Origin of the sequence: Bradyrhizobium sp. CSA207 (assembly GCF_029051685.1) — a bacterium.
Lineage (GTDB): Bacteria > Pseudomonadota > Alphaproteobacteria > Rhizobiales > Xanthobacteraceae > Bradyrhizobium.
Genome location: NZ_JAACFT010000032.1, coordinates 57,672 through 99,073, shown reverse-complemented (window position 1 = coordinate 99,073; position 41,402 = coordinate 57,672). Strand labels below are relative to the sequence as shown.

At 57.9% G+C, this 41,402-nt stretch carries 39 protein-coding genes and 2 pseudogenes (1 of these 41 only partly in view); 11 read left to right on the top strand and 30 right to left on the bottom strand.

All coding sequences use genetic code 11. The features are described 5' to 3' along the window. Positions 1-409 precede the first annotated feature (409 nt). Positions 410-1,162 (top strand): reverse transcriptase domain-containing protein, encoded by a 753-nt coding sequence (locus GWG65_RS30610; RefSeq protein WP_275199199.1) that lies wholly within the window; start codon positions 410-412, stop codon positions 1,160-1,162. Here GWG65_RS30610 and GWG65_RS30605 read toward each other — a convergent pair. The 8 genes from GWG65_RS30605 to GWG65_RS30570 form a co-directional block, all read right to left on the bottom strand. Then, positions 1,159-2,256: a HigA family addiction module antitoxin gene (locus GWG65_RS30605; RefSeq protein WP_275199198.1), complete on the bottom strand. Its 1,098-nt coding sequence runs from the start codon at positions 2,254-2,256 to the stop codon at positions 1,159-1,161. The genes GWG65_RS30610 and GWG65_RS30605 overlap by 4 nt on opposite strands. Before the next feature lie 1,051 nt (positions 2,257-3,307). Next, on the bottom strand, positions 3,308-3,439 hold the full coding sequence (locus tag GWG65_RS30600; RefSeq protein WP_275199197.1) for a hypothetical protein: 132 nt from the start codon (positions 3,437-3,439) through the stop codon (positions 3,308-3,310). 56 nt (positions 3,440-3,495) lie between these two features. Next, positions 3,496-4,539, bottom strand: a complete 1,044-nt coding sequence (locus tag GWG65_RS30595; protein WP_275199196.1) for a nucleotidyltransferase domain-containing protein — start codon at positions 4,537-4,539, stop codon at positions 3,496-3,498. A 136-nt stretch (positions 4,540-4,675) separates the two neighbouring features. Continuing rightward, the gene (locus GWG65_RS30590; RefSeq protein ID WP_275199195.1) at positions 4,676-4,942 is read right to left on the bottom strand and encodes a hypothetical protein; all 267 of its coding nucleotides are present in this window, start codon (positions 4,940-4,942) and stop codon (positions 4,676-4,678) included. 260 nt (positions 4,943-5,202) lie between these two features. Then, a complete protein-coding gene (locus GWG65_RS30585) occupies positions 5,203-5,328 on the bottom strand; it encodes a hypothetical protein (RefSeq protein ID WP_275199194.1) in 126 nt (41 codons plus the stop codon). Further along, the gene (locus tag GWG65_RS30580) at positions 5,318-5,521 is read right to left on the bottom strand and encodes a hypothetical protein (RefSeq protein WP_275199193.1); all 204 of its coding nucleotides are present in this window, start codon (positions 5,519-5,521) and stop codon (positions 5,318-5,320) included. Before GWG65_RS30580 ends, GWG65_RS30585 begins: the two co-directional genes overlap by 11 nt. A gap of 86 nt (positions 5,522-5,607) precedes the next feature. Next, positions 5,608-6,090 (bottom strand): excisionase, encoded by a 483-nt coding sequence (locus GWG65_RS30575; RefSeq protein ID WP_275199192.1) that lies wholly within the window; start codon positions 6,088-6,090, stop codon positions 5,608-5,610. 36 nt (positions 6,091-6,126) lie between these two features. Further along, the gene (locus tag GWG65_RS30570; RefSeq protein ID WP_275199191.1) at positions 6,127-6,366 is read right to left on the bottom strand and encodes a hypothetical protein; all 240 of its coding nucleotides are present in this window, start codon (positions 6,364-6,366) and stop codon (positions 6,127-6,129) included. 817 nt (positions 6,367-7,183) lie between these two features. Between GWG65_RS30570 and GWG65_RS30565 the strand changes: the two genes are divergently transcribed. Beyond that, positions 7,184-7,873, top strand: a complete 690-nt coding sequence (locus GWG65_RS30565) for a methyltransferase (RefSeq protein WP_275199190.1) — start codon at positions 7,184-7,186, stop codon at positions 7,871-7,873. Between the two features lie 20 nt (positions 7,874-7,893). Here GWG65_RS30565 and GWG65_RS30560 read toward each other — a convergent pair. The 4 genes and pseudogenes from GWG65_RS30560 to GWG65_RS30545 form a co-directional block, all read right to left on the bottom strand. Beyond that, a pseudogene (locus tag GWG65_RS30560) lies at positions 7,894-8,175 on the bottom strand (TonB-dependent receptor); the annotation flags it as partial. A gap of 132 nt (positions 8,176-8,307) precedes the next feature. Further along, a complete protein-coding gene (locus GWG65_RS30555; RefSeq protein WP_148745519.1) occupies positions 8,308-9,459 on the bottom strand; it encodes a glycoside hydrolase family 88 protein in 1,152 nt (383 codons plus the stop codon). 60 nt (positions 9,460-9,519) lie between these two features. Then, positions 9,520-10,947 carry an MFS transporter gene (locus GWG65_RS30550; RefSeq protein ID WP_275199189.1) on the bottom strand — a complete coding sequence of 476 codons (1,428 nt, stop codon included), beginning with the start codon at positions 10,945-10,947 and terminating at the stop codon, positions 9,520-9,522. Positions 10,948-10,999: 52 nt separating this feature from the next. Further along, positions 11,000-12,202 (bottom strand): CoA transferase, encoded by a 1,203-nt coding sequence (locus GWG65_RS30545; protein WP_275199188.1) that lies wholly within the window; start codon positions 12,200-12,202, stop codon positions 11,000-11,002. On the opposite strand from GWG65_RS30545, the gene GWG65_RS30540 reads away from it, so the two are divergent. Together GWG65_RS30540 and GWG65_RS30535 are read left to right on the top strand one after the other, a co-directional pair. Then, a complete protein-coding gene (locus GWG65_RS30540; RefSeq protein ID WP_275199187.1) occupies positions 12,203-13,531 on the top strand; it encodes a LacI family DNA-binding transcriptional regulator in 1,329 nt (442 codons plus the stop codon). A gap of 73 nt (positions 13,532-13,604) precedes the next feature. Continuing rightward, positions 13,605-14,387, top strand: coding sequence for an enoyl-CoA hydratase-related protein (locus GWG65_RS30535; protein ID WP_275199186.1), 783 nt, complete (start codon positions 13,605-13,607; stop codon positions 14,385-14,387). A gap of 398 nt (positions 14,388-14,785) precedes the next feature. On the opposite strand, the gene GWG65_RS30530 is transcribed toward GWG65_RS30535, so the two are convergent. From GWG65_RS30530 to GWG65_RS30500, 7 genes are all read right to left on the bottom strand, one after another. Further along, the gene (locus tag GWG65_RS30530; RefSeq protein WP_275199185.1) at positions 14,786-15,445 is read right to left on the bottom strand and encodes a PAS domain-containing protein; all 660 of its coding nucleotides are present in this window, start codon (positions 15,443-15,445) and stop codon (positions 14,786-14,788) included. A gap of 220 nt (positions 15,446-15,665) precedes the next feature. Continuing rightward, positions 15,666-17,444 carry an FAD-dependent oxidoreductase gene (locus GWG65_RS30525; RefSeq protein WP_275199184.1) on the bottom strand — a complete coding sequence of 593 codons (1,779 nt, stop codon included), beginning with the start codon at positions 17,442-17,444 and terminating at the stop codon, positions 15,666-15,668. Positions 17,445-17,472: 28 nt separating this feature from the next. Beyond that, entirely contained in the window at positions 17,473-18,297 is an 825-nt protein-coding gene (locus GWG65_RS30520; RefSeq protein ID WP_148745514.1) for a phosphoenolpyruvate hydrolase family protein, read from the bottom strand. Then, positions 18,290-19,540, bottom strand: a complete 1,251-nt coding sequence (locus tag GWG65_RS30515; RefSeq protein WP_275199183.1) for a Tm-1-like ATP-binding domain-containing protein — start codon at positions 19,538-19,540, stop codon at positions 18,290-18,292. Before GWG65_RS30515 ends, GWG65_RS30520 begins: the two co-directional genes overlap by 8 nt. Positions 19,541-20,645: 1,105 nt before the next feature. Further along, positions 20,646-21,575, bottom strand: a complete 930-nt coding sequence (locus tag GWG65_RS30510) for an NAD(P)-dependent oxidoreductase (protein WP_275199182.1) — start codon at positions 21,573-21,575, stop codon at positions 20,646-20,648. Next, positions 21,572-22,258 carry an HAD family hydrolase gene (locus tag GWG65_RS30505; protein ID WP_148745515.1) on the bottom strand — a complete coding sequence of 229 codons (687 nt, stop codon included), beginning with the start codon at positions 22,256-22,258 and terminating at the stop codon, positions 21,572-21,574. Before GWG65_RS30505 ends, GWG65_RS30510 begins: the two co-directional genes overlap by 4 nt. Positions 22,259-22,270: 12 nt before the next feature. Continuing rightward, entirely contained in the window at positions 22,271-23,860 is a 1,590-nt protein-coding gene (locus GWG65_RS30500; protein WP_275199181.1) for a class II glutamine amidotransferase, read from the bottom strand. A gap of 952 nt (positions 23,861-24,812) precedes the next feature. On the opposite strand from GWG65_RS30500, the gene GWG65_RS30495 reads away from it, so the two are divergent. The 3 genes from GWG65_RS30495 (at position 24,813) to GWG65_RS30485 (ending at position 27,352) form a co-directional block, all read left to right on the top strand. Continuing rightward, a complete protein-coding gene (locus GWG65_RS30495) occupies positions 24,813-25,208 on the top strand; it encodes an enoyl-CoA hydratase-related protein (RefSeq protein ID WP_275199180.1) in 396 nt (131 codons plus the stop codon). Positions 25,209-25,293: 85 nt separating this feature from the next. Then, positions 25,294-26,054, top strand: a protein-coding gene (locus tag GWG65_RS30490; protein WP_275199179.1) for an IS5 family transposase whose coding sequence is annotated in 2 segments (ribosomal slippage) — positions 25,294-25,633 and positions 25,633-26,054 — 762 coding nt in all. Because the reading frame shifts where the segments join, the coding sequence is not laid out codon by codon here. 659 nt (positions 26,055-26,713) lie between these two features. Beyond that, positions 26,714-27,352, top strand: a complete 639-nt coding sequence (locus GWG65_RS30485) for a hypothetical protein (protein WP_235940578.1) — start codon at positions 26,714-26,716, stop codon at positions 27,350-27,352. A gap of 9 nt (positions 27,353-27,361) precedes the next feature. Here the strand turns inward: GWG65_RS30485 and GWG65_RS30480 are convergent, their stop codons facing one another. From GWG65_RS30480 to GWG65_RS30435, 10 genes and pseudogenes are all read right to left on the bottom strand, one after another. Further along, positions 27,362-29,137 (bottom strand): phosphoenolpyruvate hydrolase family protein, encoded by a 1,776-nt coding sequence (locus GWG65_RS30480; RefSeq protein WP_275199178.1) that lies wholly within the window; start codon positions 29,135-29,137, stop codon positions 27,362-27,364. A 31-nt stretch (positions 29,138-29,168) separates the two neighbouring features. Beyond that, on the bottom strand, positions 29,169-30,281 hold the full coding sequence (gene ugpC, locus GWG65_RS30475; RefSeq protein ID WP_275199177.1) for a sn-glycerol-3-phosphate ABC transporter ATP-binding protein UgpC: 1,113 nt from the start codon (positions 30,279-30,281) through the stop codon (positions 29,169-29,171). Further along, positions 30,281-31,108: an HAD-IIA family hydrolase gene (locus tag GWG65_RS30470; RefSeq protein ID WP_275199176.1), complete on the bottom strand. Its 828-nt coding sequence runs from the start codon at positions 31,106-31,108 to the stop codon at positions 30,281-30,283. The genes ugpC and GWG65_RS30470 overlap by 1 nt, the downstream gene beginning before the upstream one ends. Continuing rightward, positions 31,101-31,871 (bottom strand): SDR family oxidoreductase, encoded by a 771-nt coding sequence (locus GWG65_RS30465; protein ID WP_275199175.1) that lies wholly within the window; start codon positions 31,869-31,871, stop codon positions 31,101-31,103. The genes GWG65_RS30470 and GWG65_RS30465 overlap by 8 nt, the downstream gene beginning before the upstream one ends. After that, on the bottom strand, positions 31,868-32,791 hold the full coding sequence (locus GWG65_RS30460) for a ribokinase (protein WP_275199201.1): 924 nt from the start codon (positions 32,789-32,791) through the stop codon (positions 31,868-31,870). Before GWG65_RS30460 ends, GWG65_RS30465 begins: the two co-directional genes overlap by 4 nt. A 14-nt stretch (positions 32,792-32,805) precedes the next feature. After that, entirely contained in the window at positions 32,806-33,666 is an 861-nt protein-coding gene (locus GWG65_RS30455) for a carbohydrate ABC transporter permease (RefSeq protein WP_148745508.1), read from the bottom strand. A gap of 11 nt (positions 33,667-33,677) precedes the next feature. Further along, on the bottom strand, positions 33,678-34,640 hold the full coding sequence (locus GWG65_RS30450) for a sugar ABC transporter permease (protein WP_275199174.1): 963 nt from the start codon (positions 34,638-34,640) through the stop codon (positions 33,678-33,680). A gap of 59 nt (positions 34,641-34,699) precedes the next feature. Continuing rightward, positions 34,700-35,995, bottom strand: coding sequence for an extracellular solute-binding protein (locus GWG65_RS30445; protein WP_275199173.1), 1,296 nt, complete (start codon positions 35,993-35,995; stop codon positions 34,700-34,702). Positions 35,996-36,376: 381 nt separating this feature from the next. Continuing rightward, on the bottom strand, positions 36,377-36,538 hold the full coding sequence (locus GWG65_RS30440; RefSeq protein WP_187436492.1) for a hypothetical protein: 162 nt from the start codon (positions 36,536-36,538) through the stop codon (positions 36,377-36,379). A 316-nt stretch (positions 36,539-36,854) separates the two neighbouring features. Then, positions 36,855-37,052, bottom strand: a pseudogene (locus GWG65_RS30435) (transketolase C-terminal domain-containing protein); the annotation flags it as partial. 73 nt (positions 37,053-37,125) lie between these two features. Here GWG65_RS30435 and GWG65_RS30430 point away from each other — a divergent pair. The 4 genes from GWG65_RS30430 (at position 37,126) to GWG65_RS30415 (ending at position 40,062) form a co-directional block, all read left to right on the top strand. Next, positions 37,126-37,581, top strand: coding sequence for a hypothetical protein (locus GWG65_RS30430; protein WP_275199172.1), 456 nt, complete (start codon positions 37,126-37,128; stop codon positions 37,579-37,581). A 92-nt stretch (positions 37,582-37,673) separates the two neighbouring features. Continuing rightward, positions 37,674-38,000 (top strand): Dabb family protein, encoded by a 327-nt coding sequence (locus GWG65_RS30425; RefSeq protein ID WP_275199171.1) that lies wholly within the window; start codon positions 37,674-37,676, stop codon positions 37,998-38,000. A gap of 92 nt (positions 38,001-38,092) precedes the next feature. Further along, entirely contained in the window at positions 38,093-39,487 is a 1,395-nt protein-coding gene (gene pabB / locus GWG65_RS30420; RefSeq protein WP_275199170.1) for an aminodeoxychorismate synthase component I, read from the top strand. Beyond that, on the top strand, positions 39,484-40,062 hold the full coding sequence (locus GWG65_RS30415) for an aminodeoxychorismate/anthranilate synthase component II (RefSeq protein WP_275199200.1): 579 nt from the start codon (positions 39,484-39,486) through the stop codon (positions 40,060-40,062). Before pabB ends, GWG65_RS30415 begins: the two co-directional genes overlap by 4 nt. A 1,025-nt stretch (positions 40,063-41,087) precedes the next feature. Here the strand turns inward: GWG65_RS30415 and GWG65_RS30410 are convergent. After that, positions 41,088-41,402, bottom strand: the 3' portion of a protein-coding gene (locus GWG65_RS30410) for a hypothetical protein (RefSeq protein WP_085398307.1). Its footprint extends 111 nt past the window's final position; the window shows 315 of its 426 coding nt (coding positions 112-426); its start codon lies off the right edge, out of view — the gene reads right to left on this strand; it ends in the stop codon at positions 41,088-41,090.

Sequence of the window (41,402 nt, the reverse complement as noted above, 5' to 3'; positions counted from 1 at the left end):
CCGGCCAACAAGCCTGACTCGCAGTTTCTGATCATCGTCTGCCATCACAAGGTGTCCACCTAATTTGGTGGACACCTCATGCATCACAGCACTCAACCGCAAAAGGTGCGGAGAAATTCGCGCTTACGATCGACGCGCCTGCCCCGCGAATCAAATGCCTTCAGCGTGAACTCGCCAAGATACTCTATAGGTGCGTAGCCGAGATCGAAGCCCAGTCGGGACGGAAGAACACACTGTCCCATGCTTTTCGGCACGCGCATTCCATTCTCACCAACGCGAAGGCGCACCGCAAGCGGCGTTATGTCCTGAATCTTGATCTAAAGGACTTCTTCCCGACGCTCAATTTTGGCCGGGTGCGGGGCTATTTTCTAAAGACCAAAGATTTCTGCTGAGCGAAAAGGCCGCCACCTTGGTTGCGCAAATCGCCTGCCACGAGGAGGTGCTGCCTCAGGGAAGCCCCTGTTCGCCAATAATATCTGAACTGCTCACGCATTGCCTCGACATCCGCCTGGCAACACTCGCAAAGAAGCACCGCTGCACCTACACGCGCTATGCGGACGACCTCACGTTTTACACGAACCAGAAGGAATTTCCCTCTGCCTTGGCCGTTGAAACCAAGGCCGGGTGGAGAAACGGCCTCGTCCAGAAGATCGAGAGCGCGAATTTTACGATCAATCCGACCAAAACGCGCATGCAGCTTCACGCGCGCCGGCAAGACGAGCGCAAGATCATGGCTCTTAAGATACAGGTTGACGCCTATCGAGCGAACTTTCAGGATTTCATGATGCAGCCGCCGTCGGTACAGGCAACCGCCTCCGAATTCGGTCGACTGCTGGTCGAAAAGATTGATGGCTATCTCGCTCAAATCAGCGAGATCGTGGGAAACGCGATAAGACTTAAGGGAGGTCGCCCGAACGAGCAGGACGAGATCGAGTTCATTCTTGCCGCTCGGCTTCGCGCGCCTGCACGGCTCGACAAGGTTCGCGCCAAGATAAGCTTTGAGGAAGATGCCTTCGACTTTATCTCCGCGACGTCTGGCAAGGATGCCACGAATGGTCCGCTGTCCGGGTCCGCGCACGGAGTTTTGCAAATTTTGATCGAGGACGTATCTGGTGGCAATTACGCTGACGCATGCGGGGACAAAGAACAAAACGCTCTCTAATCGGACTGAGCCATCGCTTTTGCAGTCATCGCAACAGGCGTCATTCTTCCCAAGCACAGTTGCCCAACGACGATGCCAGGCGCAATTCCCTGCTCGCTTGCAAACTCAGCGACTGCCTCTTCAGAGAAGTCACCTAAACGAACGAAACGGGCGAGCTCTCCTGTGGGGATCAAGAACTCGGCAGCCCATCGATTAGCTTCCTCTTCCTCAGCCGTATTGGCCCCAGGATCTACAATGAAGACCGCTTTCCGGCTATGAAGGAGGAGATGCGCCGCTTCATGGAAGAATGTGAACCAGAAGTGGTCGTTAGTTTTATGTCGCATCGTTTGTTGAATTAGAGCCTTCCGCGGCGTCAACCAACGAGAGATCCCACTTAGAGCCAGCTTTCCGAGTGGGCGCGCAAGCACAAATGCGACTCCCGCGCGGGAGCAAATGCTCACGATTTGAGGAAGAACTTCGTCAACGCTCTCCACCGTCAATGCTCTGAGCCGTGTAAGCGATTTCAGGAAAGTCGCGCGATCGAAATCTTTGCAATCGATGGCATCAGCCTCGATCTCGCCAACGCGAAGCCAGGCGTACAAGGACTTCCTATCAGTTTGGAAGGAGGGTGAGTGACGATATGCAATTGAGTACGAGGCAAACGAAGCTTCGCACGCGTCTATGCCTGCGACACCGAAGAACTGGAGCAGCTTGCGTACACTATCCGCTTGATCCTTTGGTCGGGCAATTATCCTTCTTTCCTGCAACTCGCGCAGGGGAAACTCACGCGCCCAAGAAAAGCTATCGGATAGTTTGACCTCTTCGAGTTGCCTGGCGAGATGGAGGCGGTACCCAGACTCAAGATTGAGCCAGACCGTGGCATTCACATTCGTCACCTTTTCGAACTGCAAGGCTGTCTCTGGTTCAACGGGTGCCTTGCCCGAAAGTATTTCGACAATCAGTTTCGCGGAGCGCCCGCAACAACGAGCGAGTTCTCTCGCCGAGATTCCCATCGCGTCGAGACTTTCCTCGAGGAATGTACCTGGACTGAGCGCGTAGTCCGGCTCGAATATGTGCTGCTCTTGCGACATCAAGGTTCGCCGCCATCCTGCCATGATACAGTTCCTCGTTTCGCCGACCGCAAACGAGGAATCCGCCAACAACTCGTCCGTTCCACCAACTCGACCTGCTCAATGACCGCAGGTTTCATGGAATCGGTCGTCTAGTGGCCGCCAGCCTCTGACCATCTCATTTGCTGGCTCTCGTTTATAGCGAACTGCCCGATGGTACGCATTCGCACCAATCAATGTCTGCTTAAGCCGAATTAAATAGTTGAAGTGGTGCGCGGCGCGATACCGAAGATTGGGTCACGTACTATGGACCTGCTTGAAGATTACCGGTCGGTTTTGGCTGGACTTACCGCACCAGTTTCGCACCAGAAACGGCATGAACGAAACGCAACGAACGTGAACGAAATCAAACATAAGTGCACGAAGATCAACGGATCTGATCAATAGTCTGCCGCTCATAACGGTCTGGTTGCAGGTTCGAGTCCTGCCGGGCCCACCAAGGAAATCAAACACTTACGAGTCACCGTTTCGTCTGATCGGAATCACCGCACCAGAAACCGCACCAGATACGTGCACTTTTCGTTCGCCGGCTCGATCGCGCTTGGCGATTTTTGTTGGTCCACTATAAGAAACGACTCACTACAGCGAATCGGATTTCGGGCTTTAAGAACGACTCGGTTTCGTAGATCGCTGCCCGATGATCAGAAATCGGCGTCTGAGCACAGCTCAGAACATTAACACCGCACACATTCGGCCGTGGGTGCAAATCAGAGGATTCGCGTCCATTGAACGCAACTTTGGTTATGATCTGACGTGGGTCAGCAGGGTGCTGGCGCCGGCTCGCCGGCGGTGCCAGCTTGGAAGATCCATAGCTTGTTGGTATAGCGGCAGGAGCTGCTGCTGCTCGCCGCCGGAAATATACGTCCACTATAAGAACGACTCGATTTCGGGCGTTAAGAACGACCCGATTTTGTAAGTCGATGCCCGGTAATGGAAAATCAGCGGCCACGCCTGAAGCCGAACATTAACGCCGCGAAGATTTCGCCGTGAGTAAGGTAAGCGGTTTTGCGGTGATCACAATCGATTTTTGATCAATCTAAGGCGTCAGCAGGCGGCGGCCCATCGCGATGCCCCTGCTGGTGCTGAGGATGATGATGCCGGTGACAATGCCGCTCACGATGATCGTCGGCATGCCGATGAGCAGCAGCATCATGCTGATCATCATCATGGTGCCGCCGATGATCGGCGCCGGATATGCCGGCCTTGGTCTTTCGAACCCGCCTGTTAGGCTCGGGCCGCGGTGTCTTTCTTAGCGAAGAGCGGCTCCGCGCTGTCTACCACCTCTTTTGGAAGCATCCTCAGCTGCTCTGCGTCGAATGGCAGGTGAGTGAGATAGTTCGCGACCAGAGCCCCGACGGCTTCCGCCTGCGCCGCATCCCGTTGTCGCTTGAGCGGCTCCCTGCCCGCAAGCCGGGACAACCAAAGCTTATGGGCGGCCCAAACCCGCGGGTCTGGAGCGACGATGCGCACCGGTTCGCCCTTCTCGTCGATCGCGGTTGCCTCGAAAGCCGGCGAATTCTGCAGCCAATCGAGTCCTTCGATTTGAACGGCAGTCAGGTCTTCTGGGTCCGAGCCTATTTTATCCGGGGCCTTCTTCCAAGGAGGGCTCTGCATAGGCTTGATCAGATCGACGAGATAGCCGTCCCGGTTTACGGCGCGGAACGTCTGCTTGGCACGCTCGAAGCTGGTGTCGACACGTTGGAGTATCTTCAGCAGCGAAGACTCGGAAACCTTGTCGTCCGCCACAAACGTAAGGCCGCCGCGCGCATCGAACAGAAGATCGATGTCTTCCGTCGTGGCCAAGCTAGGATCGATTCTGACGCCAGAGGAGGCCTCATAGGCGTAGATGGCGTTTGTTCCGAGAATCCGAATGCCGGAACCTAACATCCCGAAGCCATCGAGAGCGCGCATGATGCGGGCACCGATCAGAGGGACGCGACCCAAGCCGAGTGCGCGATTGACCGCGGCTTGACGGTCCATCGTGCCACGCAAGTTCTTCAGTCGGTTTTCCGCCGCTGCTCGCTTAGCCTCGAAGTCGACCTTCATCTTTTCGGTTTCGGCTGAGCGCGCGCCGAGCGAGCTTTGCTTTCGGAGGCCCGCTTTATCGTAGTAGCTCCGGACGAGGTATTCGTGTCCTTTGGACTCTACCCAGGTCAGGGAACCGCGATGAGCATCGTAGGCCTCCTTGGCGTCCCGCAAGGCCTGAAAGCGCTGCTGGCTATTGACCACCTCGCGGCGCTGATCATTGTTAAGCTCTTGAAAATCCATGGTTTCAACACTTCGATCAGTTTAGGCCCCTCACTGTTGAAACCGTATTTATCATTGAAAATCAAAGGTTTCAACAGTTCCATACAAAATGAAACCAAACTGTTGAAACCGGGAACTTTTGTCTCCATCCGCCTGGCTACCCGCCTCCATCGAACCACCGGTTCAGCGCGTGTCTCTCGGTCTCCTCTTCCGCGCACGCAACATCGCGATCCAGTTGATAGATGAGATCCTGCCAACTGCCGATCGTCCAAGGCACCAGATCGACCGCTTCCTTTTCGATCACCCGCAGGGGAACGCCTTCTTCGTAGTGCTTGAAAGCTTCTCTCAGATGCTTCGGCAGCCATCGTACGTAGTTGGCAAGATCGACCCGTAGCAGTGTTTCGAGGAGGTCGGTATGCAGCATCGCTTGCTACAGCTGCTAGTCCAGACTTGGCTAGCGTTGACCATCAGATGTTTTCCTGCTCCCTTCCACCTCCCATCGCGTTTCCTACGCTACATAGCGGCCGGATATTGCTAGCGGATGTGCGCACGCGTTAGATGTGGAGCAAAGTGAGATATAACAGACCGCGCTTAGAAATCGGGGCTTTACGATAGTGGTGGATGCTCCTGCCGGGCCCACCGATGAAATCAGCAATTATCAGCCGCCGTTTCGGCTGATCGGAATCACCGCACAGATACGTGCACTTTTCGTTCGCCGGCTGGATCGCGCTTGGCGATTTTCTCGACGGCGTCGGACAAATAATCGGGATGGTGATGGCCATAGGTGTTGAGCAGCACCTCAAGCGACATTCCCTCCCTTCTTTCCGCGGTTCTTGGCATAGGCGCGACATGCCTCCCCATTGACCTCGCCAAGCATTTTTGCTCCCCACCACTCGTTCAATCGTCCGATTCGTTTCTTGAACTTGCGGATATCGGGGATGGTATCTTCGCTTTCGCTATCGACATTGAAACGGCCGCAAAGCTTGTCCAGCGGCCCATCCAAATAAATTGAGAGGACATCCGCGATTGCGATATCGTCTATGTGGCGGACCCGTCGCTTCGGGGTGTGTTTAGAGGTTATGTAGTCCCTTAGTTTTTCCTCCGCGGCCGCAATCTCATCTGCAGCGCAGCCTGTGCTGACATCCCGAGCGCTGTCCCTGATGATCCAGGTTGCTTGGTGAGTGATCCTTCCGGTCTTGCTTCGGCGTGCGGCCTTGAGCTGAAGTCTGGCGCCATTGCTTCTTCGCGGCATAGCTCTCGCATCCGTTCGATATGAGCCAGCGTTGTAAATTCTTTCCCGGCAATCTTCTCGATAACCAATCGGTTACGATCGCGCTCACGACGTAAGCCCGCGACCGTCATGCCTCCTAAAGGAAAGGCGATCTTCACGGCATCAGCAAGGCGAAGAGGGGTGTCGGGCGTAATTTCAGCTTGCGCTCGATTGCTCATCGATCGCTTCTTCGAAACAGCAGAGCCAAATGGATCGGTAAGGTGTGGCAGAGTTGCAAAGGTCTCGTTCGAAATAAACCCAGCACGTTCGTTTGTCGAATGATGGGGTGTGGAATCGTACAATTGGGTCGCCCCCCTCGCGCAACTAGGTCTTCCGAATTAGATCACCACGGTGATCTTCGCTATCTTTCCGATGCCGTGCAACAGGATCAACAGCGGCAGCGCGAGCGAGCGGTGTTGCGGAAAATCTCGATGAACTGGTTCAAGAGATTGCCGAGCCGCGCATACCAGCCGACGGCAAGGCCAAGCGGGACGATCCAGCGCGACCGGGATCAAGGAACAGCTCATGGCGCGCAGCAGGCTCGCGGAAATATCGTTATAGTGCTCGCCGGCCTGCACGAGCTGCTAGTCTAGCCGGCGGCGGCGGCAAACACTGGGGATCGATCAGCCCCAGCCTGGGAGCCGCGACCCCCGGGAGCAATAGCGCGATCAGCAACCGGAGCATTGTCCGAGGCCAGCCAACCGCCGGCTTGTGGAACGAAGCCGGCTCAGGAAGAGCGACGGCCGCTCCCCTGCGGCGCCGCGGCAGCTCTTGTTGCTCATCCAGGAATTGCCGTGCCGCTCGCCAAACTCCGCGTCCGAAACACACGTACGGCCCAGCGCCTTGTCGTGTTCCGGCATTTTTGTTCCCAAGCGGACATGTATGGCGCGACAATCAGGATGAGACCGCGTCTCACCCTGATCGCCGCCGCCCAGACATCAGCGGCACGACTATATCAGGGCTGAGATGATGCCGATCGAGTACTCGGGCTTCATGGAGGTTGAGGAGACAGCCCTACTGTGTGGTTAGGGCGCTTGTGATCAGCGTCCCCGGGGACCGCGAACTTTTCGCGCTCGATCCTATGGTTGGAACAGCCCGGTAACAACCGCTGTGCGGGCACATGTTTAGACCCAGCTCGAAATTAATCCGGCTCCGGTTGGCACGGCCATTGCTATCGACAAGCACGATACTGAGCGAGTGGGCGCGGCCAGATGAGCAATATTCTTCCTTGGGCCATATCCGACAGGTGCAACAGCGCGCGCGAGCGGACCAACCTTTTCGGTCGGCTGATCGAGCGCAACGTTGAGCGGCTTGCTGGTTTCGCAGGCTTCTGGCCCGACCGTGTTGCTGCGCTGGACTACTCCCGCCGCTCGCTAACCAATCATGGAGGCTCAAATGATCACCCAGCTCGGCGCATCCGTACGTAGCCAAACTACAGACGTTGATGCAATGCTGGCCGAACTGCGTTTGGACAATGATCCGCACGATGTCGAAGTCGCCGGCATGTCTTTGCACATTCTGCCCGGGGTTTTGTCACCGCGCCTAAGCCACGCACCGGACGCACTGATCTCGAAATGGCATATCGAGCCCGGCGCGGCGGTACTCGATCTGGGGTGCGGATCCGGTGTGCTGGGCCTTGCAGCACTCCGTGCCGGGGCAAGACGCCTAGTCGCTCTCGATATAAATCCGCAGGCCGTTCTCACGACGAAGATAAACATCGAGCGATTAGGCTATGCGGATCGAGCCGAAGCCCTCCAGAGTGATACCTATACTGCGCTACAACCTGGAGCACAATTTGATACCATTATCTTTGCGGCCCCCTATTGGAACCGCAAGGCCAATGACGATCTGGAGCGTTCGTGTTTCGATGAAGATCACAAGGTGATGGCCGCCGTGGTCGGAGGGGCGCACGTCTGGTTAAGTCCGAAGGGAGCGATGTATATCATTTTCTCCGATCAGGGAGATGTTGGGCACGTCATGAACTTGATCAATGAGAGTAAGCTGCGCGTCAGAGACATGCACATTTTCCGACCGACCATTCCAGGCGGGCACGTCCGAATTGTTTGGGAGCTATCCGCACGATGAAAGTCTCTTGCCGAAGAAGCGCGGTAGCCGAACCTGCCGGCGGTCATCGGCGCCAAGCCCTTGGCGGTGCAGTCGATCAGGCCAATTTGCATGTTCCCGACCGAGCTGAAATCGTTCAACGGCGAGGTAAGAGATCGGCGTAGCCTTGCCCGCGTGCATGGTGTCCATCTTGACCGGCACATAGTCGACAAAGATCGCAAGTCCGGTGCTGTGATCTAGATAATAGCCGCGCAGAAAATACTGGTTGGCTTTACTAGGATTAATCCCGGTACCGGTTCGAGCGGTTCGGCCGGACGTGTCATGGGGAATGCCTGGAAGCACGTTTGTCGAACTGCACTGACTTCGCGAATATGCCGACTGAAGAACAGCACCCGCCTTTTTGGGGGCGGCCCTTATGACAGTCTCGGAACCTGGCAAGCATCGGCGCAGCTACATTAGATCCGTCCAGGCGGCACCAAGCCTGTCAGGAGGGCAAGACATTCAAACAGGAAGTAGCTGCCGAAGATCAGCTCGACGTTTCGCGCGGCATCGATTTCGCGCACGACGGCTTTACGTGTGAAGCACCCGCCTATCAGCATTCCAGCCGCGCGCTGGTCACCGGGAGCTATGGGGGTGAGATAGTCCGCGATTAGCTGCGTCACCGTGCGCTCGGCGAATTCTCTGTACTTGGAACCTTCGTCAGGACCTAGCGCGCTGGCCAGCCGCAGTGCCGATGCCGCAGCAATGGCAGTTGCCGCGGTATCCCTGCTGGTGTGGGGGATTGCCGGATCATCGAAGTCCCAGTAGGCAACGAGATCTGCAGGGACGTGATCAATCCACCAGTCCAATACCCGAACCGCGTATTCGCGCCATAATGTCTCCCTCGGACGAACCATGGCGGCGTGAGCGGTGTAGAGCATCGCCCATCCCTGCGCCCGTCCCCAGGTGCTGACGTCGCTATATCCCTTGTGGGTGTGCGTTTTGAGAACCTTGCCGGTGTGCGGGTCGAGCGTGGACGATTGAATGACCGAATCATCCTGGCGCACATGGATCTCCAGCACACGTCGCATGTGTGCATTGGCGACCTCCTCCATCCGAGAGTCGCCCAGCTGGTCCGAGGCCCAATAAAGCAGGCCCGTCGCCTGGAGTGAATCGATGCTGCTCTCGGCGGTCCCGACAGCGCTGGCCTCTTCGGCATCATTGCCCAATGGGATTAGCCCTAGACGCGGATCGAACATCTCCTGAAGCGACTTTGCCGCACTTAGTGCAGCTTCGCGTGCGGTCGCGTCGCCAAAGAGAATGCTGCCGAGCGCGGCGCCGTGATAGAAGCCGAATCCCTTGAACGCCGTGCGGCGCTGGGCTCGTGGCAACATCCGAGCTAGCGCGGCGTGCGCATCAGCGATTGCGAACCGCCCGGGATCGGCCAGATGCGCAAGCCAGAGCTCACCGACGAACGCCCCGCCGGTCCAATCACCATCGGACGTGAAAGTCCAATTTCCGTCCACACTGCTCGCCCAGTGTGGTAGGCCTGAGCTTGCAGCCTCCCAAGTCTGGGCAATGCGAGCGAGCATGCGCTCGCGCGCAGAGAGATAGTTGCTTTTCGACATGGTCTTGGTCCAACAAAGGTCTCTTTGCGCCGCGAAGCGCGGGAGGGGGCAAGACAGGGTTCACCCACCGATGTAGACGTGGCCTCGCCTCTTGGCGATCTGATAGACCACCACACTCAGGAGCGCCACCAACGATCCGTAAGCAGGAAACATCCAGGCGATGTGCTCGCGTTGCAGCCACACCAGCAGATATGGTGAGGTCCCGCCAAACAGTGACACACCTAGCGCATAACCAAGAGCTACTCCCGTGGTCCGCACGGTGCGCGGCATCAGGGTGGTAGCGATCAAGTTATAGAGGGCCATGTTGAAGCCCACGATGGCGCCGCCAAACACCGTGACAAGGAAGAACGTGGAGATGCTCTTCTCCGAATAGATCAGTGTGAGGAAGAAGCACGGGATGAGCAACAGGCGCAGCAACGTAAATGCGCGCGAGGGTCTCACCTTGTCTGCGAAGGCGCCCACCAGAGGGGCGGCAAACATCCAGACCAAGAGCATCAGCGTCATGATTCCGTAGACGGAGGTGCTATCCTCCTTAAACACAGTGTTGGCCATGTTTGGTAGGCCCGTGTTCCAGGCGTAGTTCGCGATTTGCACGGAACCGACCACCAGGATGACGGCAAGTAGCGACAGTCGCACATTCCAGAGCGTCTTCCAGATACCGCCGGTGGTTTGCTGGACGCGCGACAGCTCATCGTCACGATGCATCGCACGATTGATCAAGGTCTCCGGAAGGGTGCTGCGCAGATAGATAATTAGCAGGCCAAGCACCCCGCCGACCGCAAATGGTAGACGCCAGGCCCATTCGCGCATCACCTCGGGGGCCACCGAAGCACTCACCAGAAAAGCGACCATGCTGGATCCGAAGATGCCGAGCTGGATGAACGTACCACCGATCAGGCCGAGATAGCGCCCCTCCTTGCCCGGGGGCGCCAGCTCGATGGCGATAGCGTTAGCAACACCAGCCTCGGCGCCGGTGGCTAGTCCTTGCATAAGGCGAAGGAGAAGCAAGACGATGGGCGCCGTGAGACCGATGTCCTTGTAAGTCGGCATAAGCGCGATCAGTAGCGAGCACAACGCCATCGCTGTGACCGAGATCATCATCACCCGTTTGTGGCTGATGCGATCAGCGACCGGACCGAGCAATGCGGCACCCAGCGGCCGCGCGAAGAACCCCGCTCCGTAGACGGCGAGTGCCGCGAGCAACGAGGTGGTGGGATCACTGGAAGGGAAGAAATGCGGTGACAGGAACGCGGCCATCACACCGTAGACGTTCCAGTCGAACCATTCCAGGGCCACGCCTCCGCCGAGACCGGCGGTCATTGTCTTGGTGGCAACTTGATTCTCAAGCCGGATGGACGCGGGACTGTGAACGAAAGTGTTCACGTGTCCGCTGAGCGGTGCCTCCGCTTGCGTGGCTGTCGAAGAGCAAACCTCACCAGAAGCGCTGTCGAGAAAACGTGCGCGCGCAAGCCTACGTCCTATTCCCATGGTTGCCTCCTGTTGCCAAAGCGTGCTTCTTTCGAGAAGCTTATGTTTTTGTTTAATGATGCGAGGCTGCGGCACCGACGGCGCCTGCCTCGTAAAGGCCCTTCAATTGCCGGGCGTCATAGCCGAGCTCTTTGAGGATCTCCTCCGTTTGGGCGCCGAGCTTTTGCGGCGGCAAACGGACTTCAGGCAGCTCCCCGTCATAGCGCACTGGATGACTGACAAGCGTGATTGGGGCCCCCGTCGCGCCAGTGACGACCTGGAAATTCCTGTTGTGGACGATCTGCGGATCGGCAACGACGTCGGCATAGTCGTTAACTGCCGCGTGCCAAATTCCACGCGCTTCGAACAAGCCAATGCATTCCGCTGTCGTACGCTTGCCAACGTTCGCGGCGATCGCAGCCGAGGCTTCGTCCCGCCGGCGGTACGCCTCCTTGTCAGGAATCCGCTGATCGGCAGGAAGGCCGAGCGCTTCTGAGAGCACATCGAGGGATCCGAGAGAGATCGCTATGTGGCCATCGCGCGTCGCATAAATGCCGTAAGGCGCCCCGTAGTACCAACCAGCGACAGGGCCTGGCTGACGCACGTCATCTGGCCTTTGGCCGTTCAGGTAACACGTAAAAGATTCCATCTGCAGATCGAGCGCAGCCGACAGCAGGCTGACATCGACCCGGCACCCCTGCCCCGTACGCGCTTTTCTCACCAAAGCAGCCAAGATACCGGCTGCAAACAAGGCGGCGCCGTGATGATCGACAGCGGAGACGCCCACCGCTCGCGGGCCGTGCTCGCGGTTTCCGGTGATCATCGCTAGTCCCGATAGCGCCTGGATCAAGAGATCCTGGCCTGGACGATTGACGTAGGGGCCGTCAGGACCATAGCCGGAAGCTGCTGCGTAGATGATCTGGGGATTGATCTTCTTTGCATCCTCATAACCAAGGCCAAGCTTGTCGAGCACGCCCGGGCGGAAGTTCTCTGTGATCACGTCCGAAGTTGCGATCAGCCGTTTGGCAATCGCGACGGCTTCGGGGTTCTTGAGATCCAGCGCGATGCTGCGCTTGTTGCGGTTTCCAGTGAGAAGCAGCATCGATTGGCCATCGACCCGCTTGTCCGCCCCGCCCCACTTCCGCTGGAAGGCACCATCGGGTGGCTCCACGGCGATCACGTCCGCACCCAGGTCGGCGAGAAACTGTACGCCGACCGGGCCCATTAGGAAATGATTGAAGCTCAGGACACGAATGCCCCTCAGAAGATCGACCATATGGTTGCTTTCGGTTTCTCTGAAGACGGCGACGGCGTTGCTGCTGCGTTCATGAAATCGATTTCAGAAATAACCCCTGTTCACGGCAGAGTCAAGCAAAGGCCCGTCAGGCCGACATTCCGCGAGATCCACGCAGGGATAACGCGGCTTGCGCGCACGCGAGGCTTGAGACAGCTGACGCTTGGATGGTTTATAGCTGATTGGACGCCATGCCTTTTCGCCGATCGACCAGACCAGATGGACAAGAAGCCGACAACCGCCCCCAAAGGCCGCCAGCAACCACGCGTGAAGATCGAGGATGTTGCTCGCAAGGCAAATGTCTCGCCTGCGACAGTGTCGCGCGTGCTCAATCATCCTGAAATCGTGCGGCCGGAGCTTCGCGACAGGGTGATGCGGCATATTGCCGATCTGTCCTACACCCGCGACAGTGCAGCGCGAGCCTTGAAATCAGGGCGTATGCGGACGATTGGCATCATCGTTCCGACGCTGGCGCTCGGCATCTTCGCCGAAGGCGTCGAAGCGCTGCAGAACCGCCTCAGCGAAAGCGGCTACACGCTATTCATCGCGAATTCCCAATATGACCAGCGGCGTGAATTGCAGGAGCTGCAGAGCCTCATCGAACGCGGAATCGACGGCATCGTGCTGGTCGGCGGCTCTCATGAACGCGAGCTCAGGGCGCTGATCGAGCAGGCCGCTGTCCCCGTGATCACGACCTATGTTTCCAAGGCAGTTGGCGGCATTCCCGCCATTGGGATCGACAACGAGAGCGCCACCCGCGAAATGACCGACTATCTCCGAAGGCTTGGCCATGTCCATTTCGGAGCGATCGCCAACGTTGTTCCTGCCTCCAACGACCGATCCCGCGCCAGGTTAGATGGGATTCAGCGCGCGCTTTCTGAAGCGGGCATCCCGCTCAAGCCGACCCAGATCATCAAGGCTGATTACTCGCTCGCACAAGGGCGCAGCGCGCTTCGCCAGCTATTGAACGACCATCCCGACACGACGGCGGTGATCTGCACGACCGATACGCTTGCCATCGGCGCCATGGCGGAAGCCCGCAAGATGGGGTTGGCCGTGCCGGGGGCGCTTTCCATTACGGGATTTGACGATATTGAGCTCGCGGCCCAGATGGACCCGCCGCTGACCACGATCAGCGTTCCGGCCGCCGAAATCGGCCGAGGTGCCGCCGATTACCTGATCAATGCCATCTCGGGAAGCCCGGTTCCGAAAAGCGTCCTGCTGCCGTACCGGCTGGTCATGCGCGCATCGACGGCACCGCCGAGGCCGGGCGAACGCCCTGTAAGGCGGCACCAAGCGCGGGATCAGTAGCCGCCGCAATTGCAATGAAATCGATTTCATAATAAAAGAAGATTTCCTCGGTTCATTTCAGGAGACGCTCGGCATGACCGCGAAGTCTGTTTCTATTCTCTCGACGTGTCCTCGGCCCCATGTCCGAGTTCTGACGTTGAACAGGACGTCGAAACGAAACGCCCTGAGCAACGAGCTGATCGCTGAGCTTGCGGCGGCCTGCCGCAACGCCGCTTTGGACCAGGATGTGCGCTGTGTCGTCCTTTGCGGGAGCGATGCCTTCTTCTCTGCCGGCGCCGACATCAAGGAGATGCAGCAGCGAGGCTTCGAGGCGATCGACAATTTCCCGCGACGCTCTGCCTGGCGCGAGATCGCCAATTTCCCCAAGCCACTTGTTGCTGCCGTCGAGGGGATTTGCTTCGGTGGTGGTCACGAGCTGGCGATGTTGGCCGATATTCTCGTTGCAGGCGAAGGCGCGCTGTTCGCGCAGCCTGAAATCAATATCGGGATATTGCCAGGCGACGGCGCGACCCAGCGGTTGACTCGCGTTGCGGGCAAATCGCTGGCAATGCTGATGATCCTGACCGGCCAATCCATTTCCGCGGGTGCGGCGCTGCAGGCCGGCCTCATCGCGGAAGTTGTCGAAAGTGGAAAGGCGCAGGCGCGAGCGATCGAGATCGCGGAGGTGATTGCACAAAAGCCGCCGCGTTCGGCGGAGCTCGCCAAGGCGGCCGTTCTCGCCGCCTTTCAGACCACTCTGGACACGGGCCTTGAATTCGAACGACAAGCAATCCGCCATGCCTTCACCACCGCCGACCAACAGGAAGGAATGAATGCGTTTTTCGAAAAGCGCGCGCCGAGCTATCGGGGAAGATAGGCGAGATAAGGAGGCGACGACTGAAGCTCCTCATAGGGGCCCGGCAAGGCTTTGAAGCTATCGCGGCCGAACACCTGGCTTACCCACCAGGGGAAATGTGAATTCAATTCCGGCATCCCCAAATGTCTTTCGCAGGGTTTCCATCAACTCGTCGGACATCGGAGGCGTGTGGTTATGCTCCTCCAGCCGCCGAATGACCGCGGAAGACACCCCGTTCGCTGGGCCAACTTCACCGACCAGTTCAGCATGCCGCGGGCGGCGCGCAATTGCCTGCCAGTGAGCTTTGAGACGCCTCTTCGCGCCCTTGAGAGTATATCGTAGTGCGCGTCCATCCAAACACCGAGCCACTCCCTGACGCCACGGCCGCCATTTCTAAGCGGCACCGCCCTGCACCGGTGTCAGCGATAAGCCCCGTCTGGTTGCCGCAACCGACATTCGACGTTGTAAGGCTCCTCCGTCTTAACTGAGACCGCCCACTCTCTAAGAGCTGTGTCGCGCTCCTCTTCATGAACGAGATCCACCCAGTCTTTGGCAAGATACCCCTGATGTTCGGTTTCCTTGGCATTGGAGAGCGCCGTGACGCCACCGTCGGAACTGCCGGTCCATAATAAGCCGCCAGCGATCTGGGCGAGGGCGCAGTAGCGCTCCGCCTCAATCTTGAGAGCATCCAGCAACTTACGCTTTTCGGTGATATCGAGCGCGAGGCCAAGAACGCACCCCGGTTTACCGGCCGCATCGAGCAAGGTCTCGGTCCGGCCGTAGATCCAGCGCAACGTTCCATTGGGCCGGATGATGCGAAACTCACCTTCTAGCAACAATCGATTGGACACCCTCTCGCCGCAAGAGCGCGTCCCGCTGCGGTCATCGGGATGAATCCTTCTCTCGATTTCCGTGTAGGAAGGAGTGGCTAGACGCGGGTCCAGTCCGAGTAGCTCATAAAAGCCGCGCGACCATTGCATTTGGCCCGCGACATCGCTGCGCCAAAGCCCAGCCGAAAGCTTTTCTTCGATGAACGGAAGTATATCGGCAAGGCTGATGCTGCCCTCGAAGTCAAGCAATGTGAGCTCCTGGTCACAAGCCATGCAAAAGAGCTCCAGATGGCAACAAAGGCGGCCAGCTCGACCGCTCTGTTCAGAAAGATATTGTCTTAACAGGCGACAACACGGAGATTGTTTGTCGCGCCTGTTTCTCCAAATGGAACGCCGAAGTCGCCTGCCCCCCGCCTCTCGCCGCCCCATCTACTACGTACCGCCTAACCGAAAACAGCCTACGTGACGGTTACGCTCCGGAAGCCGCGGCCCTTTGCCCGTGGTGAGCCGATCGCAGGATGCTGTTGACCGCGCGGTAGGCGAACACGATGGCTGGGCCGATCGTGATGCCTGCTCCGGGATAGATTCCACGCATTGGCGAGGTCATGTCATTGCCGCAAGCATAGAGGCCCGCGATCGGCATCCCCTGTCCGTCTAACAATTGTCCGCAAGTATCAGTTGCCAATCCAGCCGCCGTGCCGAGCGTTGCTGGAACGATCGGCAGCGCTATAAATGGGCCGTTTTTGATCGGTCCGAGATTTGGATTTTTCGTTCCCACGGCCGGATCACCGAGCGTGCGATTGAAAGCCGATTCACCGCGTTTGAAAAGCGGATCGCACCCTTCAGCAGCGTGCGCGTTGTGTTCTTCGACAGTCTTTTGAAGCTCTCCAGGATCCAGTCCCAACTGCTTTGCAAGTTCCGGAAGCGTCCGGCCGACTTTGATGTAACCGAGTCGCGCATATTTCCCGATGCTCAAGGTCCAGGGCCAGGGGAGCAAATGTCCCATGCCTCTCAAGCGGACGAATTCCTGGTTGCAGACGAAGTAGAATCGCTTGTCTGCCGGATATCCGCTTTTGAACATTGCGAGGCAAATGTCATGGTACGAATTGGACTCGTTGACGAAACGTCTGGCATTTGGCCCCACAGCGATGACACCGGGACGGCCGCGGTCGAGCCAGCCGTACGGAACCAGTTGCGAGGAGCTGCCGCTCTTCAGGATCGACACAGGCGTCCAGAATCCGGCAGAGGCGACGTTGTTGTCAATCGCTCCTCCAAGCCCGGTCGCGAGCGTAATGCCATCACCGGTGACATCGGGATGGGCCAGGGTGTCGTTGTGCTGGTGGGCGCGGCTGAGCTCCGCTCTTAATTGGCTGTTGCGAGCAAAGCCGCCTGTTGCGAGGATGACCCCATGCGAGGCGTGCATGCGAATGGCAGAATCACCCCGCTTGACGATTGCCCCGCTGACCCGCCCCTCTTCCCTGACGAGTTCTATGAGCGGCGATGCTGGCCATATCTCGACGCCGTACTTGCGCAGGCTCACCAGCAACCGCGCGATCAGGGCATTGCCTCCGCTGAGCTCTGTGCCACGCCTGTAACTTAAGCGATCCCGCATGTAGCGGTTGATGCGACGCAAGACATGTTTGAGCGACGCAAAAGATTGGAATGGGTTCAGGAAGCTTCTCACCTCGCTGGATGAGATCATCATTCCGCCGAGCACAACCCGGATAGGGTCGCCTATCAGGTCGAAGTCGGTGCCGAGGAGCCGCCCATCATAGGGTGCAGGGCTCAGTGCGCGGCCCTTGTCGACCCCGCCGACCTGGCTTGAATGATAGTCAGGGGCAGAGGCCAGCGTGAACCTGACCTCTGTCCCGTTCTCAAGTGCGGCGAGCGCAGTAGGGCCATCCTCAAGATAGGCATCAACGAAGCCTGCGCGATAATAGGTGCCAAGCTCATGCTGTAGGTAGGTCCTCGCCTTCTCCAGCGAATCATCGATTTTCGCGGACCGCGCCTGGGGTGAGCAAGGAACCCAGATCATGCCATTCGATAGCGCCGTCGTGCCGCCAAGGCGCGGAGATTTTTCGCATACAGTCACCCTCAGTCCGGCCTTTGCCGCATAGAGTGCCGCGGACAGTCCGGCCGCACCGCTACCGACCACGAGAACATCAGTCTCGAAAGTCTGATCCGGTCTGGTAGCTCGGGGGAATGCCGCTGTCTTTTCTCTGCCTGATTGGACCACCGGCTTGTTCACTCCAGCCCCGCCGACAATTGCGCTTAAATCAGTGATTTCGCGGAAGCGGGACAGCTTTGAACTCCTCAGCCGCCGCCTTCACCGCCCGTTCGATTGGAATTCTTTCAATGGAGGAGGCGCCGACGAACCCGACGCATTGCGTCGATCGGTAGACCTCGACCGTATCCTGCGGCTCCGCGATAGTGCCACCATGGCAAAGCAGGATGACATCGGAGCGGACGCTTCTCGCCGCCGCGTTGATGTCGTTAATGCGCCTGATCGCCTCTTGAATGGACTGCACCTGCTCGTGGCCTACAAGCCCGCCACGGGTTGCGCCGACATGGGGGACGATGCAGTCGGCACCTACACTCGCCATGGCTTTGGCGTCTTCGGGGCTTGCTACATACGCAAGCGAGAACATGTTCTTCTTGCAGGCAGCCGCGATCATCTCGAGCTCGCGCTCGAAGCCGAGGCCGACGCGGCCGCGGCGGTCACGCCATTTTTCACCCATGGTGGAGATGGTTGGATAATTGATCACGCCGGAGAAGCCGGCGGCCCAGAACTTGTCGAGAAGCGCATCGAGATCGAGCCGAAGAGGATCCCACGCTTCGACGCCCCCGATCACAGGCACAGAAGATACGACGTTGCGGATTTCTGCTGCAAGCTCGAGCGTACGCGCGTTGGAATCGCCGATCCGGCTTGTTGGAAGCCCCATGAGGCGCGACAGCCCGGTGCTATAGACCACCAGCATGTCGGCCCCTCCGAGGACGGCACACTTTGCGACGAGGCCGCAGCTGCTCCCGGCCGCAAGAACTGCTTTCCGCTCCGCTATCTGGCCTGCGATCCTCGAAAGGATTTCGGTTCGCTCAAACATCCGCATGGGATGAGTCTCCTTGCCTCAGCTGTTTGAGTATCCACGTCACGGCAGCCTCGGCGAATTCGGGATCGTTGATATGACAGTTCAGTTCACGTACCTTGATGTGGGGGTGGACATTCTCCTTGACTGCATCGAGCCAAGCTCTGTCCGCATCAACATCACGGAAAATGCCGCCCTCGCGGTCATAGTCGGAAACGCCTTTCACGGGCCAAAGGACTATTGCAGGTCCCTCAGCATGCGACAGCCGCTCGGCCGTGAGCCGACCGACGCTCGCGTTCTCCGAAGCCGTTGTGCGCATGAGCGTCGTGTAGGGTGTATGGGAGTAGAGCTGGCGGCCGCGAAATTGGTCAGGCACGCTGGATGGCGGACCAAAATTGACCATATCGACCGCGCCAGGCGCGATCACTTGCGGGACCAAATGGCGCGACGCGGCTTTGAGCCGATCCGAACCGGCGCTCGCGGTGCCGCCGACGATTTCGTCAGCCAGCTCAGTTGTGGTTAGATCGATCACACCGTCGAATTCGCCGGCCGCGATGAGCTGCTCCATCTTGCGGCCGCCAGCTCCGTTGGCAGGAAACACGATCGCATCTGCGCCGGCATCTGCAAGGCGCGCCACGCAGTGATTTGCTGCAGGCGTCGTCACGCCGAAGGCCGTGATCGCAACGACCTTCCTTTTACGCGCATGTTCGGCGGGCGCATGCTGCATGGCCGCAACAGCGCGCCCTGCATTCTCCAGCACGCGTGCGGTAAAGACGTTGATGCCGAGGAGATCGACCAGGGTCGGGTAGAGGATGATATCGTTATGGACGGCCAATTCGGCGAGTAGCGCTGGCCTGGCGCTGCTCACCAGCAGCTTGGGGAATCCATAAGGCAAATCCGATACGACCTCGCCGAAAACTGCGCTGCCCTTTCCACCCGCTACCCCGACGATCGCACCGATCGCGCCTGATTGCAGGAGGCCACCAACCTGTTTGCGCGTGCTTGCGGCGATCTGTTTCAGGAGCTCGGCAGGCGAGGCGACGCGACCACCCATCCCATCGGCCTGTTTGTCCGGAACCAAGTTCGATGTGCCGATGTCGATCAGGACGGTTTTACGGCCGCACGCCTCGATGATGCCCGCAAGGTACGACGCTTCGCCGCCCTTGGTATCTAGCGTCGCCACGATCGCGACTACGCCCGCAAGCTCGGACGAGTTACCAACCCGGACTGACCTCTGGTCGTCCGCGCAATGGTCAGACACGATCTTCCTCCCGGACTATTCTAAACACCAGGCGGTCTTAGACCGGGCTGAAATCAGGAATAAGATTGGGAAAGGGTGCTTTTGGGTAAGATTGGGTAGGTGTAGTGAAAGTGCTGCGGAGTTGCTCCCAGACGCGCGTCCCTGGAAATCTACGTACCGTCTTTCCGCAGCCTTTCAGAAGATCCCACGCTCGCTAAGGTTATCTATCATTGACTGGAAGAACGCCTTTTCGGAGCTTGCGCGCTTTCCGCATTAGGATGCTTTCTCCCCTCTATGCACCGATAATCATGACGGATCTGTTCGCGCGGCGCGAGGATACTGCTGAGTGGTCGACAGTGGCCGCGATCACCGGGACTATAAACTTCCGCCGCACCCGGTCGGCGCAATCTTCGGCCAGCAGAATTGCGTTTCCTCGAGCGTCTTGACAACGGGCATACCCCCTGCTCCCCACCAAACCGCCTTGGTCCGATCTGCTCTTGTTCGAACGGAACACGTACAGTGCTCCGCTGAATGCGTTGGCCGCACCGGCGCACCGGAGCCATCCAACCCATTGCTCGCTTACAGAAGTCGACAGGCGTGCATTCACGCTGTTCCAAGATCATGATCGACGCAATTTCCGCTATACGCGAACGAACGATAGCCGCGGCCTTGATCATCTTGTCGTGGATCATAAGCTGAGGTTTTCCACCCCGCTTGCGGCTTGAAGAGCACAGTTGAGATCGCCTCTGGAGGGATACTGCGTCTCTCCGATCGCGATATCGACGCCGCGCAGAACGGCGAGCTGATCTTCGGCAGCTGGTCCCTGTTTGAATGGTCTTGCCATTCTGATGGGCTTGGTCTCGCCTGGGCGGATATAATCAAGGTACGCGACCAAGGCTTGCCAGGTTCAGAAACTGTCTTGAGCCTCCCTACGCGCGCGCGGGTTGGGCGAATGGACGGAAGGGTCTTCGGACGAGTTGGGAAGATCCTCAATCCCGCAACGCCTTGTCAGGACCGAGTGCCGATGGTAGCCGCAGTGCCGAGACCTCGGCAATGCTACTGGCGGCAATATCCCTGCTGGTGTTGGGGATTGTCGCATCGTCGAAGTCCCAGTAGGCAACGAGGTCTACAGGAACGTGGTTGGGCGACCAGTCGAGCAGGACAGGTGAGGCAGCGTCAGCTCGCCTTTGCCCGTAATAACTTCGACATTTAGTTTGTGCGCGGCGGCGGCCAAGACCGGCACCGAAATTGCACTCTCGCCTGCCAGGCGCACAGCGCACTCAATATCCTTTGCGGAATTCGCAATTGAGATTGCCAGAACATCGGGTTTCTCGCCCAACAAAAAGGCCACGAAGCCTTGAAATATTCCGCTGTTCGTGGAGCCGCGACTAACCAGAGAGCGGAGCGTTACGAGATCGACGTCAAGACCGCACGCAAATTGGCAAACCTCCGCGGCAACCGCCGCTATCCCCATCGTCATGCTGTTGTAAACAAGCTTGAGCTTGTGACCTTGTCCGACCTCGCCGACATGAAGCACGGTCTCACAAAATGCGGCAAGAATTCCTTCTGCCGCAGGAAACACCTTTTCGTTGGATCCAACGATCGCGTTGAGACGGCCCAACTCTGCGTGTTCGGGGCTCCGCGTTACGGGAGCATCTATAAAGCTTAGCCCGCGTTTTTGGGCCTGCTCAGCGAGTGAGGCCGTCGAAGCAGGATAAGACGTCGAGCAGTCAAGTATCAAACCTCCTTGGGGCATATGGACGAACAGGCCATCTTGCCCAAGGCAGACCGCCTCAACCTCGCGGCTGGACGGCAAGGATAACACAACGGCGCTTACATGTCGCGCCAACTCAGCGATTGAGGGATGTTCACGGGCACCTGCACTAGTCAAGCGATCCGCACCGAGGCGATTCTTATTGGCTTTGATATGCAACTCGATTTGGTGACGCAACAGGCTGATGCCCATACCGGTTCCCATGCGTCCAGCTCCGATAAGGCCTATTCTCTGCCTGGCCGTTTTAGGAGCGACGCTGTGTGATGATTCCTCGCCAATCATGATTTATGCATTCCGAAAAAACCGTGGTCTCGTAAGATTGGCAACAACTCATGAAGGTTGTTAATCGTGTAGTCTGGATGCGCCGCCCGCAAGCGCGACTCCGAAACAAATCCTCCGGTAATGGATATACTTATCAGTCCGAGATTCCGTGCAATATCAGTTTCGACCGGCATATCGCCGATGATAAAGGTTGACGCCGGCTTCAAGTTGTTCTTCTGCATGTATAGACGAAGCCGCTCTCCTTTGCTCATCGATTTATATTGGGTGTCGCGGCTTTCAAAGGCGAGCACATCGTCGATGCAGTCATTGATTCCAAGTCTTCTCAATTGGGAGCGCAGAGGGTCGACTATATGGTTGCTCACGATGATGGACGAAGCCCCTTCTAGGCGCGCCAACTCCAAGACTCTGCGCGCGCCCTCGCGCAGATCGGCTCTATCCGCAAGAAGCTCGTAGGCGTCGTGAAAGATTGCACTCCCATCGCGATCCACCGTCGCAAGCTCGTCTTGCGACAGTCCGAGCCTGCGATAAAGACGAGATAGCGGAACGTCGCAATGTTCCCGAAACGTCTTCATATCGATCGTTGCACGACCAAAGCGATTTAGTATGGCATTGGTCGTTTCGAGCAGTGCGTACGCATCGTCGAGCAGCGTTCCATTCCAATCGAAGACGAGAACGGGTTTCATCATGATCTGACCTCAAGCAGGGATTGATTTCGAATAGGGAAGATCGGCCACTAGGTCGCGCAAATTCCTATTCGCGCGCTCCTGCCCCGCAGGAGTTGGCATCTCGAATGTAAACGGTGACAAATCGAAGCCGTCTTGGCTGCCGGGCAACAACGATACTAGAAGTGAAAACGGCAGATACGTTATCGTGGCTGCGTTGATGGATGCGGCAATATTACTTTCGATGGTTTTGCGAACTTGCGACTCCATCTTGTGAAAACGAAGGCTTTGCGCGCGCTGTTCGGGCGGCAATCGTTTCCATATCTGCCAGAATGCCAACTCATCTAGTGTGTCGATACCCATGCCGTAGTAATTCGGAGCCACTATAGGCGGCGAACCGATCGCCCAATGTACGGCTTTGGCTCCAGCGGCAAGCAGCATTTTTGTGACAGCCTGACTGGTATCGCCCCGAATGAGGGCCTCGTCGGCAATTATTATCGTGGTTTTAGCAAGGCTAGTTGCCGAAACGCGGTACTTTTGAGCAATGCGAGACTTTCGTTGGTTGGGTGTACCAATGAGAGTTCGCTGATAAAATTGCGTTGCGACTACTTCCCGACGCTGAGCGAGCATGCCGTATTCGGCGAGAGAGGCAAACAGACCATCAGCGTATGGCCCTCCAGTATGCGGCATCGAGGAAACGACTGTCAGCGCCGAGCCCGGTTCTCCTTGCAGTCGCTTCGCAACAAGGCCGCCAAGGGCGACGCCGATGTTGTAACGGGTTTCGAAATGTGATTGGCCTTCGATCGATGTGTTCGGATTTCCTAAGTAGAGAGATTCGTAGGCGCAGAGTTTGGCTTTGTATCGCCCGTTGCTCACGGAACGATCAACGCAGCACCCCATTTTCCCGTCCACATACTTGATGTGGCCTGGCAAGATTTGCCGTGTCTTACCCTCTAGACCGGCAAACGCACAATTTTCTGAAGCAAAGAGCAAGAACCCGTCATCTGTTTGCATAGTTTCCAAAGGTCGCAAACCACATCGATTCCGGTATGCAACCAGAGTTCCTTCTCCGTCCAGGAAAAGCGCGCTAATAGCGCCATCCATACGGTCATCAATGTCGCGAAAGACGTTTTCATAATTGACGGGCAGACCGTGCCGCCAATAGTCTCTTTCACAAGTGCGTTCAATCCATTTGAGCAAGAGCTCGGCATCTGTGTTGCCGCCTAACCGATAGCCATGGGCAAGCAATTCCCCCCTGAGTTCACGGGCATTGACCAAAGCTCCATCCAAAGAAATTGCCAAATGGCGGCTGGTGCCCGCATTGTGGTGAATTGGCGGAAGTTCGCCGCCATCGCTGGTTCCGCGGCATCGGCTACGAATGTGGGCGATTGCAACATGGGGCCTAAAATTTGGATCCTGTTGATCGGGCTCAATGCGCACGGAGTCGCATGATGATTGAAGCGCTCTCGCATATCGAATACCTTCGTTGTGCATGAACGCTGCAACGCCGACACCCGCCTGCCCACGAAGTGCAAGTTTCGGAATCATGTGCTTCAGGCGATCATAAACCGTCGCCCGTGAGTTGTTTGAAGAGCATAGAAACGCAGCGGCAACACCGGACATGCTATTAGCCCTCTTATTCAAAGAACCGATGTCCCGGGTCCATCACAGCCGAATGTGTTTAACCGCCAGGGCGTGAAGACGTGGTTCCGCTTCTCACTAAGCAAGCGACGTACCAGTCCTTAGACGACACGGCTCGCCGCCAAAGCGGCGGAATTGGAAAACTTCAGCCATTTGGTTTGCCTGGCTGATCTCGCCGTCGTCCGATTCCTGACACGTTGTCTGAAGCGCGACGCGTTAGTACGAAAAGAGCCAAGCTCTGACTCTGGTCCTATCGTCCCACCACACATTGGCGCTCAAGCTTGCGTGCGACGCGGTCCCCTCGCATGAGCGAGCATGACGATTTCGAGCCGCACTAGGCGTTCTGCTGTTCTGCTCCACTTGCTGACGCTTCGTGTGTCTCGCGGACGAGCCTATTTCTTCTTCGCGCCCAACCGAGTCCTGGTCGAGCAGCTGCTTCAGCCTGTTGCCTTTTCACAGACGAGCATGATCGAATCAGAGGGTCCCCGGGTCTTGGACGCGCTCGCCGCCATCTTCAAGTTCTGACTGGGATGCGAGTGGACAGCCGGATTGAAGCGGACCCGGACGATCTCATCTGCCGATGATCAACGTTCTTCACCGCGCCGTTGTGTGTCGACATCTCCTCTCCCGCACGTCCGCCTCTTGGGGCGGAATGGGCCGACGAAGCGAAGCGCCCTCGGCAATGAGTTTATTGCCGCGCTTGCCTCCGCCTGCCGCGATGCCGTGTCGGATGAGGCCGTCCGCTGCATAGTGCTTTGCAGCACCGATGCGTTCTTTTTTTGCTGGATCGGACGTTAACGGAATGCAGCAGCGCGGCTTGAAGCGATCAGTAATCCTGCCCGTGGCAACGATTGGCGGGACATCACGAATTGCCCGAAGCCCATTATTGCTGCCGTAGAGCAGGTATGCTTTGGAGGCAGGTCACGAACTTGCGATGCTGACCGATGTCGTCATCACAGGAGAAGGCGCGCTCTTTGGGCAGCCTGAGATCAAACGGAATTCTGCCCGAGACGGCACGACTCAACGCCTGACCCGCGTGTCTCTGGCAATGCTGATGATCCTCGATGTCCAATCTATTTCGGTCCATACTGCGATCGAGCCGGGGATGGTAGCCGAAGTCGCGGAAGCAGGTAAAGCGCGAGCGCTCGGGATCGCAGATGTGCTCGCGCATAACCCACCGCATTCGATAGAACTTGCCAAGGCTTCAGTTCTCGCCGCCCGCCAAACGACCCCGGATGCTGGCGTGGAATTTGAGCGGCAAGCGATCCGGGTTGCGTTCACGGGCTCCGACCAGCAGGAGGTAATGAACGCATCGTTTGAGGAGCGGTGACCAAAGTACGAGAGAGCTAGGGTCTGCACCTAAATAGCGCCACGTGATTCTCTTGCCTCCGTGTTCTTGATTCGGGGGTGAGAGAATGCGCGCGGGTTTGTTTTGGCTGAATGACAGACAATGGGCTCGTATCGAACCTCATCTGCCGACGGGACTGACGGGGCCGGATCGGGACGACGATCGGCGCATCATCAGCGGTATTGTTCACATGCTGCAATCGGATGCGCGATGGCGTGATTGTCCGCGCGAATACGGTCCTTACACGACGATCTACAATCGCTTCAATCGCTGGGCCAAGCGCGAACGATGGTGCGCAATCTTTCAAGCACTGGCCAAACCTGGCAAAGATGCCGTCGTGCTGTCGCTCGACTCGACTTCGATCAAAGCTCATCGGTGTGCCTCCGGCGGAAAAGGGGGGAGCACAATCAGGCAATCGGCCGCTCGCGGGGAGGCTGTACGACAAAAATCCATGCGCTGAGCGATCCGCTCTGCCGACCGGTCGTCCTGCATCTGACCCCAGGTCAGGATGCCGACATCGCTGCCGCGCCCGATGTTCTGGCGCTCGCACCACCCATGAGCGCGCTTCTCGCAGACAAAGGGTACGACGGGGACAACCTTCGCGCCGAAATCGCTGGTCGCGGCGCCAAGCCCGTCATTCCCGATAAATCCAACCGTGTCGTCATTCATCGCTTCAACAAACGCGCCTACAGAAGCCGAAATGTCATCGAACGCTGCTTTTGCCGGCTCAAGGACTTCCGCCGCATCGCCACACGATACGACAAGCTCGCCCGGAATTTCTTGGCCGCTGTTCAGCTCGCCGCTCTCGTCGCATATTGGCTCAATTGAGTCTGTACCCTAGGACTTCTTTCTTCGCGTCATAGAGACTACGAAGATACTAGATGGCAGCCATGCCGCAGCGAAGCTAAGGAGAGCAGTTGGCTGGCCAGTATGGGTGACGAGCATAGGAAACTGCGACTACCGAGGCCCCTGCTACGCAACGTCCGTTGCAGCCTGCTATACTCCGGAATGCTGTTTGTAGCCGAGGGAAACGGCTCGTGCTGATACTCAGCGCCGATTGAGGTCTCGCTAAAGTTAAGATGATGGGCCCCTTGTCGCGAGGGCAGCCGTCGCCTCGCAGCTTTCCACATAAACGTTCCGAAGGTCTCAGGCTCCAGCCTCCTGGTGATCGTCGCCGCAGAGCGTTTCTGGGGGCATTGGGCCCAAGTCGGTGACGCCGCTCCTAGCGTCGCACGCCATGGCACTGGCCGGAGACTAAAAAAGGAGGCCGCTGCTGGACTTCTCCAACGGCGGCTTAAGTCGAGGGAGGAAGCAGACGACCCCGGTCTGCCAGCGGATCTGTCGCAATCCGTGAGAAGTAGTCTTTTGGTCCGAGTTGACTTCTCTGTGTTCAGTTCCCGTTGGAATATGTGCCAGCCAGCAAACGTTCGCGTGCGCGCACATCTAGACCAGGCCGAAACCACGTATAAGATCGGTGAAAGATGGGGATGAGTAAAATCGGGTCGAATGTGGTGAAAGTGACGGCTGTCGGCAAACTTGCCACTCTTCTGCCGACCGCCCGTAGGGGCGCGTCGCTCCAAATCTACGCACCATCTTTGCGCAGCCTTCCGAAAGGCTGCATGCTCGTCATGGCCACCTTGCCTATTATCGACTGGAACGACTGTCTGCTGCGAGACTTGCAAAACGTGTCCAAGGGAACGCGTGGCCACATTTACGCGGCGATCATGATGATCGATCCGTTCGCGTGCTGGGAGGACTTTGCCGAATCCTTGAAGAATGCTGGGATCCTCGGCGTAACAAACTTCCCACCTGCCTCCATGATTGAGCGGTCGACGGCTGGCGCGCCGGTCGATACCGGCCAGGAGCTGGAACTTAGGCGGATGGAATGGTTTACGAGTCTGGGATTCAAGACGTTGTTCGCCGCTGCCAAGGATTCTGAAATCATATCGGCAGAGAGACGACTTGGTTCGCATCTCCACGGTATTGTCTATTTGCCGGAAGAGGCTCTTGAGCTGCGGATTTGCAACGAGATGGAGCTGGTCAGCCTTGGCCAGCAGGGGTCGTCGATGCCAAAGTTCGCGCTCTTGGACGCGGCGGCTTCGAAGCGGCTCGTGCGCAAAAATTGAGGGCGACTGCTACTCTAAGATTCTCAGCTTCTTGATCTTGTTGTAGAGCGTTTTCCTTGAAAGTCCTAGAGAACGGGCAGTCCTCCCGCGGTGGAGCCTGTTTCTTTTCAAGCCTTCGATGATCCATTCGCGCTCGGAGAATGCCGATGTTCGCTTGGCGGGCAACTCCGCGTTCAACAACGGCTTGAGGACCTCCGCGACTATATGGGTATCTTTCAGCGCTACAAGTTGGTTGACGATCTGACGCAATTCTCTCAAGTTTCCGGGCCAATGATGGTCTGCTAGCGCCAAGAACGCGGACTTTTCTATTGCCATCGTTTGCGCGTTCGAATCCCCCTTGGCCTCGACTGTAAAATGCTGAATGAGCTGCGGAAGGTCCTCCAGCCGGTTTGGCAAAGCGGGTACTTCTATGTCGAGTCCAACAAAGAAGGCAAGAAGGCGGGGACATAGAACACTTTCCAACCCTGCTCCGCGAGCCACTGTTGCGGTTGCCACGATCCGGGCGTTTGACCTTACAATGGATACGCCGTTCAGCGGCATGAAACTACCCGTCTCGAGATAGTCGGCAAGACGCTCTTGTCCATCCCGCGACAGCTGATCGACATGCATCAGCAAGAGCGCAGAATCGCTTGCGGCTTCCAGGAGCGACAGTTGGCGTCTCCTGTTCTCATCGCTCTCGGTGCCGAACAGGGCAGCGACCGCATTGATTGCCGGACCCGGTCGGCAATGAAACAGCGCCGCCTTCGTGTTTTTCCGGTCGCTGAAGGCATGAACTAGACTTGCTATTCGCCCCTTCCCTGATCCCGTCTCACCCCACACCAGCACAGGATTGGGATTGCCAGCCAAACGCCTTGCGGTCTCGAGAGCGCGCTTCATGATTGAGGACTGCGCAATTATGCCGTGCCTGAAGCCGCTCAACTGGAGCTGGCGCTCGAGGAGATCGACCTTCTCGCGCAGCAAGTGAATGGTCTTGAAGCCCGAGGTGACCTCAAGGACCGACATTTCCAGTGGGACGCGGTCGAGCGAAGAGCCGCCGATGAAACCCTGGATACCCGTTTCGCGGCAGATATCCAACAATTCGTCAGGCTTCGTAATCGGTCCGCCGCCGAGCAGGCAGATCACGTTTCCATCGATGGATTGAGCCACGCGCGCAACGGCGCGCGTACGCGCGGCCAGTTCCGACAGGCTAATCGATGGGACGGATCCGTCCTCGCCCCCCCGGTTGAGATTGAAGTTGATGCAGATGGCCTCAGCGCCTGCTTCGACCATGCGTCTTGCTTCGGATTGGGTGCGTGTGTAGGCGATAGTCATCAGGCCACGTCTGGCAGCTTTCACCAGGAGCTCGATTTCTCGCGCGTAGCCAAGACCGGACTTTTCAAGCAGTGATCTCCTGTAGTCGTCGATGTGGATGACGGACGGGAAGTTGGTGGCCCCAGAGAAGCCCCACCTGATGATGTGGTCGAGAAAGCGGTCAATATCGAGCTGCGGATCGAAGGTACAGGCCCCGAAAAATACCGGCAATTTCGTGCTGGGCAGTATCTCGGTCCGGCCGAAGCCGGCTACGAATTCGTTGGAATTGCGGATTGGAAGAATTGAGGCCGGCGAAGAGCCGCCCATCGCGCGAAAACGGCCGGCATTCAGGGCGAGAACGAAATCCGCCCCCGCGCGTTCGGCGGCTCTCGCGGTCATGCCCGATCCGATTCCCGCCCCAAGCACAAACGAACGGGAGTTGCGGAAGAACTGCCTGATACCCCCTCCCTTCACCTGGTCCGTCCGCGTCTGCATACCGAGCCCCCGCGTCCCGCACTAAGGAAAGTTACCCCCAATTTGCGGGCGCGCGCAACCGCCGCAATGCCTTTCCGTTCATCGTGAACAGGTGGCAGTCCGCCGGAGCAGCAGCAAGCCGAACCTTGCCGGCGCTCTTGGGTGGCTCAGGCCTCGGCGCCTTTGCGACCACAGCTTCCTTTCCAGTGTTGCCGTAGATGTATGTGACGCTGCCGAGATGCTCGATGAAATCGACATCGAGCTCGATCGCTATCTCTTTCTTCTCCGCAGCGGATGGGGAAAAATCATCCGGCCTGATTCCGAGCGTGACGGGTTCGCCAACGAGCAATTTATCCGGTTGGACGGGAACGGATATTGTCGCACCCGCGTCCAGCCTGACGTTCATGCCCGACTCGTGCGCCGCCTCGATGTTGCCATTGAGGAAGTTCATCTTGGGCGAGCCAATGAAACCGGCCACAAAGCGAGATGCCGGATTGTGGTAGAGATCATGCGGGCTCCCCACTTGCTCGATATTGCCATCCTTAAGAACGACGATCTTGTTGGCCATCGTCATCGCTTCAACCTGATCGTGGGTCACATAGATCATGGTGTTTCCGAGCTGCTTGTGAAGCTTGGCAATCTGGACCCGCATCTGCACCCGCAATTCCGTATCCAGGTTGGACAGGGGCTCGTCGAACAAGAACACTTTGGGTTCACGCACAATGGCCCGGCCGATCGCTACGCGCTGCCGCTGTCCGCCGGAGAGTTGCCGAGGTTTGCGATCCAGCAGATGATCAATTTGCAATAAACAAGCCGTTTCGGCTACTCTCGCGTGTATCCGGACCCTATCAACCTTGGCCATGCGCAGAGGGAACGCGAGGTTCTCTCGCACGGTCATGTGCGGATAGAGAGCGTAGCTCTGAAACACCATGCCGAGATTGCGGTCGGCCGCGTCAACATCGTTGACGACCGCGTTATCGATCAGCAGCCGCCCTGCGCTAATTCGCTCCAGTCCGCCGATCATTCTCAAGAGCGTGGACTTGCCTGACCCCGATGGTCCGACGAAGACGACGAATTCCCCATGATCGATTGTCAGGTCTATATTCCGTAGGACCGGGATAGTTCCATACGCCTTATTGACACCTTCCAGGCGGACATTGGCCATCACGCTCTCCTTTGTCGCGAGCTGCCAGCAATCATCGGCGGCACCTCAACCTCCCTCAGACTCGACACGATGAAATCGGGCGGAATCAATGATGGGTCCTCCCGTGCCGGCACACCCGTCGTGACCAGCACGGTCGGAAGACCCGCCCGTTTCCCTGCCTGAATATCCGTCTGTAGCTGGTCGCCGATCAGCAAGGTGGAGCTGCGAGCTGTCCGCAGACGCGAAAGTGCAGTCTCGATCATATGCGTCTCGGGTTTACCGACGATCAGGGGTTTCACTTGCGTGGCAGCAGCGACCGCCGTGATCGTTGCACCTGCTCCGGGCTCGAACCCGTTGTCGGTTGGCAAGAGGAGATCAGGATTCGTGCCTATGAATGCGGCTCCGTTCAAGATCGCGTCGACCGCCGTCCGCATCTTCTCATGCGTGATCTGGCGATCGAGCCCCATCACTACGACCTCTGGCTTTCGGTCGGTAGTCTCGAGACCCACGCCGGCGATGGCCTTCACAAGGGACGGCGCACCGATGACATATACGCGCGTCACGTCTGGGTATTTCGCGCGGATGAGTTCCGCGGCCGTGATAGCGCTCGTCACCACGTCTTTCGGCGCGATGGCAAAGCCGAACGCTTCCAATTTGCGGACGACGTCCTCCGGAGTGTGCGTTGAATTATTGGTCACGAAGCAGACCGGCACTCCGGCCGCCTGCCATCGCCCAAACGCCTCCATGGCGTCTGGAATCGCAGCGTTCCCGCGATAGACCACGCCATCCAGATCCGAAATGATCCCTTCGACTGGCGGCCAGTCGAGGTGAGAGCCTGTACTAGCCATTCATAAGCATCCCGCCATTCACGTGAACGATCTGCCCGGTCATGTAGGAAGCTGCAGGACTTGCGAGGAAGACGGCTAGCCCTGCGATATCCTCCGGCACTCCTACCCGTCCCAAGGGGATCCGGCCACTGTGGCGCGCTTCCGTCTCCTCGCGCGGACGGCCATGCATTGGCGTATCGATGATCCCTGGCGCGATCGCGTTCACGTTGATGTTCAGGGGAGCGCATTCGTAGGCAAGCAACTTCGTGACGTCGTGAACGATCGCTTTGGAAAGACAGTAATCAGCTCCGCCGGCCTGGTAGTTGAACACGGCCCCCTGTGACGACAAGGAGGAGCCAACGTTGACGATGCGCCCGCCCTTGCTTTTCATGAAACGCTCGATGGCCATTTTTGAACAGCGCAGGACAGCGACCGAGTTGATCTGGATCGTACGCTCAATTCGTTCTGTGTTGCCGTTCAGCAACGGCTGTGCAGATTTGACACCCGCATTGTTGACCAGAACATCGAGCCGGCCAAAGTGTTTGGCGACCTCATCGAGCACCCTGGCGACGTCTTCTTCGCGCGCGACATCCATGACCATCGGCAATATGCCGTTGCCATAGGGCAATCTTGCCAGAGTGTCTCTGAGATTCTCCAGATTGGCATCGGTGGCGACGACGTTCGCCCCTCCTTGGCGGAACGCATTTGCAATGGCAGAGCCAATCCCACCGCCGGCCCCGGTGACGAGCACCGTTCTATCTGAAACTGAGAACTGTTCGGTCATTCCAACTCCAAGATCGTTTGGGACTTCAGAAACTCGTCAACGGCGTGGACCGTCGGCATAGCGCTTTGAGCGCCGCGTCGTGTCACACATAACGCTGCAACGGCCAGCGCTTTCCTCACCGCTTCCCTTAAGGGCAGGCCTTGAGCCAGTGATGCGGCGAACGCTCCGTTAAACGCATCTCCTGCCGCTGTGGTATCAACGACTTTCACCGGGAAGGCACGCAGCGCAAAACAGCTCGTTGCATCGGCATAGTAGGCCCCCTGCGCACCCAAGGTGATGAGCGCTGCCCGTGGCCCAAGATCAAGAAGCTTCGCAGCCACGCCCGCGGCACTCTCGAAGTCTTCCACCTCGACCCCCGTCAGTTCGAAAGCTTCCGCCTGGTTCGGCGTGACAAAATCGACACTTCTCCACGCTGCGGCTGAAAGTCCGGGCCTCACCGGCGCCGGGTTGAAGATCAGCTTGAAACCTCGGTCGGATTTCATCTCGAAGAGCCGATTGAGCGCTGGTATCGGCATCCCCATTTCGGCCACGACGATTGCTTCTCGGTCGATGAATCGCGCCGCGCTCTCGATCATGTCCGGCGTCACGTTGAGATTGGCGCCCGGGTCAATGACGATCATGTTGGAGCCGTCGTCACCGACCATAACCAGCGCTGAACCCGACACCTCCCCCGCACAGATCTCGATTGCATCCGCGCAAACACCGGCATCGCGCAGCGACTGCAACAGCAATCGTCCGGCATCATCATCGCCGAGACGCGTGTAAAACGTTGGCCGAAGACCAAGCCGGGCAGCGGCAACAGCCTGATTGGCGCCCTTTCCCCCGGGGTTGCGGGCCAAGGTTCCCATGAGGCTTTCACCCGGCGTCGGAAGCCGCTCGACATTGAAGCAGAGATCGAGATTCGTCGTTCCGAAGAACATCAATGGCCTAGCGCTCATTTTACGGCACCGAATGTGAGGCCACGTTCGAGGTGACGTTGGCCGATGATGATCAGAATGACGGGAATGATCATCGTCACGACCAGCCCTGCGGCCATAACAGGGTAGAACTGCACGCCCGGATTGAGCAGCTTGAGAAGAGCGACCGTCACCGGTGCTTTGGTCGAGCTGAGGATCAAACCGAGGGCGAAATTGTGCCAGGCTAGCAGGAAGATAAGCAAGGAGGCGCCGATCAACCCGGGCTTCAGAAGCGGCAGCACGATGTGCAACACGACCCGGAACGGCTTCGCGCCATCCATGGCAGCCGCCTCCTCGATATCCTTGGGGATGTCTTCGATATATGAGCGACTCAGCCAAACAATCATCGGCAGTGTGACAACCTGGTAGACCCAGATCATGCCGAGATAGGTGTCGTAGAGGCCAATCGTCTGGAAAATGCTGAACAGCGGGATGACGATCAGGAGTGCTGGAGCAAAGCGAAATCCTAGAATGAAGAAAGCGATGTCTTCTTTGAAAGGTACGTCCCGCCTCGCCAGTACGTAGCCGGCAGGCACGCCCAGGAGCAAAGAGACGATGACGGAGCCGATCGCTATGACGACGCTGTTCGTGATCGGCGTTAGGAAATCCACTTTGATCGTGCCGTAGCTGGTGGCACCCGCCTGCGCGACATCGAACAAGACACGAAAGTTTTCCAGGGTTGGCGAGAAGACGAAGGTTGGTGGCCAGGTCATGATCTCGGCCTGCTGCTTCAGCGACATCATCACGATCCAGACAAGTGGAAATGTCAGAATCAATGCGCAAATGCCGACGAGCAGGTTTAGAATCAAATTGGTGGAGGTCGAGCGTTTCAATCGCATACGTTGCCTCCTCAGCTTACGCGCTGCCGAACGAAGCGCCACAGCTTCACCATGGCAAAGGTTCCGATCAGCACGATCATCCAATTGACGACCATAAGTGCGGCACCACGCGCAAAGGCAAGATTCTGGAACGCGGTAATGTAAGCTCGCACCGAAAGTACGGAGGTGCTATTTCCGGGCCCGCCTTGCGTTGTCCCGAAGATGATGTCGAACTGATTGAGGGATTCGATCAGCCGAAACACTGCCGCGATCAGAATATATGGAGCAATCAGGGGCAACTCGATGTGCAGGAAGGTTGCCCAGCCCTTCGCGCCATTGACACGCGCGGCCTCCCTCACCTCTTCATTGATACCCTGAAGGCCAGCGAAGATGATTAGCGTGAAGAATGGCGTATAGGTCCAGACGTCAATGAGAACCAGCGAAAACATCGCGGTGTTTGGATCTGAAATCCACGCAAATCGGTTTATCCCCGCAAGGGACAGCAAGTAGTTCATAATCCCGCTTTGCGGGTCCATCATTGTCGTCCACATGAGCGCAACGCTCATCGGGGGCAGGACGAGCGGCAACAGAATGACGGGCCGCATCACACGCGCAAGGAAGACTTCAGTTGCGAACAGCTTGGCAAGTGCGAGACCGAATACAGCCTCCGCAAGTACCGCCGATCCGGCGTAGACAAGAGTGGCACGAATGCTGTTCCAAAAATCGCCTGTCTTAATCAGTGCTGCGTAGTTGTTGAGGCCGATGAAGTGGACCAGCGGCCGACCGAACCTGAGATCAGTCAGCGACTGAAAGACGCCGTAGAAAAACAGGAAAAGAAAGCCAAGAAGTACGATGATAGCGGGGGCGATTGCGGCAATGCTCCACCAATCAAGACGCCGCTCCTCGGCGCTCCTGACAGCCTTATCTTTTGGCGAAGCAAGTTGGCTGGCCGAAGGCTGCAGCGTCACGATTCCGTCGGATCCTCGAATGTCCATCTCATTATATCTCTAAAATGCAAAGGGCGGCGGTGATGCTCGCCGCCCCCCAGCGCCCTTCACATGGACGAACGGATCTCGGAAGCGAGGTCAGCCAGCGTGGCCTTCACGTCAGCTCCATTGACCATCTTTTGCATGGCCACGGCCCAACCATTCATTGCTTCGGCAAAGCCGACGCGAGCTGTAAAGGCGAGTTGTGCCCTGTCCTGCACGGTCTTGAACGTGTCGACGAAGTTGTTGAACTCCGGCTTTGCCGCATACTCGAGCCAGGCCTTGTCGCTCCAGGTCGAGGCACGCGGAGAGTTGACGAGCTTGCCGGCGACCGCGCCGTTCAGCTCGACCCGCTTTGACGTTGCCCATTGGATAAACAGCCAGGCTGCCCCCTTCTTCTGCGACGCAGCATTCATCGCCAGAGACCAGATCCAGATGTTGGATTCGAAATTCTTGCTGTTCGGAGCGTGCAGCGGAGGTGCGAATGCGATCTTCCCGGAGGCAGGCTTGCCAGCCACGTCATTCCAAAAGCCGAACATATTGGAATCGATCGCCATCGCCGTTCGTCCCGAATTGATGCCATCGACCACCTGGTACCAGTTGTCGTTGGCAAAGGACGGAGCTGCGCACTTCTTGATCATGTCCACATAGTCCTTGTGGAACGCGATCGACTCGGGTGAGTCGAGGCCGGTGTCCAGCTTGCCGTCCTTGACGACGAAATCATGCACGCCGTAGGACCTGGCAATCGAGATCGCAGCCGTGTGGATGCTGCTCCAAAATCGCACGCCGCGCACGCCCAAAGGTGTAATCGCGGGGTCCGCGGCCTTCAGCTTTTCGCAGGCCGCGGACATCTCCGGCGGAGTCGTTGGGACCTTGACGCCGTACTTGTGGAGGATGTCCTTGCGGTAGAACAACTGGATGTTCTCAAAGCCATGCGGAATGGCCCACACCTGTCCGCTTCCCGGCTCGATCTGCCCTTCTTTGACCTTCCAGGTCAGTGCATCCCGTAGTGCAGGGAAGAAATCCTTGTAGTCGTAGCCCGCCGCCGTGAGTTTCGGATCGTTCAAATAGCGGTCGAGCGGCTCAAGCAATTGACCTGGTGCAAGATCCCAAGCTGGTTGAATACCCGTACCCACAACGTCCCAGCTCGGCGACTTGGTACTGAGCTGGATTGTCAACTTATTCCAATAGGCATCGTCCGGATAAAGCTCGGGCGTCACCTTGATGCCCGTGAGCTTCTCGAATTCCGGCAACTGGGCTGCGACCGCGTCGGCATACGGATGAATGTCGTAGGCCCAGACGATCGACGCGCCTTCGAACTGGCGCCAGTTGATGTCGTCCGCCTTGGCTTGGGTAAACGCCATGGCCGTTCCGGCCAAAAGCGTGGAGCAGATGAGAGTTATTTTGGCAAAATTGGCCGAATAGCCGCGACAAGCGGCGAGCTTCCTTGGCATGATTCCCTCCGATGGGCTCTTTGGCCCGTAGACCACGCGCCCCCTCCTCTTCCAGAGGCCGCAGTGTCGGGAAGGCTAGCCCTCATTGTCAGGTCGTAAGCGGCTTTTCAAACTCTGGTTGGGTAAAGTTGAGTAACTCGACAGGACCACGAGATGGCAGATCGGAGAAAGCGCGTTCCGTCCACGCTGCTCTACCAACTTGCTGCGATGGACAGATCGTTTCAAGCGGAGAGAAGAAAGACGGCGTTCTCGCGGCCTGAGCGCTCAGCGATCTTCGCAGTCCTTCAGCTTCTACACAACGGCCCAGCTGTCGACCTCTTTGCCGTCGCGACTAAGCGGCACGTAGGCGGCTTTCCGCCCGTCGGCGTCGGTCACCTCGATCAGCCGGGGCATGGTGTCGGGGCATTCGCCGGCGTGCTCCCGGGTCTCGACCCGGTAGCCTTCGAAACGCATGTCGCATCCGTCGATTCCGGATCCTGCGGCCGTTTCCCAGGCGGCATCGGCGACCGGTCGGGCCCGGCAGAATTCTGTCGCGGGAGAACTCCAGGTCGGTTCGCCTCGATCGAGAACGCGCCGGAGCTCGTCGACTGCGTGACCGCGCCTTCCGGCGTTGCGCGGCGCGCGAAGCGGCCGTGCAACTTGTCTGCGCTGTTCGTTTCCGGCTCTCGACCACCGGTATTTGGACAGGAGCCATCAGCCGCCGCCGCAACATGCCACGGGCGTAGCTCCTCACCTAGGCTTGGCTCGATTGGCGCTTAGCGCCGGTATTCTAAAGCCACTGCTTGATCTGCTTTGCGACCTCTGCGGTGGAAATCCCGTAGCGGTCGTGCAGTGTCGGAAGTGCGCCGGCGTCAAGAAATTCGTCCGGCAATGCGATCTGGCGGAAAGGCGGATGGACGCCTGAACGCATCAGAAGTGCGGCAACCGCCTCGCCGAGACCACCAATCGTTGTGTGGTTTTCGGCAACCGAGCTTCTTTGAAGGATTTCATCGCGGAATTACGACCAAACGCGCAATTTTTGGCCGACAGGCAGGGGCTCGTTGCTTGGCGACGAGCAGCGCCAAAACGGTAAGCTCCTCGCAGGCGCGCACGTATGGCTGAGACTATCGCCACCTTCCGTGATTTCAGCCGGAGAGCGGATTTCAACCATTGAAAGTCACGCCTCGATGTCGACGCTTCAGGGCTTGGCGGCGCTCTTTCCCTTCTGGTTTTATGATGGCGCCTGTATTCAACGAACGAGCGCATTTTGCTGCAGTTCTTATGCGCCAATCCAGCAAGTGAGACCGATTCATGCACGAGATCCGCGCGAAGCTAATGACCGTCGACGGAAGCACCTACTGAAACTTGTCTCAGCGATTGATGATCACGCGGTTCCTAACTTCGGTGCGGAAATACGTCTCAAACATCGTCTACCTTGCGCAGTAGCGGCGGAAGAACATTCAGCTAAATACCGCCAGCGCGATCGTGCAGGGCGCCCGCTGTGCAGTGGCATCTGAACGGCTGGCGGAGTCTTGCATGATTTGGCGATGAGGCTTCTGTCGCTTTGGGCGAACTCAACCGCAATGTTCGGGATTACCGGCGGTCAACTATGATTCGACACATCGTATTCTTCACCGCAAAAGATAAGGCGCATGTCGACAAACTGGTCGACGGCCTTTCCGTTCTCGCCAAAATCCCGCACGCACGCCGGCTTGAGGTCGCTCGCAACCGCAAGAGTGACCGGCTTGGCAACGAAATTGACGTGATCGTCTACGGTGAATTCGACGACGAAGTCGAACTCGAAGCCTATAAAGCGCACGAGCTTTACCAGGAGTCGATCCGGCAGGTAAGACCGCTCCGAGAGCTACGTCTCGCGGCCGATTACAGCATAACAGTTGCGGAGCCAGTATGTGGCCCTATCCACGGGCCTACTTAACCTGGCAGGCGTGTAGGGGATTTGGGTGCACAAAAGCCTCGCCTTCGCCGGGCGGAATCACAGTCAGCCATGTATCGCTGAGCGACAGACTAATGCATGTAGTGGAACTGCAGTGGATTGAGCCCGTCACAGCCATGCGACGCCTCTCGCATCGGAGGCACCTCACGTTCCTGGATAGCGCATCGAGACACGCGGTGCTCGGGCAGTACTCGTATGTGACGTGCGATCCCTTCAGCACTTATATGATCGCGGGCGGGAGAGGTATTTGCAGCGGAGAGACCATTGTGGGCGATCCGTGGGCGGCACTTCGTGCTCTGCTAGCCAACTATCCGCAAGTGCACCGCGCCGATCTCCCGGCTTTCCAGGGCGGTGCCGCCGGCTTTTTTGGATACGAGCTGAACAGCACACTGGAGCGACTGCCGGTGCCAGCCATCGGGGGGCATCGCTTACCTCAGGTACTCCTACATCTTTACGACGTCGTGATCAGCTTCGATCACCGCCATGACAGATGCTGGGTCGTTTCCACCGGGTGGCCGGAGCAGGATCCAGCTCGCCGGCGTGAGAGAGCTCGCCGAAGAGCCGAAGAATTTGTTGGGCTGGTTACAGTCTCGGCCCGCCCTCCTGATTTGACACTAGGCCAAGTCGGCTCATGGCATTCGAACTTCAGTCGTCAGGGATACATCGCGGCGGTACAGCGCGTGATTGACCTCATTCTGTCGGGTGACGCCTTCCAGGTCAACATTGCGCAGCGCTTCAGCGCTCGCCTGGCGAACTCATTCGATTCGATAGCCTTCTATTGTCAGCTGCGGAAAGTGAATCCGGCTCCCTTTGCCGCCCTCCTTCGGTATGGCAAGCTCACCATTGCATCGAGTTCGCCCGAGCGTTTCCTAAAGCTTGACGGGCGACAGGTCGAAACGCGACCTATCAAGGGAACGGTGGCGCGTTCTGCTGATTGCGAGGAAGACCGGCGTCGCGCTGAGACGCTGCTAAGTTCGGAAAAAGATCGCGCCGAGAACATCATGATCGTCGACCTCCTGCGCAGTGATCTCTCGCGCGTTTGCACGCCCGATTCAGTCCACGTCCCGTCATTATGCAACCTCGAGTCCTATGCCTCGGTGCACCATCTCGTGTCCGTCGTTACGGGTGAGCTGGCACAGGGAGAGGATGCCGTGGGGCTACTTCGCGCCTGCTTTCCCGGCGGCTCCGTTACCGGAGCTCCCAAGGTACGCTCGATGGAAATTATCCTGGATATCGAGCGTGTGGCGCGAGAGGTGTTTTGCGGTGCCATAGGCTACATGGGGTTCAATGGACATATGGATACAAATATTGCTATTCGCACCGTGACGATCGACGACGGCCAGGCCGTCTTGCATGCAGGTGGCGGGATAACGGCAATGTCCGATCCGGCCGCCGAATATGAGGAGAGCCTTGCAAAAGCAGAGCGCATTTTTCGCGCATTCGTTGCTGAAGACGCCGGTGCATGTTGATTGTCATCATCGACAACTACGACTCTTTCGTCTTCAACATTGCGCGATATTTCCGCAAACTTGGTGCAGCAACATGTGTCGTCCGGAACGACGCGATGGATGTGAGCGAACTTGCTGACCTCAGGCCCCGCGCGGTTGTCATCTCCCCCGGTCCGGGCGCTCCAATTGAGGCTGGAATATCTAAAGCCGTCGTTCGCGAATTTTCGGGTCAGGTGCCAATTCTCGGCATCTGTCTCGGACACCAGTGCATTGGGAGCGTGTTCGGCGCACGTGTAACGCGCGCACGTCGTCCTATGCACGGTCGTCCCTCGTATGTCACACATGAAGGCCGGGGGCTGTTCAAAGACCTACCATCCCCACTTTGTGTGGGGCGCTACCATTCGCTGATCGTCGAATTTGATTCGTCATCTGCCCGACACCTCACCGTGACAGCACTCTCGGATGATGGGGAGCTCATGGCCCTCGCCCATCGCGATCAACCAACATATGGCGTGCAGTTCCATCCGGAGTCGATACTCACCCCACAAGGGGACGTACTGTTCGCAAACTTCCTACGGCTTGCAGATCTTTCTTAAGGCGGCCGTAGAGGTCTGTCGGTTTTAAAAATGCGCCGATCGAGAACATGCCGCTCGACGCGAAAAGAGTTGGCATCTGCTCGCGCCTCTTGGGCGGTTGCTTGTGCCCATGCCGACCTTGTAATTGTTCGACGCGACATCCCGTGCGCCTCGCCTGCCCATCATCGGAGCAGCGGTACTCAATTTCAGCCGCGGACGCTTAAAGGGCCGACGGTCGATAGAGTTCGCGCACACGCGTCAGCGGTTTCGCTTGCCCTCCGCTCTGGCTCAAAACGAGCGAGACGCCGTGGGCCGCACTTCGCGACCGCGGCGGAGCCTCGCTGTAGACCTTCTCCGGGCGCTCTCGCGGTCGATCTCTTGCACGTCTAGTGCCCTGCCCAGTCCTCGAGCGTGAAGATATGGCAACACATGAATTTTTGATCGGTGTGATAGTTTTATTCAGCGTGGAATTCGGCTGAAAAGTAGAACGTTCCTGCTCGTTGCACGCGCCAACATCGGTTCCAGAATTACATCGACCCCGAACATCAATCTTAATTTGAGGCTTTGATTGCGGCGACGCATCGGAGGGGTACGTTCGCGCACCGGACATTGCCCCCGTCCGGGTCCGCCCAGGCGAAGCCGTCGCGCCATCATATTCGGCATGGCGGCTTCGTTTGCCGGGCAATGCGCGCGAGTTCTGTTATGCGACGACAGATCACTGTTCTGCGAAGCCGGCACTCCGACAACCTCCGAGTTACGTATCTGTTGAGCAGGCATCTGATAAAGATTGCATATCTCAGTGAACCAGAGAGCCCTGCTCACGCGGAGCAGTCGCGCGAAGCGTTTACCCGAACAATGACAGATGTGGAGACCATCACCAGAGGACCACACCCGTCCGGTAAGGCTAACAAGTAGATCCGATTGCGTAAGGCGAGCATTGCGTTGATGCTGTCCGTCGTCGCGGAGGTGGCTATGTCTCGCGTATCCGCCGCCTTCGCGGCAAGGGGCCGCCGCCGTCACAAGCGACGGCCCCGCCCGTGAGCGGCCTAGTAAGCACGCCGCACTACTCGGGGCAGGGAGGGCAGTCTCGGAGAAAACCGGTGGGCAAGCGCGAGCACTGCGGCTTCGTCGGTTTCGAGCGCGATCTTCTGGGCGAGCATCACGTCGCCAGCTGCCAGAGCCCGTTCGGGAACGAAACACCACCCGATCTTAGGCTGTCTTTCTTCATCAAGCTCCAAAACATTGCTCATGGTGCCCTGATGAATTCGATATCGTCGGCCGGTGTGAGAGCCCGTGACTTCGAAATAACCCTCGGCATCAAACTGCGCACGCTGATCCGGAGATAGCCAATCGCGCAAAAG

Coding starts and splice junctions, on each gene's coding strand:
- GWG65_RS30585 (WP_275199194.1), bottom strand. CDS start 5,328: ATGTCGCTTGAGGTGCTGCTCAACACCTATGGCCATCACCATCCCGAT.
- GWG65_RS30600 (WP_275199197.1), bottom strand. CDS start 3,439: ATGATGATGATCAGCATGATGCTGCTGCTCATCGGCATGCCGACGATC.
- GWG65_RS30545 (WP_275199188.1), bottom strand. CDS start 12,202: ATGGTCGATCTTCTGAGGGGCATTCGTGTCCTGAGCTTCAATCATTTC.
- GWG65_RS30500 (WP_275199181.1), bottom strand. CDS start 23,860: ATGTCCGGTGTTGCCGCTGCGTTTCTATGCTCTTCAAACAACTCACGG.
- GWG65_RS30540 (WP_275199187.1), top strand. CDS start 12,203: ATGGTTGCTTTCGGTTTCTCTGAAGACGGCGACGGCGTTGCTGCTGCG.
- GWG65_RS30520 (WP_148745514.1), bottom strand. CDS start 18,297: ATGTTTGAGCGAACCGAAATCCTTTCGAGGATCGCAGGCCAGATAGCG.
- GWG65_RS30425 (WP_275199171.1), top strand. CDS start 37,674: ATGATTCGACACATCGTATTCTTCACCGCAAAAGATAAGGCGCATGTC.
- pabB (WP_275199170.1), top strand. CDS start 38,093: ATGCATGTAGTGGAACTGCAGTGGATTGAGCCCGTCACAGCCATGCGA.
- GWG65_RS30590 (WP_275199195.1), bottom strand. CDS start 4,942: ATGCTGCATACCGACCTCCTCGAAACACTGCTACGGGTCGATCTTGCC.
- GWG65_RS30495 (WP_275199180.1), top strand. CDS start 24,813: ATGCTGACCGATGTCGTCATCACAGGAGAAGGCGCGCTCTTTGGGCAG.
- GWG65_RS30470 (WP_275199176.1), bottom strand. CDS start 31,108: ATGGCTAGTACAGGCTCTCACCTCGACTGGCCGCCAGTCGAAGGGATC.
- GWG65_RS30460 (WP_275199201.1), bottom strand. CDS start 32,791: ATGTTCTTCGGAACGACGAATCTCGATCTCTGCTTCAATGTCGAGCGG.
- GWG65_RS30480 (WP_275199178.1), bottom strand. CDS start 29,137: ATGCAGACGCGGACGGACCAGGTGAAGGGAGGGGGTATCAGGCAGTTC.
- ugpC (WP_275199177.1), bottom strand. CDS start 30,281: ATGGCCAATGTCCGCCTGGAAGGTGTCAATAAGGCGTATGGAACTATC.
- GWG65_RS30595 (WP_275199196.1), bottom strand. CDS start 4,539: ATGGATTTTCAAGAGCTTAACAATGATCAGCGCCGCGAGGTGGTCAAT.
- GWG65_RS30450 (WP_275199174.1), bottom strand. CDS start 34,640: ATGGACATTCGAGGATCCGACGGAATCGTGACGCTGCAGCCTTCGGCC.
- GWG65_RS30510 (WP_275199182.1), bottom strand. CDS start 21,575: ATGATTGGCGAGGAATCATCACACAGCGTCGCTCCTAAAACGGCCAGG.
- GWG65_RS30505 (WP_148745515.1), bottom strand. CDS start 22,258: ATGAAACCCGTTCTCGTCTTCGATTGGAATGGAACGCTGCTCGACGAT.
- GWG65_RS30485 (WP_235940578.1), top strand. CDS start 26,714: ATGAGTAAAATCGGGTCGAATGTGGTGAAAGTGACGGCTGTCGGCAAA.
- GWG65_RS30550 (WP_275199189.1), bottom strand. CDS start 10,947: ATGGGAATAGGACGTAGGCTTGCGCGCGCACGTTTTCTCGACAGCGCT.
- GWG65_RS30565 (WP_275199190.1), top strand. CDS start 7,184: ATGATCACCCAGCTCGGCGCATCCGTACGTAGCCAAACTACAGACGTT.
- GWG65_RS30555 (WP_148745519.1), bottom strand. CDS start 9,459: ATGTCGAAAAGCAACTATCTCTCTGCGCGCGAGCGCATGCTCGCTCGC.
- GWG65_RS30465 (WP_275199175.1), bottom strand. CDS start 31,871: ATGACCGAACAGTTCTCAGTTTCAGATAGAACGGTGCTCGTCACCGGG.
- GWG65_RS30445 (WP_275199173.1), bottom strand. CDS start 35,995: ATGGCGTTTACCCAAGCCAAGGCGGACGACATCAACTGGCGCCAGTTC.
- GWG65_RS30440 (WP_187436492.1), bottom strand. CDS start 36,538: ATGCGTTTCGAAGGCTACCGGGTCGAGACCCGGGAGCACGCCGGCGAA.
- GWG65_RS30605 (WP_275199198.1), bottom strand. CDS start 2,256: ATGGCAGGATGGCGGCGAACCTTGATGTCGCAAGAGCAGCACATATTC.
- GWG65_RS30455 (WP_148745508.1), bottom strand. CDS start 33,666: ATGCGATTGAAACGCTCGACCTCCACCAATTTGATTCTAAACCTGCTC.
- GWG65_RS30535 (WP_275199186.1), top strand. CDS start 13,605: ATGACCGCGAAGTCTGTTTCTATTCTCTCGACGTGTCCTCGGCCCCAT.